Annotated in this window: 39 protein-coding genes, 1 tRNA gene and 1 pseudogene; 28 read left to right on the plus strand and 13 right to left on the minus strand. The window is 74.8% G+C overall.

Features of this window, described 5'->3' with window-relative positions; translation table 11 throughout:
- Positions 1 to 42: 42 nt before the first annotated feature.
- Positions 43 to 717: a Crp/Fnr family transcriptional regulator gene (locus ACFW1I_RS08635; RefSeq protein WP_030495802.1), complete on the minus strand. Its 675-nt coding sequence runs from the start codon at positions 715 to 717 to the stop codon at positions 43 to 45.
- Between the two features lie 381 nt (positions 718 to 1,098).
- Here ACFW1I_RS08635 and nth point away from each other — a divergent pair, with 381 nt between their 5' ends.
- The 3 genes from nth (at position 1,099) to ACFW1I_RS08650 (ending at position 4,247) form a co-directional block, all read left to right on the plus strand.
- On the plus strand, positions 1,099 to 2,202 hold the full coding sequence (nth, locus tag ACFW1I_RS08640; RefSeq protein WP_384667558.1) for an endonuclease III: 1,104 nt from the start codon (positions 1,099 to 1,101) through the stop codon (positions 2,200 to 2,202).
- A 73-nt stretch (positions 2,203 to 2,275) separates the two neighbouring features.
- Entirely contained in the window at positions 2,276 to 2,980 is a 705-nt protein-coding gene (locus tag ACFW1I_RS08645; protein ID WP_384667561.1) for an NUDIX hydrolase, read from the plus strand.
- 67 nt (positions 2,981 to 3,047) lie between these two features.
- Positions 3,048 to 4,247, plus strand: coding sequence for a MarP family serine protease (locus tag ACFW1I_RS08650; RefSeq protein WP_384667564.1), 1,200 nt, complete (start codon positions 3,048 to 3,050; stop codon positions 4,245 to 4,247).
- Between the two features lie 3 nt (positions 4,248 to 4,250).
- Here ACFW1I_RS08650 and ACFW1I_RS08655 read toward each other — a convergent pair whose 3' ends face one another.
- The 6 genes from ACFW1I_RS08655 to ACFW1I_RS08680 all read right to left on the minus strand — a co-directional run bounded on the left by ACFW1I_RS08655 (position 4,251) and on the right by ACFW1I_RS08680 (position 12,239).
- On the minus strand, positions 4,251 to 4,442 hold the full coding sequence (locus ACFW1I_RS08655; protein ID WP_384667567.1) for a hypothetical protein: 192 nt from the start codon (positions 4,440 to 4,442) through the stop codon (positions 4,251 to 4,253).
- 119 nt (positions 4,443 to 4,561) lie between these two features.
- Entirely contained in the window at positions 4,562 to 5,497 is a 936-nt protein-coding gene (locus tag ACFW1I_RS08660) for an alpha/beta fold hydrolase (protein ID WP_384667568.1), read from the minus strand.
- Positions 5,494 to 5,991: a phage holin family protein gene (locus tag ACFW1I_RS08665; protein WP_319009081.1), complete on the minus strand. Its 498-nt coding sequence runs from the start codon at positions 5,989 to 5,991 to the stop codon at positions 5,494 to 5,496. The genes ACFW1I_RS08660 and ACFW1I_RS08665 overlap by 4 nt, the downstream gene beginning before the upstream one ends.
- 73 nt (positions 5,992 to 6,064) lie before the next feature.
- Positions 6,065 to 7,447, minus strand: coding sequence for a Na+/H+ antiporter NhaA (gene nhaA / locus ACFW1I_RS08670; RefSeq protein WP_384667572.1), 1,383 nt, complete (start codon positions 7,445 to 7,447; stop codon positions 6,065 to 6,067).
- 234 nt (positions 7,448 to 7,681) lie between these two features.
- Entirely contained in the window at positions 7,682 to 9,694 is a 2,013-nt protein-coding gene (gene acs / locus ACFW1I_RS08675; RefSeq protein WP_384667575.1) for an acetate--CoA ligase, read from the minus strand.
- A 136-nt stretch (positions 9,695 to 9,830) separates the two neighbouring features.
- Positions 9,831 to 12,239, minus strand: coding sequence for a SulP family inorganic anion transporter (locus ACFW1I_RS08680; RefSeq protein ID WP_384667577.1), 2,409 nt, complete (start codon positions 12,237 to 12,239; stop codon positions 9,831 to 9,833).
- 228 nt (positions 12,240 to 12,467) lie between these two features.
- Between ACFW1I_RS08680 and ACFW1I_RS08685 the strand changes: the two genes are divergently transcribed.
- Complete coding sequence (locus ACFW1I_RS08685; protein ID WP_384667580.1) at positions 12,468 to 13,781, plus strand: hypothetical protein; 1,314 nt, start codon at positions 12,468 to 12,470, stop codon at positions 13,779 to 13,781.
- Positions 13,782 to 14,009: 228 nt separating this feature from the next.
- Here ACFW1I_RS08685 and ACFW1I_RS08690 read toward each other — a convergent pair whose 3' ends face one another.
- Positions 14,010 to 14,993, minus strand: a complete 984-nt coding sequence (locus ACFW1I_RS08690; RefSeq protein ID WP_384667582.1) for an ATP-binding protein — start codon at positions 14,991 to 14,993, stop codon at positions 14,010 to 14,012.
- Positions 14,994 to 15,095: 102 nt separating this feature from the next.
- Between ACFW1I_RS08690 and ACFW1I_RS08695 the strand changes: the two genes are divergently transcribed.
- Positions 15,096 to 15,914: a Fic family protein gene (locus tag ACFW1I_RS08695; protein WP_384667584.1), complete on the plus strand. Its 819-nt coding sequence runs from the start codon at positions 15,096 to 15,098 to the stop codon at positions 15,912 to 15,914.
- 333 nt (positions 15,915 to 16,247) lie between these two features.
- Here the strand turns inward: ACFW1I_RS08695 and ACFW1I_RS08700 are convergent, their stop codons facing one another.
- Entirely contained in the window at positions 16,248 to 17,105 is an 858-nt protein-coding gene (locus ACFW1I_RS08700; RefSeq protein WP_384667587.1) for an HAD family hydrolase, read from the minus strand.
- A 450-nt stretch (positions 17,106 to 17,555) separates the two neighbouring features.
- Between ACFW1I_RS08700 and ssd the strand changes: the two genes are divergently transcribed.
- The 7 genes and pseudogenes from ssd to ACFW1I_RS08735 all read left to right on the plus strand — a co-directional run.
- Complete coding sequence (ssd, locus tag ACFW1I_RS08705; RefSeq protein WP_384667590.1) at positions 17,556 to 18,686, plus strand: septum site-determining protein Ssd; 1,131 nt, start codon at positions 17,556 to 17,558, stop codon at positions 18,684 to 18,686.
- A complete protein-coding gene (locus ACFW1I_RS08710; RefSeq protein ID WP_384667593.1) occupies positions 18,683 to 19,903 on the plus strand; it encodes a TadA family conjugal transfer-associated ATPase in 1,221 nt (406 codons plus the stop codon). The genes ssd and ACFW1I_RS08710 overlap by 4 nt, the downstream gene beginning before the upstream one ends.
- Positions 19,900 to 20,769: a type II secretion system F family protein gene (locus ACFW1I_RS08715; RefSeq protein WP_384667596.1), complete on the plus strand. Its 870-nt coding sequence runs from the start codon at positions 19,900 to 19,902 to the stop codon at positions 20,767 to 20,769. The genes ACFW1I_RS08710 and ACFW1I_RS08715 overlap by 4 nt, the downstream gene beginning before the upstream one ends.
- Positions 20,759 to 21,571 (plus strand): type II secretion system F family protein, encoded by an 813-nt coding sequence (locus ACFW1I_RS08720; RefSeq protein WP_384667599.1) that lies wholly within the window; start codon positions 20,759 to 20,761, stop codon positions 21,569 to 21,571. The genes ACFW1I_RS08715 and ACFW1I_RS08720 overlap by 11 nt, the downstream gene beginning before the upstream one ends.
- Before the next feature lie 102 nt (positions 21,572 to 21,673).
- Entirely contained in the window at positions 21,674 to 21,895 is a 222-nt protein-coding gene (locus tag ACFW1I_RS08725) for a DUF4244 domain-containing protein (protein WP_384667602.1), read from the plus strand.
- A complete protein-coding gene (locus ACFW1I_RS08730) occupies positions 21,882 to 22,277 on the plus strand; it encodes a TadE family type IV pilus minor pilin (protein ID WP_384667605.1) in 396 nt (131 codons plus the stop codon). The genes ACFW1I_RS08725 and ACFW1I_RS08730 overlap by 14 nt, the downstream gene beginning before the upstream one ends.
- Positions 22,278 to 22,306: 29 nt before the next feature.
- Positions 22,307 to 22,609 (plus strand): annotated as a pseudogene (locus ACFW1I_RS08735) (Rv3654c family TadE-like protein); the annotation flags it as partial.
- 40 nt (positions 22,610 to 22,649) lie between these two features.
- On the opposite strand, the gene ACFW1I_RS08740 reads toward ACFW1I_RS08735, so the two are convergent.
- A complete protein-coding gene (locus tag ACFW1I_RS08740) occupies positions 22,650 to 25,214 on the minus strand; it encodes a DEAD/DEAH box helicase (RefSeq protein WP_384667607.1) in 2,565 nt (854 codons plus the stop codon).
- Between the two features lie 80 nt (positions 25,215 to 25,294).
- On the opposite strand from ACFW1I_RS08740, the gene ACFW1I_RS08745 reads away from it, so the two are divergent.
- From ACFW1I_RS08745 to ACFW1I_RS08790, 10 genes are all read left to right on the plus strand, one after another.
- Positions 25,295 to 25,648, plus strand: a complete 354-nt coding sequence (locus tag ACFW1I_RS08745; protein WP_030749286.1) for an STAS domain-containing protein — start codon at positions 25,295 to 25,297, stop codon at positions 25,646 to 25,648.
- Between the two features lie 13 nt (positions 25,649 to 25,661).
- The gene (locus ACFW1I_RS08750; RefSeq protein WP_384667609.1) at positions 25,662 to 26,132 is read left to right on the plus strand and encodes an ATP-binding protein; all 471 of its coding nucleotides are present in this window, start codon (positions 25,662 to 25,664) and stop codon (positions 26,130 to 26,132) included.
- Between the two features lie 158 nt (positions 26,133 to 26,290).
- The gene (locus tag ACFW1I_RS08755) at positions 26,291 to 28,624 is read left to right on the plus strand and encodes a sodium-translocating pyrophosphatase (protein WP_384667611.1); all 2,334 of its coding nucleotides are present in this window, start codon (positions 26,291 to 26,293) and stop codon (positions 28,622 to 28,624) included.
- A gap of 162 nt (positions 28,625 to 28,786) precedes the next feature.
- Positions 28,787 to 29,437 (plus strand): small secreted protein, encoded by a 651-nt coding sequence (locus ACFW1I_RS08760; RefSeq protein WP_384667614.1) that lies wholly within the window; start codon positions 28,787 to 28,789, stop codon positions 29,435 to 29,437.
- A gap of 220 nt (positions 29,438 to 29,657) precedes the next feature.
- The gene (locus ACFW1I_RS08765) at positions 29,658 to 31,220 is read left to right on the plus strand and encodes a methyltransferase (protein ID WP_384667616.1); all 1,563 of its coding nucleotides are present in this window, start codon (positions 29,658 to 29,660) and stop codon (positions 31,218 to 31,220) included.
- Between the two features lie 163 nt (positions 31,221 to 31,383).
- Positions 31,384 to 31,581: a hypothetical protein gene (locus tag ACFW1I_RS08770; RefSeq protein WP_384667619.1), complete on the plus strand. Its 198-nt coding sequence runs from the start codon at positions 31,384 to 31,386 to the stop codon at positions 31,579 to 31,581.
- Between the two features lie 238 nt (positions 31,582 to 31,819).
- Positions 31,820 to 34,639, plus strand: coding sequence for a type I DNA topoisomerase (gene topA, locus ACFW1I_RS08775; protein WP_384667622.1), 2,820 nt, complete (start codon positions 31,820 to 31,822; stop codon positions 34,637 to 34,639).
- A 110-nt stretch (positions 34,640 to 34,749) separates the two neighbouring features.
- Positions 34,750 to 38,103: a dTMP kinase gene (tmk, locus tag ACFW1I_RS08780; protein ID WP_384667625.1), complete on the plus strand. Its 3,354-nt coding sequence runs from the start codon at positions 34,750 to 34,752 to the stop codon at positions 38,101 to 38,103.
- A gap of 90 nt (positions 38,104 to 38,193) precedes the next feature.
- Positions 38,194 to 39,063, plus strand: a complete 870-nt coding sequence (locus ACFW1I_RS08785; RefSeq protein WP_384667627.1) for an ABC transporter ATP-binding protein — start codon at positions 38,194 to 38,196, stop codon at positions 39,061 to 39,063.
- Complete coding sequence (locus tag ACFW1I_RS08790; protein ID WP_384667630.1) at positions 39,060 to 41,480, plus strand: FtsX-like permease family protein; 2,421 nt, start codon at positions 39,060 to 39,062, stop codon at positions 41,478 to 41,480. The genes ACFW1I_RS08785 and ACFW1I_RS08790 overlap by 4 nt, the downstream gene beginning before the upstream one ends.
- On the opposite strand, the gene ACFW1I_RS08795 is transcribed toward ACFW1I_RS08790, so the two are convergent.
- Both ACFW1I_RS08795 and ACFW1I_RS08800 read right to left on the minus strand, forming a co-directional pair.
- Complete coding sequence (locus ACFW1I_RS08795) at positions 41,470 to 42,111, minus strand: response regulator transcription factor (protein WP_319009057.1); 642 nt, start codon at positions 42,109 to 42,111, stop codon at positions 41,470 to 41,472. The genes ACFW1I_RS08790 and ACFW1I_RS08795 overlap by 11 nt on opposite strands.
- Positions 42,099 to 43,331 (minus strand): sensor histidine kinase, encoded by a 1,233-nt coding sequence (locus ACFW1I_RS08800; RefSeq protein WP_384667633.1) that lies wholly within the window; start codon positions 43,329 to 43,331, stop codon positions 42,099 to 42,101. The genes ACFW1I_RS08795 and ACFW1I_RS08800 overlap by 13 nt, the downstream gene beginning before the upstream one ends.
- A 175-nt stretch (positions 43,332 to 43,506) precedes the next feature.
- On the opposite strand from ACFW1I_RS08800, the gene ACFW1I_RS08805 reads away from it, so the two are divergent.
- From ACFW1I_RS08805 to ACFW1I_RS08820, 4 genes are all read left to right on the plus strand, one after another.
- On the plus strand, positions 43,507 to 43,677 hold the full coding sequence (locus ACFW1I_RS08805) for a hypothetical protein (RefSeq protein ID WP_384667636.1): 171 nt from the start codon (positions 43,507 to 43,509) through the stop codon (positions 43,675 to 43,677).
- An 89-nt stretch (positions 43,678 to 43,766) separates the two neighbouring features.
- Positions 43,767 to 44,969, plus strand: coding sequence for a DNA polymerase III subunit delta' (locus tag ACFW1I_RS08810; RefSeq protein ID WP_384667639.1), 1,203 nt, complete (start codon positions 43,767 to 43,769; stop codon positions 44,967 to 44,969).
- 57 nt (positions 44,970 to 45,026) lie between these two features.
- Positions 45,027 to 46,586: an alpha/beta fold hydrolase gene (locus tag ACFW1I_RS08815; RefSeq protein ID WP_384667641.1), complete on the plus strand. Its 1,560-nt coding sequence runs from the start codon at positions 45,027 to 45,029 to the stop codon at positions 46,584 to 46,586.
- A 96-nt stretch (positions 46,587 to 46,682) separates the two neighbouring features.
- Positions 46,683 to 46,756 (plus strand) — tRNA-Thr (locus tag ACFW1I_RS08820).
- 64 nt (positions 46,757 to 46,820) lie between these two features.
- Here ACFW1I_RS08820 and ACFW1I_RS08825 read toward each other — a convergent pair.
- The gene (locus ACFW1I_RS08825) at positions 46,821 to 48,167 is read right to left on the minus strand and encodes a beta-ketoacyl-[acyl-carrier-protein] synthase family protein (RefSeq protein WP_384667644.1); all 1,347 of its coding nucleotides are present in this window, start codon (positions 48,165 to 48,167) and stop codon (positions 46,821 to 46,823) included.
- A 67-nt stretch (positions 48,168 to 48,234) separates the two neighbouring features.
- Between ACFW1I_RS08825 and ACFW1I_RS08830 the strand changes: the two genes are divergently transcribed.
- Positions 48,235 to 49,035, plus strand: coding sequence for a helix-turn-helix domain-containing protein (locus ACFW1I_RS08830; protein ID WP_384667646.1), 801 nt, complete (start codon positions 48,235 to 48,237; stop codon positions 49,033 to 49,035).
- A 230-nt stretch (positions 49,036 to 49,265) separates the two neighbouring features.
- Positions 49,266 to 49,985: a LuxR C-terminal-related transcriptional regulator gene (locus ACFW1I_RS08835; protein WP_384667648.1), complete on the plus strand. Its 720-nt coding sequence runs from the start codon at positions 49,266 to 49,268 to the stop codon at positions 49,983 to 49,985.
- Positions 49,986 to 50,073: the final 88 nt, after the last annotated feature.

Raw genomic sequence — 50,073 nt, forward strand, 5'->3', positions numbered from 1 at the left:
CACCCCTCCCCCGCCCCCCCCCCCTCTGCGTACGGCTTCCGCCTACCGCGAGCGCTTCGCGAGGCGCTCCACGTCCAGCAGGATCACGGCGCGGGCCTCCAGGCGCAGCCAGCCGCGCTGGGCGAAGTCGGCGAGCGCCTTGTTCACGGTCTCGCGGGAGGCGCCGACCAGCTGGGCCAGCTCCTCCTGGGTGAGGTCGTGGACGACGTGGATGCCCTCCTCCGACTGCACGCCGAAGCGGCGCGACAGGTCGAGGAGCGCGCGGGCGACACGGCCCGGCACGTCGGAGAAGACCAGGTCGGACATCTGGTCGTTGGTCTTGCGCAGCCGGCGGGCGACGGCCCGCAGCAGCGCGCCGGCCACCTCGGGGCGGGCGTTCAGCCAGGGCTGGAGGTCGCCGTGGCCGAGGCCGAGCAGCTTGACCTCGGTCAGCGCCGTCGCGGTCGCGGTGCGCGGGCCCGGGTCGAAGAGGGACAGCTCGCCGATGAGCTCGCCGGGGCCGAGGACCGCCAGCATGTTCTCCCGCCCGTCGGGGGAGGTGCGGTGCAGCTTCACCTTGCCCTCGGTGACCACGTACAGGCGGTCGCCGGGGTCGCCCTCGTGGAAGAGCGCGTCGCCACGGGCGAGCGTCACCTCACTCATCGAGGCGCGCAGCTCGGCGGCCTGCTCGTCATCGAGCGCCGCGAAGAGCGGGGCGCGCCGCAGAACGTCGTCCACGAGTTCACTCCTACTGTCGACCTGCTCACGGGACCTGAGCTCCCATGATGCCGGACGTGCCAAACAGTGCGATCAATCACAACAAGTTTGACGCACCGGACGCCATTGCCGAACGTCAGGGGCCCGATCGGGGGCCGATCGGCGGCGAGCGGGGCGGATGGCGGCCGTGGCCCCTAGGCTGGCCGGGTGTCCAACTCGCCGGTGAGAACGCAGGCCAAGGGGGCTGAAAGAGTGTCGGCCGAAGGGAATTCCGCTGTGGGCGAACACGGCGTGTCGAAGCGGTCGAAGGGTACGAATCGGGACGATTCACCCCCGAGGGGGACGGCCGGAGGGACGACCCCGACGACGCCCCGCAGGAAGACCGCCGGGGCCACCGCGCCGGTGAAGGCCAAGACGGCCGCGAAGCCCGCCGCGGGGCCCGCCGAGGCCGCGAGGAAGGCCCCCGCGAAGAAATCCCCCGCGAAGCCTGCCGAGGCCGCGAAGAAGGCCCCTGCGACGAAGGCTCCCGCCAAGAAGGCTCCCGCCAAGGCCCCTGCGACGAAGGCTCCCGCCAAGGCCCCTGCGACGAAGGCTCCCGCCAAGGCCCCGGCGAAGAAGGCTCCCGCGAAGGCCTCCGCCAAGAAGCCCGCCGCGTCCGCGAAGCCCGCCTCGTCCGCCCCCGCCAGGCCCCTCGCCCCCGCCAGGCCCGAGTCGCGGCTGGCCATGGTCCGGCGGGCGCGGAGGATCAACCGGGAGCTGGCGGAGGTGTTCCCGTACGCCCATCCGGAGCTCGACTTCCGCAACCCCTTCGAGCTGCTGGTGGCCACGGTCCTCTCCGCGCAGACCACCGACCTGCGGGTGAACCAGACGACCCCCGCGCTCTTCGCCCAGTACCCGACCCCCGAGGACCTGGCCGCCGCCGTCCCCGAGGAGGTCGAGGAGCTCATCCGCCCCACCGGCTTCTTCCGCGCCAAGACCAAGTCGATCATGGGCCTGGCCGCCGCCCTCCGCGACGACTTCGGCGGCGAGGTCCCCGGCCGCCTGGAGGACCTGGTCAAGCTCCCCGGCGTCGGCCGCAAGACCGCCTTCGTCGTCCTCGGCAACGCCTTCGGCGTCCCCGGGATCACCGTCGACACCCACTTCATGCGGCTCGCCCGCCGCTGGCGGTGGACCGCCTCCGACGACCCGGTCAAGATCGAGGCCGAGGTCGCCGAGATCTTCCCGAAGAGCGACTGGACGATGCTCTCGCACCGGGTGATCTTCCACGGCCGCCGCATCTGCCACGCCCGCAAGCCCGCCTGCGGCGCCTGTCCCATCACCCACCTCTGCCCCGCCTACGGGGAGGGCGAGACCGACCCCGAGAAGGCCGCCAAGCTGCTCAAGTACGAGAAGGGCGGCTATCCGGGCCAGCGGCTCAACCCGCCCGCCGACTACCCCGGCCGCCCCGCCCCGCCGGCGCCCGGCGTGTCCCCGGGCGCCGTCCAGCGTGCCTCCGGGGCCGAATGAGCCGGACGGGACCGGAACGGGCCCGCGGGAACGAAGGGACACGGCGACGGCGTTGGACGACTCGGGGGTGCCCATGACGCGCACGGACGAAGAGATCTACGGCCCCGGCACCGGCGGCCTGCTGGACCGGGACGGACTGCCCGACTGGCTCGCGCCGGTCGACCGGGCCGCGCGCACGGTCGCGCCCGAGCAGCTGAGCCGGTTCCTGCCGCCCGAGAGCGGCGCGGGCCGCCAGTCCGCCGTCCTGGTCCTGTTCGGCGACGGCGAGCGCGGGCCCGAACTGCTCCTCATGGAGCGGGCCGGCAGCCTCCGTTCGCACGCCGGGCAGCCCTCCTTCCCCGGCGGCGCCCTCGACCCCGAGGACGGCGACCCGGCCGACGGGGGACTGCTGCGGGCCGCCCTGCGCGAGGCCCAGGAGGAGACCGGCCTCGACCCGGCCGGCGTCCAGCTCTTCGGCGTGCTGCCCCGGCTCTACATCCCGGTCAGCGGCTTCGTCGTCACCCCCGTCCTCGGCTGGTGGCGCGAGCCCAGCCCGGTCGGGGTCGTCGACCCCGCCGAGACCGCCCGGGTCTTCACGGTCCCCGTGGCGGATCTCACGGACCCCGCCAACCGCGCCACCGCCGTCCACCCGGCCGGCCACGCGGGCCCCGCCTTCCTCGTCGCATCCGCCCTGGTCTGGGGTTTCACCGCCGGAGTGATCGACCGGCTGCTGCACTTCGCCGGCTGGGAGCGCCCCTGGGACACCTCCCGAAAGGTCCCGCTCGACTGGCGGTCATGACAGGCTGGGCCCCCGGGCGACCGGAGAAGAAGCGGCGACCGGAAACGAAACTGCGAGGCTGACGACCGTGAACGTGCTGGACATCCTGCTGCTGCTCGCGGCCGTGTGGTTCGCGATCATCGGCTACCGCCAGGGCTTCGTGGTCGGCGTCCTCTCGGTGATCGGCTTCCTCGGCGGCGGGCTCGTCGCCATGTGGCTGCTGCCGATCCTGTGGGACCGGCTCACCGACGAGAGCGAGGTCACCACCACCGTCACGGTGATCTTCGTGATGGCGGTCATCGTCTCCGCCTCCGTCGGCCAGGCGCTCACCACCCACCTCGGCAACAAGCTCCGCCGCCACATCACCTGGTCCCCGGCCCGCGCCCTCGACGCCACCGGCGGCGCCCTGGTCAACGTGGTCGCGATGCTCCTGGTGGCCTGGCTGATCGGCTCGGCGCTGGCCGGCACCTCGCTGCCCACCCTGGGCAAGGAGGTGCGCGGCTCCAAGGTGCTCCAGGGCGTCACCCGGGTGATGCCCGACCAGGTCGGCGTCTGGTTCGCCGACTTCAGCTCCACCCTCGCCCGCAGCGGCTTCCCGCAGGTCTTCAGCCCCTTCGCCAACGAGCCCATCACCGAGGTCCTGCCCCCGGACCCGGCGCTCGCCGGCAGCCCCGTCGCGGCCCTCGCCCAGCGCTCCATCGTCAAGGTCGTCGGCACCGCCCCGAGCTGCGGCAAGGTCCTGGAGGGCACCGGCTTCGTCTTCTCCGAGCGCCGGGTGATGACCAACGCGCACGTGGTCGGCGGCGTCGACGAGCCCACCGTGCAGATCGGCGGCGAGGGCCGGCTGTACGACGCCAAGGTCGTCCTCTACGACTGGCAGCGCGACATCGCCGTCCTCGACGTGCCGGACCTCCGGGCCACCCCGCTGCGCTTCACCGAGGAGGTGGCGCGCAGCGGCGACGACGCCATCGTCGCCGGCTTCCCCGAGAACGGCTCGTACGACGTCCGCTCCGCCCGCGTCCGCGGCCGGATCACCGCCGACGGCCCCGACATCTACCACCGGGGCGAGGTGCGCAGGGAGGTCTACTCGCTGTACACGACGGTCCGCCAGGGCAACTCCGGCGGACCGCTCCTCACCGAGGACGGCACCGTCTCGGGCGTGATCTTCGCCCGGTCCCGCGACGACGCCGACACGGGGTACGCGCTGACGGTCGAGGAGATCCGCGAGGACATCGAGCGCGGCCGGGCCGCCAACCAACAAGTGGACACCGACGGCTGCGCGCTCTGACCGCTAGGCGGTGTCGCGTGGGTGGCGGAGCCGGGCGGAGACCCAGCGGGCCCGCCGCCTGAGGATGCGTGAGATCCCGACCTGCCCGCCGGGAGCGCGGCCCGGGTCCGGCGGGCCTCCCCGCTCGCGGGAGCCCGGCCCGGAGGCGGAGCGGCGGTCGCGTGCCGTGTCACCGTAGTCGTGCGTCCAGCCCATACCGGGACGTCTGCCCGGGGGCCGGGCTCGGTAACCGCACGGGGGCCCGCCAATCGGAGTATGCGCCGGGCACATGGCCGTTCGACGCACGCCCGTGCGGGACGGGGTGCGTACCGGTCTCAGCGGTCGGGCTCGGGGTCCTTCAGCCAGTTCACCAGCTCCGTGGTGAAGGCGACCGGGTCCTCCTCGTGCGGGAAGTGCCCGAGGCCGTCGAAGAGCCGCCAGCGGTACGGGGCCTCCACGTACTCGCCCGAACCGGCCGCGCTGCGGGTGCGCATCACCGGGTCGAGCGAGCCGTGCAGATGCAGCGTCGGCACCCGGACCGGCCGCTTCATGCGCCGGTTGAACTGGATGCCGTCGGGGCGGGCCAGCGAGCGGACCAGCCAGCGGTACGGCTCGATCGAGCAGTGCGCGGTCGAGGGGACGAGCATCGCCCGCCGGTACACCTCGACCGCCTCCTCGTCGGCCGGGCGCGGGCCCGACCACTCCCGGATCAGACGCCCCACCAGCTCGGCGTCCTCGGCGACCAGCTGACGCTCCGGCAGCCACGGCCGCTGGAAGCCCCACACGTGCGAGCCGGCCCGCGACTGGGCGAAGTCGGAGAGCATCGCCGACCGCCAGCGGCGGGGGTGCGGCATCGAGGAGACCACGAGCCGGCGGACCAGCTTGGGCCGCATCACGGCGGCCGTCCAGGCGAGATAGCCGCCCAGGTCGTGGCCGACGAGCGCGGCGTCCGGCTCGCCGAGCGAGCGGACCACGCCGGTGATGTCGAGGGCCAGGTTGGCGGGGTCGTAACCGCGGGGGGTGCGGTCGCTGCCGCCGACCCCGCGCAGGTCCATCGCGACCGCCCGGAAGCCGGCCTCGGCGAGCGCCGGCAGCTGGTGGCGCCAGGTCCACCAGAACTGCGGGAAGCCGTGCAGCAGCAGCACCAGGGGGCCGTCGCCCATCTCGGCGATGTGGAAGCGGGCGCCGTTGGCCGCGACGTCACGGTGGGTCCACGGACCGTCGAGGCGTACGGGCCCGCCGCCGGGGGTGCTGCTCTCGGGGAGGGTCATACGGACGAGCGTGCCACAGACTGGGCCTTGGCCATCGTCACCTCGGCGGCCGGGACACCCGCCGGACGGGGGTGCGGCTTCACGTTCTGCATGATCGCGGCGGTCTGCTTGGCGGAGGCGATGGACTTCTCCGGCGGCTTGACCTTCTTGAACTTCGAGACCGCGATCAGGCCGAGGAGGCCCGCGACGATCACGTTGAAGGCGAAGGACAGCAGGAAGCACCAGACGAGGTTCCAGCCGCCGTTGCCGTTGTGCCCGCCGGTCCAGGTGTTGATGGCGTAGGCGAGCGCGAAGCTCAGCATCGGCAGCGAGAACAGCAGCACCACGGCGGCGGCGATGGCCGCGCCGCTGCCGATCGCGCCGCGCTTCACGTCCTGCCGGAGCTCGGCCTTGGCCAGGGCGATCTCGTCGTGCACCAGTGCGGACATCTCGGCGGTCGCCGAGGCGACCAGCTGGCCGAGGCTGCGCTCGGTTCCGTCGAACGGGTCGCTCATCGCTCTCCCTCTCCTCTTGTACGGTCCGAGACTCTGTGTACGGTCCGAGACGCTGTGTACGGTCCGCCTCAGATCATGCCGGACGGTCGGCCCCGTCGCGCGGTGCCCCCGCCAGTCGGGCGCGCTCGCGGTGTTCCGCGGCCTTCCGCTCCAGGATCTCGGCCATCCGGAGGTGGTACGCCTCGGTGCCCTCCTCGTACACGTCCGGGATGCCGTCCTGGTCGTCGTCCCGCTCCTCCTCGGCGACCAGCAGCTGGTACTTCCGCACCCGCAGCTTGAGCAGGAGCGAGGCGCAGGCGGCCGCGATCAGCGAGCCCATGAGGACCGCCGCCTTCACCTCGTCGGTGAGGGCCGCGTCGCCCTCGAAGGCGAGCTCGCCGATGAGCAGGGAGACGGTGAAGCCGATCCCGGCGAGGGTGGCGACGGCGAAGACGTCCGGCCAGGACAGCTGGGGGTTGAGCTCCGCCCTGGTGAAGCGGGCCGCGAGCCAGGTGCCGCCGAAGATGCCGACGGCCTTGCCGACGACCAGGCCGAGGACCACGCCGAGGGTGACGGGCTGGGTGAAGACGTCCCGGAGCGCCTCGCTGGACATGGTCACGCCGGCCGAGAAGAGCGCGAAGAGGGGGACGGCGAGACCGGCGGAGAGGGGCCGGACCAGGTGCTCGATGTGCTCGCCGGGGGAGTGCTGCTCGCCTTCGCGGGTGGTGCAGCGGAGCATCAGGCCCATGGCGACGCCGGCGATGGTGGCGTGCACGCCGCTGTTGTACATCAGCGCCCAGATCACCAGGGCCAGCGGGACGTACACGTACCAGCCGCGGACCTCCTTGCGGAGCAGGAACCAGAAGAGGGCGAGGCCGGCGAAGGCGCCGCCGAGGGCGGCGAAGTTCAGGTCGCTGGTGAAGAAGACCGCGATGATCAGGATCGCGAAGAGGTCGTCGACGACGGCGAGGGTGAGGAGGAAGGCCCGCAGCGCCGAGGGGAGCGAGGTGCCGATGACGGCGAGGACGGCGAGTGCGAAGGCGATGTCGGTGGCGGTGGGCACGGCCCAGCCGTCCATGGAGCCGCCGCCGACGGCGTTGACCAGGACGTAGACGAGGGCCGGGGTGGCCATGCCGCAGATCGCCGCGATGACGGGGAGGGCGGCGGCCTTGGGGTCGCGCAGCTCACCGGCGACCAGTTCGCGCTTGAGCTCGATGCCGGCGACGAAGAAGAAGATCGCGAGCAGGCCGTCGGCGGCCCAGTGCGCGATCGAGAGGTCGAGGCCGAGGGCGGCGGGGCCTATGTGGAAGCCGGAGACCGACTCGTAGCTGTCGGGGAGGACGTTGGCCCAGACGAGCGCGGTGACGGCGGCGACGAGCAGGAGGACACCGCCGACCGTCTCGGTGCGCAGGGCGTCGGTGAGGTGCCGGCGCTCCGGGAGGGAGAGCCGGCCGAGGAACGTGCGGTCGGTGGACACGAGGAGCCTCCGGTCGGGTGGGCAGCACACAGCACATGCCGACCAGACTTCCCGGCGCACCTAGGTCTTTCTGTCGCGTTCCTGACGCGATCCTTACTTTACCTAACGAGCCCGAGGTGTGTCCGGCGAGGATCACTTTATGGAGGTATGCGGCTTTCGGCACGGTGGCGCCCGGACGCGGAAAGGCCCGCCCCGGGGCGTCGGGGCGGGCCTTTCCGTGCTGCGCCGGTGCCGTCAGTCCTCGCTGGGCGCGGCCGGCAGCTTGGTCTGGATGAGCGACATCACCGACGAGTCGGTGAGCGTGGTGACATCGCCCAGCTCGCGGTTCTCCGCCACGTCGCGCAGCAGCCGGCGCATGATCTTGCCGGAGCGGGTCTTCGGCAGCTCGGCCACCGGGAGGATCCGCTTGGGCTTGGCGATCGGGCCGAGGGTGGCGCCGACGTGGTTGCGCAGCTCGGCGACGAGGGCCTCGTCCTCGCTGGCGGTGCCGCGCAGGATCACGAAGGCGACGATCGCCTGGCCGGTGGTCTCGTCGGCGGCGCCGACGACGGCCGCCTCGGCCACCGACGGGTGGGAGACGAGCGCCGACTCGACCTCGGTGGTCGAGATGTTGTGGCCCGAGACGAGCATGACGTCGTCGACCCGGCCGAGCAGCCAGATGTCGCCGTCGTCGTCCTTCTTGGCGCCGTCACCGGCGAAGTACCTGCCCTCGAAGCGGGACCAGTAGGTGTCGATGAAGCGCTGGTCGTCGCCCCAGATGGTGCGGAGCATCGACGGCCACGGCTCGGTGAGCACCAGGTAGCCACCGCCGCCGTTCGGCACCTCGTTCGCCTCGTCGTCGACGACGGTGGCGGAGATGCCGGGGAGCGGGCGCTGGGCGGAGCCCGGCTTGGTCTCCGTGACGCCGGGGAGCGGGCTGATCATCATCGCGCCCGTCTCGGTCTGCCACCAGGTGTCCACGATCGGGCACCGGTCGGCGCCGATGTGCTTGCGGTACCAGACCCACGCCTCGGGGTTGATCGGCTCGCCGACCGAACCGAGCACCCGGAGGCTGGTGAGGTCGAACTTGGCGGGGATGTCGTCGCCCCACTTCATGAACGTGCGGATCAGCGTCGGCGCCGTGTAGAGGATGGTGACGCCGTACTTCTGCACGATCTCGAAGACCCGGCCCTGGTGCGGGGTGTCCGGGGTGCCCTCGTACATGACCTGGGTGGCGCCGTTGGCCAGCGGGCCGTAGACGATGTACGAGTGGCCGGTGACCCAGCCGATGTCGGCGGTGCACCAGTAGACGTCGGTCTCCGGCTTGAGGTCGAAGACGGCGTGGTGGGTGTACGCGGCCTGGGTGAGGTAGCCGCCGGAGGTGTGCAGGATGCCCTTCGGCTTACCCGTGGTGCCCGAGGTGTACAGGATGAAGAGCGGCTGCTCGGCCGGGAACGCCTCGGGGGTGTGCTCGGCGGACTGGCGCTCGACGAGGTCGTGCCACCACACGTCCCGGCCCTCGGTGAAGGCGGTGTCCTGGCCGGTGCGGCGGACCACCAGGACGTGCTCGACGGTCGGGCACTTGGCGACGGCCTCGTCGATGGCGGGCTTGAGGGCGGACGGCTTGCCGCGGCGGTAGCCGCCGTCGGCGGTCACGACCACCTTGGCGTCGGCGTCCTGGATGCGGGAGGCCACGGCGTCGGCGGAGAAGCCGCCGAAGACGACCGAGTGGGCGGCGCCGACGCGGGCGCAGGCCAGCATCGTGATCGCGGCCTCGGGGATCATCGGCAGGTAGACGGCGACCCGGTCGCCCTTGCGGACGCCCAGCTCGGTCAGGGCGTTGGCCGCCTTGGAGACCTCGTCCTTGAGCTCGGCGTAGGTGATCGCGCGGCTGTCGCCCGGCTCGCCCTCGAAGTGGATGGCGACCCGGTCGCCGTGGCCGGCCTCGACGTGCCGGTCGACGCAGTTGTACGCCACGTTGAGCTCGCCGTCGGCGAACCACTTGGCGAACGGCGGGTTCGACCAGTCGAGGGTCTCGGTCGGCTCGGTGGCCCAGGTCAGGCGCTTGGCCTGCTCGGCCCAGAAGCCCAGCCTGTCCGCCTCGGCCTGCTCGTACGCCTCCGCCGTCACGTTGGCGTGCGCGGCCAGCTCGGCGGGCGGCGCGAAGCGGCGCTCTTCCCGGAGCAGATTGGCCAGGCTCTCGTTGCTCACGACATCTCCCTTTCCCAGGGCGTCCTCTGTGCGTATGTGTCCCGCGTCATAGCTCATCAGCCCGAAGCCCCGGGTGACAAGAGCATCCGGGGAATTGGTTTAGACCTGTGAGTGTCTTGACGGCGGTGGCCCCTTCGTCCCGAGCGGAGGGAGAAGGGGCCACACACTCTCACGGAGGCGGGACGGGAAAGGTTCAGGACGCGCGGGCGGCCAGGACCGTCGGCGGGACGCTGTCGAAGACGTCGTCGTAGCCGCGCACCTCGTCCCCGGAGAGCAGATACGCCTGCGCCTCGCCCACGTGGAAGTACATCCCGTGCAGGGTGAGGCTGCCGTCCGCGAGCCGCCGCGCCACCGACTCGTACGCCCGCAGGTGCTCCAGCTGCTGGACGACGTTGGTGAGGCACAGCTGCTCCACCGCGTCCGCCGGCAGCCGCCCGGAGATCCGCGCCCACGCGTGACGGCGGCTCGCCATCCGCTCCAGGCTCGGTCTGCCGTGCCGCAGCCAGCGGCGCAGCGGGGTCGCCGGCTCGTCGGGACCGGCGCCGAGCAGGGCCTGCATGGCGCCGCAGCCGGAGTGGCCGCACACGGTGATCGACTGCACCCGCAGCACGTCCACCGCGTACTCGATCGCCGCCGCCACCGAGTCGTCGCCGCTCTCCTCGCCGGGCAGCGGCACCAGATTGCCGACGTTGCGCACGGTGAAGAGGTCGCCCGGCCCGCTGGACGTGATCATGCTGGTGACCAGCCGGGAGTCGGCGCAGGTGAGGAAGAGCTGGGAGGGGCTCTGACCCTCCCGGGCCAGCCGGGCCAGCTCGTCCCGGACCAGCGGGGCGGTGTTCCGCTGGAACTTGCCGATGCCGTGCGCCAGCTGATGGCCCGTCGGCCGCGGCGGCTCCTCGGCGGCGGGGGCGGGCGGCGGCGCGGGCCGCTCGGCGCACTGGTGGTTGTGCCAGGGCGTCCAGGGGCGGCAGCAGACGTCCTCCGGCCCGGGGTGCGGGGCGGGGCCCGGAGCGGGGTCCGGGCCGGCGTCGGCGTCCGGCTCGGGGGCGTGGGCGGCGGGGGAGCCGGTGATGCGGCCTCCGGTGGGGCCGGTCAGCTCGACCGTGCCGCCGTGGGCCAGATGGCCGGCGGTCCAGTCGTTCAGCGCCTCGTACGCGGCGTGGTCCATGAACGAGCCGTCCAGCTCCACGGTCACGTCCGCGCCCGCGGGGATCTGGTGCAGCGCCCGGCTCAGCCGCGGCACCGCGAGGAAGGTCAACTGGCCGCGGACGCGCAGCAGGTGGCGCCCGTCGCGCTCCTCCCGGGTGATCCGGGTCCGGGCCAGCCGCTGCATCGCGACGGCGACGGCGACGGCGATGCCGAGGGCGACGCCCTCCAGGACGCCGACCAGGACGACTCCGGTCAGCGTCACCGCGTACACCACGACCTCGCGGTGCCGGGTGACCGTACGGATGTGGGTGATGCTCACCATCTGGATGCCGACCACCATCACCAGCGCGGCGAGCGCGGCCAGCGGGATGAGGTCGATGGCGGACACCAGGAACAGCGAAGCCAATACGATCCACAGGCCGTGCAGCATGGTGGAGGCGCGGCTGACCGCGCCCGCCGACACGTTGGCCACGCTGCGGACCGCGACCCCGGCGACCGGGAGGCCGCCGAGCGCGCCGGAGACCACGTTGGCCGCGCCCTGGCCGGCCAGTTCGCGGTCGAGGTCGGCGCGCGGGACGCCCCGGCCCCGGTCCGGCCGGGCGGCGACGAGCTTGTCGACGGCGACGGCGGAGAGCAGCGACTGCACGCTGGTGACCAGGGTGATGGTCAGCACGCCGGCGGCGATGCCGAGGACCGGTCCTTCGGGCAGCCCCGGCAGCGCGTGGCTGCTCCAGGACGGCAGGTCGACCCGGGGCAGGCTGAGCCCGGCGGCCACCGCGAGCACCGTGGCGCCGCCGACACCGACCAGCGCGGCCGGGGCCTTGCGCGCCCAGGCGCCCACTCTGCCCGGCAGACGGGGCCAGCCGAGCAGGACGGCGACGGTCAGCGCGCTGATCGCGAGCGAGGCCGGGCCGACATCCGCCAACTGGGCGGGCAGACCGAGGACGTTGGCCACCGCGGAGCTCTGCGGGGTGCCGCCGAGGACGATGTGGAGCTGGGCCAGGGCGATGGTGACGCCGATGCCGGCCACCATGCCGTGCACGATGGCGGGCGAGACCATGAGCGCCGAGCGGGCCACTTTCAGGGCGGCGAGGCCGAGTTGGGCGAGGCCGGCGAGGACCGTGATGGCGCAGGTGGTGCGCCAGCCGTACCGCTGGATCAGCTCGGCGGTGACGACGGTGAGGCCGGCGGCGGGTCCGCTCACCTGGAGCGGGGAACCGCCGAGACGGCCGGCGACCAGACCGCCGACGGCGGCGGCGACCAGTCCGGCCTGGAGCGGGGCTCCGGTGGCGAGGGCGATGCCGAGCGAGAGCGGCAGCGCGATCAGGAAGACGGCGATCGACGCGGAGACGTCCGCGCCGGCGGGGCGGAAGCGGCGGCCGCCTCCGGGTGGGCTGTGGGGCCGCTGGACGCGGGGCCGGTTGGGCGTGCGGGCAGGGGTGCAGAGGGTCATCCGGTCTCCTCCGGGCCGAACGGGTACCTCAACTCTGAGTAAACGAATCGTAATGGAGAGTAAAGTCTCCGGCATTATTTTCGGGGCAAACAGGGCAATGGTTCACCGGTTCCGGTGAATGGGCGGCCCATTGCCGCTTGTCGTTTCATCGCCCCGGTGGGTCGGGTGCGAGGTTGACGCCGCTCGGCCGTCAGGCGGAGAAGCCCCGTCGGAGAAGAGAGGTGGCGGATGTCAGCCGCTGTGCGAGGAAGTACGTTCCGGAGGAAGGCGCTGGCCGCCGGCGCCCTCACCGTCGCCCTGATCGGCGGTCTGGCCGGCTGCTCGGAGCCGTCCTCCTCCGGCTCCGGCACCCAGGGCGCCCCGGGCTCGGGCGCCGGCGCCGCCGCGAAGAAGGGCCCCGCCGCCGCGCCGGAGAACCCGGTCCGGCTGATCGGCGACGGCTCCACCGCCTACACCGGCGCCCAGCCGCACCAGCCGACGTGGAAGAAGCTCAAGCCGGGCGAGGCCCCGCCGCAGTTCGTCGTCTTCTCCTGGGACGGCGCCGGCGAGGACAGCCAGAAGCTCTTCTCGCACTTCCGGAAGGTCGGCAAGAAGTACGACGCGACCATGACGTACTTCCTCAGCGGCGTGTACCTCCTGCCGGAGGAGAAGCGGGCCATGTACGACCCGCCGAAGCACTCCGCGGGCCGCTCCGACATCGGCTTCAACGACACCGAGGGCATCCGCGACACCGTCCGCGAACTGCGCGGCGCGTGGCTGGAGGGCAACGAGATCGGCACCCACTTCAACGGGCACTTCTGCGGCGCCGAGGGCGGCGTCGGCACCTGGTCCGTGGAGGAGTGGAAGAGCGAGATCCGGCAGGCCAAGTCCTTCGTCAAGAACTGGAAGACCAACGCGGGGCTGCGCGCCGAGCAGCCGCTCCCCTTCGACTACGACAAGGAACTCGTCGGCGCCCGCACGCCCTGCCTCGAAGGGCGCGCGAACTTCGTGAAGGCCGCCTCCGAGCTCGGCTTCCGCTACGACACCAGCGGTGTCAACGACCAGATCTGGCCGAAGAAGGACCAGGGCGTCTGGGACCTGTCCATGCACCTCGTCCCGGTCCCGGGCCGCGCCTTCCAGACCCTGTCCATGGACTACAACTTCATGGTCAACCAGTCGCCCGGCACGACCCAGGGCGACCCCGGCATGCACCGCTACTGGGGCGACCAGATGCGGGACGGCCTCGTCCAGGCGTTCGAGCGCTCGTACCGGGGCAACCGGGCGCCCGTCATCATCGGCAACCACTTCGAGTCCTGGAACGGCGGTACCTACATGCGCGCCATCGAGGAGACCATCGCCACGGTCTGCGTCCAGAAGGACGTCGAGTGCGTCTCCTTCCGCCAGCTCGCGGACTGGCTCGACGCCCAGGACCCCGCCGTCATCGCCAAGATGCGCACCCTGAAGGTGGGCGAAGCCCCCGCCGGCGGCTGGCCCGCCTTCCTCGCCCCCCAGCCGGCCGCCCCCGCCGCCCCGGCGGCCAAGCCGGCCGCCGCACAGAGCTGACCCCCGCGCCCCCGCCGGACGGCCCGCACTCCGCCCGGCGGCGAGCCGTCAGCCGACGATCGCGGCGGCGGGCTCGCCGAGCACGAAGCCGGGGTCGACCCGCGCCGCCAGGTCGGCCCCGGCCCCCTTTTCCGCGTGGCCCCCGCTCGCACCGTTCGGCGCCGGGGCGCCTCTCGGGCTTCGGGAGGCTGTGCCGGACTCCGTCCGGCGGTGGGTGGCGGCGGGTCGTCAGTGGGCGGTCGCGGCGGTGGGTTCGCCGAGGACGAAGTCGGGGTCGACCTGCGCCGCCAGGTCGGCCCCGGTTTTGGCGTTGCCCCAGCTCTCCGCGTTGCGGAGGTGGAAGTGGACCATCTGGCTCGTGTAGCGCTGCCAGTCGCGGTGCTCGTACGTGTCGTCCGCCGCCTCCCGCAGGGTCCGCAGGGCGCGGTGGTTCTCCGGCTCCAGCTCCTCGAAGCGCGGCGGCCGGCCCTTCTCCATCGCGCGGACCCAGTCCGAGTGGCCGACCGTGACGAGCAGGTCCTCGCCGACCTCCTGGCGCAGGAAGTCCAGGTCGTCCGGGCCCTGCACCTTGTTGCCGACGACCTTCAGCGCGACGCCGAAGTCCCGCGCGTACTCCTTGTACTGGCGGTACACCGACACGCCCTTGCGGGTCGGCTCCGCGACCAGGAAGGTCATGTCGAAGCGGGTGAACATGCCGGAAGCGAACGAGTCCGAGCCGGCCGTCATGTCGACGACCACGTACTCCCCGGCCCCGTCCACCAGGTGGTTGAGGCACAGCTCCACCGCGCCGACCTTCGAGTGGTAGCAGGCCACGCCGAGGTCCGCCTCGGTGAACGGCCCCGTCGCCATCAGCCGCACCTCGCCGGGGTCCAGCCGGACCGGCCGCGCGCACGCCTCGTACACCGGGTTCTCCTCGCGGACCCGCAGCAGCCGCGAACCCTCCCCGGGCGGCGTCGTCTTGATCATCGTCTCGGCCGAGACGATCCGCGGATTGCCGCCGCGCAGGTACTCCTTGATGAGCGGCAGCTGCGCCCCCATCGCGGGCAGCGCGGCCGCCTCCGCCTCGGAGAGGCCGAGCGCGGCCCCCAGGTGCTGGTTGATGTCCGCGTCGATGGCGACGACGGGCGACTCGATGGCGGCGAGGTGGCGGACGAAGAGCGAGGACAGCGTCGTCTTGCCGCTGCCGCCCTTCCCGACGAAAGCGATCTTCATGTTCACCTAGCGTAGTGGCATGAACGCGCTTAGTGGTCAAGGTCTATGAAGAAGACCACTCCATCGTGGGGCGGGCCCCGGGGGCGCGTAGCCTCCTTACCTATGAGTACGCACGCCTCTGACCCCTTGGCCGCCCTCGGCACCCTGCCGGGCGTCGCCGACGCGGTGGACTCCGTACGCAAGGCCGTCGACCGGGTCTACGGCCACCGTGTGATGCGCCGCCGCAGCAACGAGATCGCCCACGAGGCTGCGCTCCGCGGCGCCCGCGGCTCGGCCGCGCTGGCCGGCGCCGACTGGGCCCTGGAGGAGGTCCGCCGCCGGACCGACTTCAGCGCCGACCCCGAGGCCCGCACCGTCGGCGCCGCCCTCCGGCTGAGCGCCGAGGCGGGCGAACTCCTCTCCATCTGGCGCCAGTCGCCGCTCCGGGTGCTGGCCCGGCTGCACCTGGTCGCCGCGGGCGAGCACGAGGACTCGACGGGCCGCCCCCGGCAGGCCGGCGAGACCGTGACCGAGCCGCTGATCGAGGCCCCCCTGCCGAGCCCCGACGAGGTCGCCGCCCGCCTCGACGGCCTCGCGGAACTCGTCGTCGCCGGCAGCGAGGCCCCGGCGCTGGTCGTCGCCGCGGTCGTCCACGGCGAACTGCTCGCCCTGCGCCCCTTCACCTCGCACAACGGCCTCGTCGCCCGGACCGCGGAGCGGATCGTGCTGGAGGGCAGCGGCCTCGACCCGAAGGGCATCTGCCCCGCCGAGGTCGGCCACGCGGAGCAGGGCCGGGCCGCCTACGCGGCCGCCTTCGAGGCGTATCTGACCGGCACCCCGGAGGGCGTCGGCGCGTGGATCACGCACTGCGGGCGCGCGGTGGAACTCGGCGTCCGGGAGTCGACGGCGGTCTGCGAGGCGCTCCAGCGCGGCGCGGCCTGAAACACCCCCGGACATGGGTTGCGGCGGTACCGGAAATCAGTACCGCCGCTGGCACGTCCACCCAGTTACCAAGCGTCCTCGATATGTGCCCATCAGGCGGGGTACTTTGCCCTTCGCCTGGTGCGGCTGGCCCGTAATCGACGGGTCGACGTCGCGTGGGTGCCAGGTTTTTGTGCGTCAGGTCCGTGGGGCCTTGATGCTCAACAGGTGATCCTCTCGGATGTCCCAGGTCTCGCGGGCCTGATTCCTTTCTACTCCTGTCCGCCGGTAAGCGAAAGTGGTGGATCCGCTTCTTTGCGGTCTTTCCGGACCGGGTGAAACCGGGGCAAGCGGTCAGTGCCCGGCGAGAGCGGCCGCCAGCGCGGCCCGGTGACGCCGGCGGGTGGCGTACCAGACCAGCCCCGCGGTGGCCGCCGCCGCACCCACGGCCGCCGCCGCCATGAGCGCCGGACGGGGCGGCATCCGGAACTCCGGCAGCCGCTGCTTGAGCCGCACCGGACGGTCGAAGGCCAGCACCGGCCACTCCCGGGCGACCGCCTCACGGCGCAGCGTCCGGTCCGGGTTGACCGCGTACGGGTGCCCGACCGCCTCCAGCATGGGGATGTCGGTCGCCGAGTCGCTGTAGGCGTAGCAGCGGGACAGGTCGTACCCCTCCGACTTCGCCAGCTCGCGGACCGCCTCGGCCTTGGTCGGGCCGTAGGCGTAGTACTCCACCTCCCCGGTGAAGCACCCGTCGTCGCCGACCACCATCCGGGTGGCGACGACCCGGTCCGCCCCGAGCATCTCCCCGATCGGCTCGACCACCTCGGCACCGGAGGTGGACACGATCACGACGTCGCGGCCGGCGGCGTGGTGCTCCTCGATGAGGGAGGCGGCCTCGTCGTAGATGATCGGGTCGATCAGGTCGTGCAGGGTCTCGGCGACGAGTTCCCTGACCTGGGCCACGTTCCAGCCTTTGCAGAGCGCGGAAAGATATTCGCGCATCCGCTCCATCTGGTCGTGATCGGCCCCGCCGACCAGGAACACGAACTGGATGTAGGCCGTCCGCAGGGCGGCGCGGCGGCTGATCAGTCCGCCCCGGTAGAAGGACTTGCTGAAGGTCAGCGTCGAAGACTTCGCAATGACCGTCTTGTCCAGGTCAAAGAAGGCGGCTGTGCGCGGCAAGGAGTGGTTTTCCACAACGCTGAGCATAGGTGCCCGCCATTCGGCGTACGCTGGGGCGCGTGGGTTTGCCTGAGAAGGCTCTCGGGTACACCATGGAAGTCACGGATCGTTCGCGACCGTGCTAACCCGGACCGGCTCCTCCCCCCCCGAGTCGGCCGGAGAGACGACCCCCGCTCTCCCCCCCGGCGGGGGTCGTCGCATGTCCGGACGCGTTTTCACTCGCTGAGCCATCGCTCGCTCCCCTCTCTCGTGTCGCCGTGCGGCCGGCCGCCCCCGGACCGCCGAGCACTTGATTCGTCACCCACCGTAACCGGCGGGCTGCGTTCCGGACAGTCCTCGGACGGGTGGTCGAGATATTCACAGGCGGTGGATTGTCCACAGTTTTTCGGTGGGCTCCGCACGATTTCCCCGGCGGCCTCACCGTGATTCCCGTCGCGAAGTTCGCGGCAGGCCGGAATCACGAGAGGGGTGTGTGCGATGCGGCAGACGTTGGCTTCCCGCACGGGCGGAGCGGAGCACGAGGACGCGGCGCGGGACGGGGGAGGGGTGCGCGGGCCCGGCCCGCTGATCGTCACCGAGGACGTCGTCCTCCTCGACGATCTGCTGCGGCTGTGCGCCGCGGCCGGCGTCGAGCCCGAGGTGCACCACCGGGTGCCCGAGCGGCGGGCGAGCTGGACCGATCCCCCGCTCGTCCTGGTGGGGGAGGACGCGGCGGCCCGCTGCCGGGGCGCCACACGTCGGCCCGGAGTCGTCCTCGTCGGGCGCGCCCAGGACGATCCGGAGGTGTGGCGGCTCGCCGTCGAGGTCGGTGCCGACAGCGTCCTGCGGCTGCCGGGCGCCGAGTCGCTGCTCGTCGACCGGATCGCCGACGCCGCCGAGGGCGTCGGCCGGACCGCGCTGACCGTCGGCGTCGTCGGCGGGCGGGGCGGGGCCGGTGCCTCCACCCTCGCCTGCGGTCTCGCGCTCGCAGCGGCCCGCGCCGGCCGGCGGACCCTGCTCGTCGACGGCGACCCGCTCGGCGGGGGGCTCGACGTGCTCCTCGGCGCCGAGCGGGAGGAGGGCCGTCGCTGGGGCGACTTCGCCGCGTCGAAGGGCCGGCTCGCCGGCGGCGCCCTGGAGGAGTCGCTGCCCGCCGCCCGGGGGGTGCGGGTGCTCAGCTGGGGCCGGGAGCCCACCGGCGCCGTACCGCCGGACGCGGTCCGGTCCGTGCTCGCGGCGGCCCGCCGCCGGGGCGGGGTCGTCGTGGTCGACCTGCCGCGCGCCGTCGACGAGGCGGGGACCGAGGCCCTGGCCCAGCTCGACCTCGGCCTCCTCGTCGTCCCCGGCGAGCTGCGGGCGGTCGCGGCCGCCCACCGGATCACCGGTGCCCTCTCCCTGCTCGTGCGCGACCTCCGGGCCGTGGTCCGGGGGCCGTACGCGGCGGGGCTCGACGAGCGCTGGGTCGCCGACGCGCTGCGGCTGCCGCTCGCCGGTGAACTCCCCTACGACCCCGGCATCGTGTCGGACCAGGACGCGGGCACCCCGCCGGGCGCCCAGCCCCGCGGACCGCTCGGCCGCTTCTGCGCCGCGTTCTGGGAGCGCGCGCTGCCCGCCGGAGGTGCGGCATGACGGGGACGGGCGCGGTGGAGACCGGGGCGGCGACCGCCTCGCGGGATGCCGGACCGGCCGTGCGGGCGGGCGGCGCCGGACTGCTCGACGCCGTGCGGCAGCGGCTCGCGGCCAGCGGCGCCGAGCCGACCCCGGCCCGGGTCGCGGCCGCCCTGCGGGCTCAGGGCCGACTGCTCGGGGACGCCGAGGTGCTGGGCGCCGCCGAGGAGCTGCGCTGCGAACTGACCGGGGCGGGACCGCTGGAGGCCCTGCTCGCCGACCCGGACGTCACCGACGTGCTGGTCTCGGCGCCCGACCGGGTGTGGGTCGACCGGGGCTCCGGCCTGGAGCGGGCGCCCGTCGTCTTCGCCGACGCCGCCGCCGTGCGCAGGCTCGCCCAGCGGCTGGCGGCGGTGGCCGGGCGGCGTCTCGACGACGCCCGGCCGTGGGTGGACGCGCGGCTGCCCGACGGCACCCGCATGCACGCGGTCCTCCCGCCCGTCGCCGTCGGTTCCACCTGCCTCTCGCTGCGCGTGATCCGCCCCCGGGCCTTCACCCTGGAGGAGCTGGCCGCGGCCGGGACCGTGCCGCCCGGCGGCGACCGGGTCCTGCGCGCGCTGATCGAGGCCCGGGTGTCCTACCTGGTCAGCGGGGGCACCGGCACCGGCAAGACGACGCTCCTCGCGGCCCTGCTCGGGCTGGTCGGGGAGCGGGAGCGGATCGTCCTCGCCGAGGACTCGGCCGAGCTGCGTCCGGACCACCCCCATGTGGTGCGCCTGGAGGCCCGGCCGCCGAACCAGGAGGGCGCCGGGCTGGTCACCCTCCGGGACCTGGTCCGCCAGGCCCTGCGGATGCGGCCCGACCGGCTGGTGGTCGGCGAGGTGCGCGGCGGCGAGGCCGTCGACCTCCTGGCGGCCCTCAACACCGGTCATGAGGGCGGCTCGGGGACGCTTCACGCCAACACCGCGACCGACGTGCCCGCCCGGCTGGAGGCGCTCGGCACCGCCGCCGGGCTCGACCGGGCCGCCCTGCACAGCCAGTTGGGCGCCGGACTGTCCGCCGTGCTGCATCTGGTGCGGGACCGGGACGGGCGGCGCCGGATCGCCGAGATCCATGTGCTGGAGCGGGACCGGGCCGGTCTGGTGCGGACGGTGCCCGCGCTCCGCTGGGGCGCGGACGGGTTCGAGCGGGAGCGGGGCTGGCCCCGGCTGCGCGCGCTGATCGGAGGTGCCCCGTGACGGCCGCCTGGTACTCCGCGCTCTGTCTCCTCGCGGGCGGCCTGCTCGTCCTGCGGCAGGCGGCCGAGCGCCGCCGGACCGTGCGGCGGGCGGGTGCCCTGCTCCTCGGGCCGGGTGCGGCGTACGGGGGAGGGGTCGCCGGCCGGGAGGCCGTGGCGCGCTGGTGGGCGGCGGCCCGGGGCAGGCCCGAGTGGCTGTGCCTGCCGGCCGCCGGGCTGGTCGCGCTGCTGGGGGAGTCGCCGCTGCCGCTGGCCGCCGGGGCGCTGGCGGTCCCGTTGGTGCGGCGCCGGCTGCGCGCGGCCCGCCGGCGCGAGGAGCGGGAGGCGCTCGCCGGGCGGGTGGTGGCGCTGTGCGAGGCCGCCGGCGGTGAGCTGAGGGCCGGCCGGCAGCCGGGCCCGGCCCTCGCCTACGCGGCCCGCCGCTCCGGCGCCCTCGGCCCGGAGGAGGCGCGGGTGCTCGCCGCGGTCGGCTTCGGCGGCGACGTGCCGGAGGCCCTGCGGGCGGCGGCCCGCCGGGAGGGCGCCGAGGGGCTCGCGGGCCTGGCGGCCTGCTGGCAGGTGGCCGTCGACAGCGGGGCGGGGCTGGCCGCCGGGCTCGACCGGCTGGAGGCGGCCCTGCGCGAGCGGCACGAGCGGCGCGAGGGGCTGCGGGCCGAACTGGCCGGCGCCTGGGCGACGGTGGCCGTGCTCGCGGCCCTCCCCCTGGCCGGGCTCGGCATGGGGGCCGCCCTCGGCGCCGAACCGTTGCGGGTCCTGCTCCACACCCCCGCCGGAGGGATCTGTCTCCTCCTGGGCTGCGGACTGGAGACGGCCGGGCTGTGGTGGGCCGCGCGGATCGTGCGGGGAGGCGGCGGCGATGCGGACTGAACTGGCGCGATCGGTACCGCTGTTGCTGCTGGGCTGTTGGCTGCTCGGCGGGGCCTGGCTCCGGCTGGAGCGGGCGCGGCGGGCTCGCTCCGGCCGGAGGCGTCTCGACGGCCTGTCACCGGCCGGGCGGGACGGGCGCCCCGGGAAGCCCTCGCGGCGGGTGCGCGGGGTCCGGGCGCGGCTGGCGGGCGGGCTGCGGGAGGTGCCGGGTCCGGTGCGGGCCGCGGTCGTCGGAGGCGTGCTCGGCGCGGGGCTGTTCCTCGGGTGGGCGGCGGCGCTCGCGGCGGGCGCGGGCGGTGTGCTCGGCGCCCGGTGGTGGGCGCGGCGGACGGGGGCCTCCCGGGCGACGCCCGACGAGCGGGAGGCGGTGCGGCAACTGCCCGAGGCCGCCGACCTGTTGGCGGCCTGTGCGTCGGCCGGGGCCGGGCCGGGGGAGGCCGCGGAGGCCGTGGGGCGGTCGATGGGCGGGCCGCTCGGCGAGCGGCTGCTGCGGACCGCCGCCGAACTGCGGCTCGGCGGCGAACCGGCCGAGGTGTGGGGGAGGTTCGGCGCGATACCGGGCGCCGAGGGGCTCGCCCGCTGTATGGAGCGGGCCGGCGCCTCCGGGGCGCCCGCCGCGGACGCGGTCGCCCGGCACGCGGCCGGGCTGCGGGCGGCGAGCGCCCGCACCGCCGCCGCGCGGGCCCGCAGGGCCCAGGTCCTGATCAGCGCGCCCGTGGGGCTGTGCTTCCTGCCCGCGTTCCTCGCGGTCGGGGTGGCCCCGGTGGTGATCGGCCTGGCGTCGGGCCTGCTCGGCGAGTGACCGACGCCACACCTGACAGACAGACAGGCAGACAGACAGCACGACGACACGGACGAGACAGACGACACGGACGGCACGGAAGGCATGGAGGGGAAGAACGACATGGGAATGACGTACGAGCGGGTGCGGAAGGCGCTGGGGGCGTTCTGGGCGACCCGGCGGGCGGCCCTGCGGACCGACACCGGGATGAGCACCGTCGAGTACGCGCTGGGCCTGCTCACGGCGGCGGGCGTCGCGGTGATGTTCTACAAGGTCATGACCGGCGGGAGCGTCTCGGGTGCCCTGGAGTCGCTGGTCACCAAGGCTCTCGATGCGCCGTTCTGACGGGGCTCGGGCTCGCGACCTGGCCAGGGCTCGCGACCGGGGGTCGGTGACCGTGGAGGCGGCGATCGTGCTGCCGGTGCTGGCGCTCTTCGCGATGGCGCTGCTGTGGGCGCTGGCCGCGTCCGCCGCGCAGATCCGGTGCGTGGACGCGGCCAGGGCCGGGGCGCGGGCGGCGGCCCGCTCGGAGCCCGCGGCGGCCGTCACCGCCGCCGCCCGGGCCGCCGCGCCCGAGGGCGCGCGGGTGGCGGTGGCGAGGGAGGGGGACCTGTGGCGGGTGACGGTGGAAGCGGCCGCGCCGGGGCCGGGCGGCCTGGGCGTGACCCTGCGGGCCGGAGCGGCGGCGCTCGCCGAGGACGTGGTCGGGGGAGGTGGCCCGGCGTGAGCCGAGGACGGCGGGACGGACACCCGGGCGTGTGGGCCGGGAGGAGACGCCGGGGCGCCGGCCCGGGTGCTCGGGACGGCGACCGGGGTGCGGCGACCCTGTGGACGGCCTTCGCGGCCTTTGCGCTGTGCGTGGTCTTCGGGGCGGTGCTGGCGCTCGGGCAGGCGGTCGCCGCCCGGCACCGGGCGGGCGGCGCCGCCGATCTCGCGGCCCTCGCCGCCGCCGACCGGGCGCTGTGGGGCGAACAGGTGGCGTGCGCGGCGGCCGTCCGGGTCGCCGCCGCGCAGGGGGCCGAGCTGGTGCGGTGCGGGGTGGCCGGCGCGGAGGCGGAGGTGACGGCGCGGGTGGTCCGAGGGCCCTGGGCCCCCACGGTCAGGGCGCGGGCGGGACCTGCCCCGACGGTGCCTCCTCCGCCGGGGAATTCGGCTGTTGTGGCTTCTCCGCCGGGGAATTCGGCCGTGGTGCCTCCTCCGTGGGGGGCCGGCTCTCCTCGGGGGCCTCGCGGAGGAGTTCCGTGAGGAGGCGGACGGCGCCTCGCTTGTGGAGGGGGTCGTTGCCGTTGCCGCACTTGGGGGACTGGATGCAGGACGGGCAGCCGGTCTCGCACTCGCAGGAGGCGATCGCCTCGCGGGTGGCGGCGAGCCAGTCCCGGGCGGTGTGGAAGGCGCGCTCGGCGAACCCGGCGCCGCCCGGGTGCCCGTCGTACACGAAGACGGTCGGCAGCAGGGTGTCCGGGTGGAGGGGGACGGAGACGCCGCCGATGTCCCAGCGGTCGCAGGTGGCGAAGAGCGGCAGCATCCCGATGGAGGCGTGCTCGGCGGCGTGCAGGGCGCCGCCGAGGATCTCCGGGGTGATCCGGGCGGCGTCGAGCTGGTCCTCGGTGACCGTCCACCACACGGCCCGGGTGCGCAGGGTGCGGGGCGGCAGGTCGAGCTTGGTCTCGCCCAGCACCTCGCCCGTGATCAGCCGGCGGCGCAGGAAGGAGACGACCTGGTTGGTGACCTCGACGGAGCCGTAGCAGAGGCGGCCCGAGCCCCAGGGGATCTCGGTGTCGGTCTCCAGGACGCGGATGGAGGTGGTGTCGCGGGCGGTGGTCGAGTACGGCGGGACGGCCTCCTCGACGAGGGCGACGGAGTCCTCCAGGTCCAGCTTCCGCACCAGGTAGGTGCGGCCCTGGTGGAGGTGGACGGCGCCTTCGTGGACGGCGGTGTGGGAGGCGGCCTCGTCGACCGTGCCGAGGAGCCGGCCGGTGCCCTCCTCGACGATCCGGACCGGGCTGCCGCCCCCGCCCCGGATGTCGGCGAGGTCGGCGGCCCGCTCGCGGCGGGTCCAGTACCAGCCGCCGGCGCGGCGGCGCAGCAGCCCGGCCGCCTCCAGCTGGGGCATGAGGCCGGGGGCGGCGGGGCCGAAGAGGGCGAGGTCGGTCTCGGTGAGGGGGAGTTCGGAGGCGGCGGCGCAGAGATGGGGGGCGAGGACGTAGGGGTTGTCGGGGTCCAGGACGGTCGACTCGACCGGCTGGTCGAAGATCGCCTCGGGGTGGTGGACGAGGAAGGTGTCCAGCGGGTCGTCGCGGGCGATCATCACGGCGAGGGCGCCCTCGCCGGAGCGGCCGGCCCGGCCCGCCTGCTGCCACAGTGAGGCCCGGGTGCCGGGATAGCCGGCGATGAGGACGGCGTCGAGGCCGGAGACGTCCACGCCGAGTTCCAGGGCGGTGGTGGCGGCGAGGCCGAGGAGTTCGCCGGAGTGCAGGGCCCGCTCCAGGGCGCGGCGCTCCTCGGGGAGGTAGCCGCCGCGGTAGGCGGCGACCCGGCGGGCGAGGGCCCGGTCGGTCTCGGCGAGCCGTTCCTGGGCGATCACCGAGATCAGCTCGGCGCCGCGCCGGGAGCGGACGAAGGCGACCGAGCGGACGCCCTGCCGGGTGAGGTCGGTGAGCAGGTCGGCGGTCTCGGCGGTGGCGGTGCGGCGGACCGGCGCACCGCGCTCGCCGTGCAGCTCGGTGAGGGGCGGCTCCCACAGGGCGAAGACCAGTTCGCCGCGCGGGGAGGCGTCGTCGGAGACCTCGGTGACGGGCAGGCCGGTGAGGCGGCCGGCGGCGCGGGCCGGGTCGGCGGAGGTCGCGGAGGCGAGGAGGAAGACCGGCTCGGAGCCGTACCGGGCGCAGACCCGGCGCAGCCGGCGCAGGACCTGGGCGACGTGCGAGCCGAAGACGCCCCGGTAGGTGTGGCACTCGTCGATGACGACATAGCGCAGCGAGCGCAGGAAGGAGGACCACCTGGGGTGGGAGGGGAGGATGCCCCGGTGCAGCATGTCGGGGTTGGTGAGGACGTAGTTCGCGTACTGGCGGACCCACTCGCGTTCCTCGACCGGGGTGTCGCCGTCGTAGACGGCGGGCCGGATCCGGTTGCCGAGCGGGGCGGCGAGCTCGCGGACGGCGCGGCGCTGATCGGCTGCGAGGGCCTTGGTGGGGGAGAGGTAGAGGGCGGTGGCCCCGCGTCCGTTCGCGGCCTCCGCGCCGTCGAGGAGGGTGGAGAGGACGGGCGCGAGGTAGGCGAGCGACTTGCCCGAGGCGGTTCCCGTGGCGATCACCACGGACTCGCCGTCGAGGGCGTGCTCGGCGGCCTCGGCCTGGTGGGCCCAGGGGTGCTCGATCCCGGCGTCCTGGACCGCGGCGATCACCTCGGAGCGGATGCGGTCCGGCCAGACGGCATGACGGCCCGCCCGGGCGGGCATGTGCTCCATATGAGTGATGCGCGCGGCCCGGCTCTCGCCGGAGGTGAGCCGTTCGAGGACCCGGTGCGGGGAAGGGCGGCTGCCCGTGTCCCCGGCGGGTCGAGCGGTGCGGTGATTCTTGGCCATCGGCACCGAGTGTGTCACCGGCGTGACGGACAATGCTTCCAAGGCGTCGTGCATGGCTGCTGGTAAGTGATTGAATGCCATCGCGGCTGGCGATTCGTTCTCCGACTCCGCCCGGGAGATCCGAGGGGGCGAACGCCCGATAGCAAGGTGCTGGAGGATCCGTGGACCTGTCCCTGTCGACTCGCACTGTGCCCGGAGCTGGCGGCGACCGTACGGTCGTCGAGGTCGGTGGCGAGATTGATGTTTATACCGCGCCCAAGCTGCGCGAGCAGTTGGTCGAGTTGGTGAACGACGGCAGTTACCACCTGGTCGTCGACATGGAGGGGGTGGACTTCCTCGACTCCACCGGCCTCGGCGTGCTCGTGGGCGGCCTGAAGCGCGTGCGCGCGCACGAGGGCTCGCTGCGCCTGGTCTGCAACCAGGAGCGCATTCTCAAGATCTTCCGGATCACGGGCCTCACCAAGGTCTTCCCGATCCACACCTCGGTCGACGAGGCCGTCAACGCGGTCGACTGACCGGGGGGATCCCATGGCCACCGTTGAACTCCGCTTCAGTGCCCAGCCCGAGCACGTCCGCACGGCCCGCCTGGTGGCGGCCGCGGTCGCCCGCCGGGCCGGGGTGGACGAGGCGGTTCTCGACGAGGTACGGCTCGCCGTCGGCGAGGCGTGTTCCCGTGCGGTCGGGCTGCACCGCAGCAACGGCCTCACCACGCCGATCCGGGTCGTGCTGACCGAGGAGGAGAAGACGTTCTCCATCGAGGTCGGCGACGAGGTGCCCGGTGCGGGCGCGGCGGGTGCCGCCGGTGTTCCCGGCGCGCGCGCCGAGGCCCCGGGGGAGACCGCCGAGGACGCCGAGGCGGGCGGCGAGGACGAGATGGGCCTCGCGGTGATCCGCGGGCTCGTCGACGACGTCGAGGTGACCGCCGGCGAGGACGGCGGGACCATCAGGATGAGCTGGCCCACCACCCCGGCGGAGGCGGACGCGGACGTCCTGTCCTGACGCCGCGCCCCCGGAGACGTACGCGAAGAGGCCCTGCCGTGGACGGCGGGGCCTCTTCGCGCGTTCCGGGCCGGCCCCAGGGGCAATCGATGGATTCCGCCGGGGTGCCGCCCCAGGGATCCGGTTTGTCCCGCTTCGGCTGCCTATGATCCGTGCCCATGCACCCGCAACCGGAATTGGCCCAGGCCCCCGCCGCCCTCGCCGCGGCGGTGCTCACCAGCGGGAACCGGACGATCGTCGCCGTCGTCGCCGGTGTCGCCCTCGCCGCACTGGTCACCGCCCGGCTCTTCGGCCGCCAGGTGCTCAAGGCCGACGAGGGCACCCCGGTGATGCGGCGGATCGCCGCCGCCGTGCAGGAGGGCGCCAACGCCTACCTCGCCCGCCAGCTGCGTACCATCGCGCTCTTCGCCGTCGTCGTCTTCCTCCTCCTCATGGCGCTGCCCGCCGACTCCTGGTCGCAGCGGGCCGGCCGCTCGCTGTTCTTCCTGGTCGGGGCGTTGTTCTCGGCGGTCACCGGATACGTCGGGATGCGGCTGGCCGTGCGGGCCAACGTCCGGGTCGCGGCCGCCGCCCGGGAGGCCGCCCCGGCCCCCGGCGAACCCGGCCGGGACCCCGCGGAGGCCGCCCGCCGGGCCATGCGGATCGCCTTCCGCACCGGCGGCGTCGTCGGCATGTGCACGGTCGGCCTCGGACTGCTCGGCGCCGCCTGCGTCGTCCTCGTCTACGCCGCCGACGCGCCGAAGGTCCTGGAGGGCTTCGGCCTCGGCGCCGCCCTCATCGCCATGTTCATGCGGGTCGGCGGCGGCATCTTCACCAAGGCCGCCGACGTCGGCGCCGACCTGGTCGGCAAGGTCGAGAAGGGCATCCCCGAGGACGACCCGCGCAACGCCGCCACCATCGCCGACAACGTGGGCGACAACGTCGGCGACTGCGCGGGCATGGCCGCCGACCTCTTCGAGTCGTACGCCGTCACCCTGGTCGCCGCCCTCATCCTCGGCAAGGCCGCCTTCGGCGACCACGGCCTGGTCTTCCCGCTGATCGTGCCCGCGATCGGGGTCCTCACCGCCGTCATCGGCATCCTCTCCGTCGCCCCCCGGCGCTCCGACCGCGGTGGGATGCGCGCCGTCGACCGTGGTTTCTTCGTCTCCGCCGTCGTCTCCCTCGTGCTCGTCGCGGTCGCCGCCTTCGTCTACCTGCCGTCGTCCTACGCCGGACTGGACGGGGTCACCGAACCCGGGCTGACCGGCCACGACGGCGACCCCCGGGTGCTCGCCCTCGTCGCCGTCGCCATCGGGATCCTGCTCGCCGCGCTCATCCAGCGGCTCACCGGCTACTTCACCGAGACCGGCCGCCGACCCGTCCAGGACATCGGCAGGTCCGCCCTCACCGGCCCCGCCACTGTCGTCCTCGCCGGCGTCGCCATCGGCCTGGAGTCCGCCGTGTACGCGGCGCTGCTCATCGCCCTCGCCGTCTACGGGACCTTCCTGCTCGGCGGCGCCTCCGTGATGCTGGCGCTCTTCGCGGTCGCGCTCGCCGGGACGGGGCTGCTCACCACGGTCGGCGTGATCGTCGCCATGGACACCTTCGGCCCGGTCGCCGACAACGCGCAGGGCATCGCGGAGATGTCGGGGGACGTCCGGGGCGCCGGCGCGCAGGTCCTCACCGAGCTGGACGCGGTCGGCAACACCACCAAGGCGATCACCAAGGGCATCGCGATCGCGACCGCCGTCCTCGCCGCCGCCGCGCTCTTCGGCTCGTACCGGGACGCCATCGCCACCTCGGTCGCCGAGGTCGGCGCCAGGGCCGGCGAGCTGACGCTCTCCATGGACATCTCCCAGCCCAACAACCTCGTCGGACTGATCCTCGGCGCCTCCGTCGTCTTCCTCTTCTCCGGACTGGCCGTCAACGCGGTCTCCCGGTCGGCCGGTTCGGTGGTGTACGAGGTGCGGCGGCAGTTCCGCGAGCACCCCGGGATCATGGACGGCAGCGAACTCCCCGAGTACGGGCGGGTCGTCGACATCTGCACCAGGGACGCGCTGCGCGAACTCGCCACGCCCGGGCTGCTCGCCGTCACCGCCCCGGTGGCCGTCGGCTTCGCGCTCGGCGTCGGCCCGCTCGGCGCCTACCTCGCGGGGGCGATCGGTACCGGCGCGCTGATGGCGGTCTTCCTCGCCAACTCCGGCGGCGCCTGGGACAACGCGAAGAAGCTGGTCGAGGACGGCAATCACGGCGGCAAGGGCAGCCCGGCGCACGAGGCGACGGTGATCGGCGACACCGTCGGCGACCCGTTCAAGGACACCGCGGGACCGGCGATCAACCCGCTCCTGAAGGTGATGAACCTGGTGGCGCTGCTGATCGCCCCGGCGGTGGTGCGGTTCGGCTACGGCGAGGACGCGAACCCCTGGGCGCGGGCCGGGATCGCCGTCCTGGCGCTGCTCGTCGTCACGGTCGCCGTCCGCGCCTCCAAACGGCGTCCGGTGGCCGTCGCCTGACGTGGCGTCCGTCTCATTTCCGTGGCGCGCGGGCCCCCTGGAGGCCCGGCGCCGCTTGGTTCAAACGGATTCAACACGGGAGGAATCCCTCGCACGAAAGGTGGAAGTCGTCCGCGCGGCGTGTATGTTCCGGGGCCGAGAGTCTTGGAAGGGACCGATCCGGTGAACAAGAAGCTTGCGGCAGCGCTGTCCGGCGGTGCGGTACTGGTGCTCGTGCTGTCCGGCTGCAGCGAGGACGAGGGCGACAAGGTCAACGACTGGGCCAAGTCGTTCTGCGACCAGGCGAAGCCGCAGATCCAGAAGCGGGCCGACGCCCACCAGATCATCATCTCGACCGCGGCGGACAGCCGTCCGGCGGAGATCCAGGCCGCCGACTCCAAGGCGTTCAAGGACATCGCGGACGCCGACCGGGCGCTCGCCAAGGCCGTGGAGACCGCCGGCGTCCCGCCGATCGAGAACGGCGAGAAGGTCCAGAAGGACGTCATTGCCGAGCTCAACGCGACCGCGCTCGCCTACGACGGGCTGAAGAAGCAGGTCGACGCGCTCGACCCGACGAACCAGCAGAAGTTCGCCGAGGGGCTGAAGGACGTCGCCGACGGCCTCACCAAGATCGAGAAGATGGACCAGAACGCGCTGGCCAACCTGGAGAACGGCGAGCTGGGCCAGGCCATGGCCAAGCAGCCGGGCTGCCAGAAGCCGACCCCGTCGGTGCCGAAGACGCCGTCCGGCTCCGCCTCCCCGAAGGCGGGCGCCACGGCCACGCCGACCACCTCCGCGTCCCCGAAGCCCAAGGCGTCGGCCTCCTCGGAGTAACACCCCGGGTGCCTCGCCCCCCCGCGCCGACACGGCCGCCCGCCGCGGCGCGGGGCGGGGCGGCGAGCCCCCGTCGGACGTCGCGTCCGCCCGGATTCCACGCGCCCGGCCTACACGCGTCCGGATCGCCCGCGCCCGGACCACACCCGTCCGGATCGCCCGCGCCCGGGCCGGTCCGCCCGGACTGTCGGTGCCCGGGCTGTCGGGGGTGGCGGTCACAATGGGACGCGTGAGTACGACCAGCCTGACCACCAGCCTTCCGGTGCCCGCGCACGCCGACCGACTGCGCGAGGCCCTGCTCGCCGCGGACTTCACCGCCGACGGTCTGCTCGACCGGCTCGGCGCCCCCGCCTACGCGGCGCTCGCCCGCAGCGAGACCGTGCCCGCCCTGCGCGCCACCCGCGGCGACTCCCCGCTGGAGACCCTCGTCCGGCTCTTCCTGCTCCAGCGGGCCGTTGAGCCCGCCCGGGCCGCCGCCGCCCTCCCGCTGAAGGAGGCCCTGGCCGACGGCTGGGTGGTCGAGGAGGACGGCGCCGTGCGCGCCACCGTCGACGTCCGGCCGTACGGCGGCCCGGCCGGCGAGGACTGGTTCATCGTCTCCGACCTGGGCTGTGCCGTCGGCGGCGCCGGCGGCATCGGCTCCAAGGAGGAGGGCGTCGTCCTCGGCGTCGGCGGCGCCTCCACCACGCTCGCCGGCATCACCGTCCGCACCCCGGTCGCCGCCGCGCTCGACCTCGGCACCGGCTCCGGCATCCAGGCCCTGCACGCCGCCCAGCACACCACCCTGGTCACCGCCACCGACCTCAACCCGCGGGCGCTGGAGTTCACCAGGCTGACGCTCGCCCTCTCCGGGGCCCGCGAGGCCGAGCTGCTTGAGGGCTCGCTGTACGAGCCGGTCGACGGCGACACGTACGACCTGATCGTCTCCAACCCGCCGTTCGTGATCTCCCCCGGCTCCGGCCTCACCTACCGGGACGGCGGGATGAGCGGCGACGACCTGTGCCGCACCCTCGTCCAGCAGGCCGGCGAGCGGCTGAACGACGGCGGGTACGCCCAGTTCCTCGCCAACTGGCAGCACGTCGACGGCGAGGAGTGGCAGGATCGGCTCCGCTCCTGGGTGCCGCGCGGCTGCGACGCCTGGATCGTCCAGCGCGAGGTGCAGGACGTCACCCAGTACACCGAGCTGTGGCTGCGCGACAGCGGCGACCACCGCGGCGACCCCGAGGCGTACGCGGCGGCGTACGACCGCTGGCTGGACGCCTTCGAGGCGAGCGGCACCCGGTCGATCGGCTTCGGCTGGATCACCCTGCGCCGCGACCCGGCGGTGGCCGCCGGGAAGGCCGAGCCGTCGATCGTGATCGAGGAGTGGCCGCACCCGGTGGAGCAGCCGCTCGGCCCGGCCGTCCGCGCCCACTTCGAGCGCCAGGACTACCTGCGCACCCACGACGACGCGGCCCTGCTCGCGGACAGCTTCACGCTCGCCCCCGAGGTGGTCCAGGAGCAGGTCGGGCTGCCCGGCGCCGAGGACCCCGAGCACGTCGTCCTCCGGCAGAACCGGGGCATGCGCCGCGCCACCCGGGTCGACCACGTGGGCGCCGGGTTCGCGGGCGTCTGCGACGGCACCCTCAGCGCCGGCCGGATCCTCGACGCGATCGCCCAGCTCATGGGCGAGGACCCGGTGCTGCTGCGGGACCGCACGCCGCAGTCCATCCGCCTCCTCGTGGAGGAGGGCTTCCTCACTCCGGAGTCCCTGCTTCCGGAGGAGGGGCCGGTCGCGGAGTAGTGGGGCACTACCGGCCATCTTCGTGAAACCGTACGGCCCGGCCCGCGTCGTTCACCCGGAATTCGCGTCCCTGACGCCGGGAGGTGTCAGCCTCCCTTCCAGGACACATCGGGGAGACGGGCACCGCGCGGGCACGGCGCCGGGACGGGAAGCGGGTACGGGCATGGAGAGCGGGCCGGCGATCTTCGCGGGAGCGGCGTTCACGCTGTTCGGAGGCGCTCTGCTGCTGTGGACCACCGTCCGGGTCCGGCAGGGCGAGCCGGTCGCGCTCGGCGTCGCGCCCCGTGCCGCCGCCACCCTGGCGGGCCTCGCCGGGGCGCTCTTCCTCGGCCTCGGCCTCTGGTGCTTCGGGCGCCTCTGAGCCGCCGCCCGCGCCACCCGCTGAGACCCGCCCCACATCGAACCGCCCCGCCGGTCCGGCAGTCCGGGCGGCAGGAAGGGCAGGAGTCGGGTTACCGTTCGAGTGGCCGTTGCGGGCTTTCCCTGTTTGACACGGGGGCGGGTTGTACCGTCACACTCCGCAGCGACGCCAGCGTCACCGTGCGTGTCGCTGACGTGCGTGCCAGCGCAGACCGCGTCGACCGGAGAGAAGAGCGAAGTTGTCCCCGACCAGCGAGACCGCACACGGCGGCCGCCGACTCGTCATCGTCGAGTCGCCTGCCAAGGCGAAGACGATCAAGGGCTACCTCGGCCCCGGCTACGTCGTCGAGGCGAGCGTCGGGCACATCCGTGACCTCCCCAGCGGCGCCGCCGAGGTGCCGGAGAAGTACACCGGCGAGGTGCGCCGCCTCGGCGTCGACGTCGAGCACGACTTCCAGCCCATCTACGTCGTCAACGCGGACAAGAAGGCGCAGGTCAAGAAGCTCAAGGACCTGCTTGCCGAGTCCGACGAGCTCTTCCTCGCCACCGATGAGGACCGCGAGGGCGAGGCCATCGCGTGGCACCTCCAGGAAGTCCTCAAGCCCAAGGTCCCGGTCCACCGGATGGTCTTCCACGAGATCACCAAGGACGCGATCCAGGCCGCCGTCGCCAACCCGCGCGAGCTGAACAAGCGGATGGTCGACGCCCAGGAGACCCGCCGCATCCTCGACCGCCTCTACGGCTACGAGGTCTCCCCGGTGCTGTGGAAGAAGGTCATGCGCGGCCTCTCCGCCGGCCGCGTGCAGTCCGTCGCCACCCGGCTCGTCGTCGAGCGCGAGCGCGAGCGCATCGCCTTCCGCTCCGCCGAGTACTGGGACCTCACCGGCACCTTCTCCACCGGCCGGGCCGGCGACCCGAGCGACCCCTCGTCCCTCACCGCCCGCCTCGCCGCGGTCGACGGCAAGCGCGTCGCGCAGGGCCGTGACTTCGGCGCCGACGGCCGGCTGAAGAGCGACACCGTGCTCCACCTCGACGAGGAGAAGGCCCGCGCGCTCGCCGCCTCCCTCGCCGACACCCGCTTCTCCGTCCGCTCGGTCGAGTCGAAGCCGTACCGCCGCTCCCCGTACGCGCCCTTCCGCACCACCACCCTCCAGCAGGAGGCCAGCCGCAAGCTCGGCTTCGGTGCCAAGGCGACCATGCAGGTGGCGCAGAAGCTGTACGAGAACGGCTTCATCACCTACATGCGTACGGACTCCACCGTGCTCTCCGACACCGCCGTCGCCGCGGCCCGCGCCCAGGTGACGCAGCTGTACGGCGCCGACTACCTGCCGGAGAAGCCGCGCGTCTACGCCGGCAAGGTCAAGAACGCGCAGGAGGCGCACGAGGCGATCCGGCCTTCGGGTGATCGTTTCCGCACCCCGGCCGAGACCGGTCTGACCGGCGACCAGTTCAAGCTGTACGAGCTCATCTGGAAGCGGACCGTCGCCTCCCAGATGAAGGACGCCACCGGCAACTCGGTCACCGTCAAGATCGGCGGCACCTCCGCCGACGGCCGCGACGCCGAGTTCTCGGCCTCCGGCAAGACGATCACCTTCCACGGCTTCATGAAGGCCTACGTGGAGGGCGCCGACGACCCGAACGCGGAGCTCGACGACCGCGAGCGGCGCCTGCCGCAGGTCGCCGAGGGCGACGCGCTCGCCGCCGAGGAGATCACCGCCGACGGCCACGCCACCAAGCCGCCCGCCCGCTACACCGAGGCCACCCTGGTCAAGGAGCTGGAAGAGCGCGAGATCGGCCGCCCGTCGACGTACGCCTCGATCATCGGCACCATCCTCGACCGCGGCTACGTCTTCAAGAAGGGCACGGCCCTCGTGCCGTCCTTCCTCTCCTTCGCCGTGGTCAACCTGCTGGAGAAGCACTTCGGCCGGCTCGTCGACTACGACTTCACCGCCAAGATGGAGGACGACCTCGACCGCATCGCCCGCGGCGAGGCCCAGTCCGTGCCGTGGCTGAAGCGTTTCTACTTCGGCGAGGGCGAGGGGGCGACCGGCGGCGCCGCCGACGCCGGCAACGGCGACGGCGACCACCTCGGCGGCCTCAAGGAACTGGTCACCGACCTCGGTGCCATCGACGCCCGCGAGATCTCGTCCTTCCCCGTCGGCAACGGCATCGTGCTGCGCGTCGGCCGCTACGGCCCGTACGTCGAGCGCGGCGAGAAGGACCAGGAGGGCCACCAGCGCGCCGACGTGCCCGACGACCTCGCGCCCGACGAGCTCACCGTCGAGTACGCCGAGGAGCTGCTCGCCAAGCCGAGCGGCGACTTCGAGCTGGGCACCGACCCGGTCAGCGGCCACCAGATCGTCGCCAAGGCCGGCCGCTACGGCCCGTACGTCACCGAGATCCTGCCCGACGACGTCCCGAAGACCGGCAAGAACGCGGTCAAGCCGCGCACCGCCTCCCTCTTCAAGGACATGTCCCTGGACACCGTCACCCTGGAGCAGGCCCTCCAGCTGATGTCGCTGCCGCGGGTGGTCGGCGCCGACGCCGAGGGCGTCGAGATCACCGCGCAGAACGGCCGGTACGGCCCGTACCTGAAGAAGGGCACCGACTCGCGGTCGCTGACCAGCGAGGACCAGCTCTTCACCATCACGCTGGAAGAGGCGCTGGCGATCTACGCCCAGCCCAAGCAGCGGGGCCGCGCTGCCGCCAAGCCGCCGCTGAAGGAGCTCGGCACCGACCCGGTCAGCGAGAAGCCCGTCGTCGTCAAGGACGGCCGCTTCGGCCCGTACGTCACCGACGGCGAGACCAACGCGACCCTGCGCACCGGCGACAGCGTCGAGACGATCACGCCCGAGCGCGGCTACGAGCTGCTCGCCGAGAAGCGCGCCAAGGGACCGGCGAAGAAGACCGCCAAGAAGGCCCCGGCGAAGAAGACCGCGGCCAAGAAGACGGCCGCGAAGAAGACCACCACGGCCAAGAAGACCGCGGCGAAGAAGACGACGACCGCCAAGAAGACGACGGCGGCCGCCAAGAAGGCCGCGGCGGCCAAGCCGGAGTAGTCCGCGGCGGCGCAGGTCGGCACGGGAAGGGCGGGAGCGGGGCTCCCGCCCTTCCCACGTTTGTTCGGCCGCGGCCCCGGTGGGCGAGGCCGTCCGGATAGGGTGGACGGATGACGCGAGCAGAGCAGCCAGAGCTTCTGGGCGACTCCGAAGCCGCACCCGCCCCCGGCGCCGCCCCCGTCTCCGACGCGGCCCTCGTCGCGGACTCCCGGGAGCGTGCCGTACGGGCCCTCGTGCGCCATCAGCCGCTGCGCAGGCTGTGGAGCGCCCAGGCCGTCGGCGGGGTCGGCGACGCCCTCGCCCTCCTCGTCCTGGTCCTCCTCGGCCTCCAGGCCGCGGTGACCGACGGGGCCCTCGGCGGCGGCTACCGGGGCGCCGCCTTCGCCGTGGCCGCCGTCGTCGGCGCCCGGCTGCTCGCCACCGTCCTCTTCGGCGCCGTCCTGCTCGGCCCGCTCACCGCGCTGACCGCGCCCGGCGCCGCCCTCGACCGGCGGTGGACCATGATCGGCGCCGACGGGCTGCGGATCGCGCTGCTCGTCATCGCCCCCCTGTGGATCGACTGGACCCCCGGCAACGCCCTGTGGTTCGTGCTCGGCACGGTGTTCCTCACCGGCGCCGCCGAGCGCCTGTGGGCCGTCTGCCGGGACGGCGCCGCGCCCGCGCTGCTGCCCGCCGCGCCCGTCGAGGGCGACGCCGTCCGGCCGCTCCCCGACCACCTCGGCGCCCTGCGCACCCTCACCCAGCGCACCGCCTTCCTCGCGGTCCCGGCCGCCGCCGCCGTCCTGCTCGCCGCCACCCTCGTCTCCAACCTGCTGGGCTCGGGCGTCGACTGGTTCTCGCTCCACCAGGCCGCCCTCGGCGCCTACGTCGCCGCCGGCCTCTTCGCCGCCTCCGTCAGCGTCCTCGCCGCGATCACCCTGCCCGGCGGCCAGACCCCGCGCCCCCGCTCGCCGCTGGAGGGGCTGCGCCGCCCCGCCGCCGAGAAGGGCCGCACCGGAGCCGTCCCGCTGCTCGTCCTGGCCTGCGCCACCGTCGCCGGCGCCATCGGCGCCGCCGCGTCGCTCGCCGCCCTGCACGCCTACGACCTCGACGGCGGCCCCGTCACCTACGCCCTGCTCGTGCTCGCGCTCAGCGGCGCCACCGCCGTCGGCATCCGCACCGCGCGCTCCGTGCTCCCGGTGCTCTCCCGGCGCCGGCTCCTCGCCCTCGCGATCACCGTCACCGGCGTCGCCCTGATCGCCGTCGGCCTGGTGCCCGACACCGCGACCGTGCTCTTCCTCGCCGTCCTCGCCGGATACGCGGCCGGCGTCGCCGCCAACACCGGGCACACCCTCGTCGACCAGGAGACCGAGGAGCCGCGCCGGGAGCGCACCACCGCGCACCTGCAGGCCACCGCGCGCGTGGGCATCGCCGTCGGCGCGCTCGCCGCGCCGCTGCTCGCCGCCGCGATCGGCCCGCACCGCTTCGTCTCCGACTCCGGGAAGTTCGTCTTCGACCACGGCGGCGCCGCCTTCACCCTCGCCCTCGTCGGCGCCCTGCTGCTGCCCGTCGCCGCGCTCGTCCTCGCCAGGACCGACGACCGCGCGGGCGTGCCGCTCCGCCGCGACCTGCGCGACGCGCTGCGCGGCGCCGACCCCGCCCAGGCGCCGTCCGCCACCGGCTTCTTCATCGCCCTGGAGGGCGGCGACGGCGCCGGCAAGTCCACCCAGGTGCAGGCGCTCGCCGACTGGATCCGCGCCAAGGGCCACGAGGTCGTCGTCACCCGCGAGCCCGGCGCCACCCCCATCGGCAAGCGGCTCCGCTCGATCCTGCTCGACGTCTCCTCGGCCGGCCTGTCCAACCGCGCCGAGGCGCTGCTGTACGCCGCCGACCGCGCCGAGCACGTCGACTCGCTGGTCCGGCCCGCCCTGGAGCGCGGCGCCATCGTCATCACCGACCGGTACATCGACTCGTCCGTCGCCTACCAGGGCGCGGGCCGCGACCTCTCCCCGACCGAGATCGCCCGCATCTCCCGCTGGGCGACCGGCGGCCTCGTGCCGAACCTGACCGTCCTCCTCGACGTCTCCCCAGAGACCGCCCGGGAGCGGTTCACCGAGGCGCCGGACCGGCTGGAGTCCGAGCCGCCGGAGTTCCACGCGCGCGTGCGGGCCGGCTTCCTCGCCCTCGCCGCCGCCGACCCGAGCCGCTACCTCGTCGTCGACGCCGGGCAGGAGCCCGAGGCCGTCACCACCGTCGTGCGCCACCGGCTCGACCGGATGCTGCCCCTCTCCGAGGCCGAGGTGAAGGCCGCCGAGGAGGCCCGCCGGAAGGCCGAGGAGGAGGCCCGGCGCAAGGCCGAGGAGGAGGCCGCCCGCAAGGCCGAGGAGGAGCGCCTGGAGCGCGAGCGCCAGGAGCAGCTCGCCAAGCTGCGCGCCGAGGAGGAGGAGCGCAAGCGGCGCGAGGAGGAAGAGGCGCGCCGCCTGGAGGCCGAGCGGCAGGCGGAGGAGGCCCGGCGGAAGGCCGAGGAGGCCCGGATCGCCGCCGAGGAGGAGGCCCGCCGGCGCGCGGCCGAGGAGAAGGCCCGCCGCGAGGAGGAGGAACGGCTCCGCCTGCAGGCCGAGGAGGAGGCCCGGCGCCGCGCCGAGGCCGAGGCGCTCCGCCTGGAGAAGCAGCGCAAGGCCGAGGAGGCCCTGCTGCGCGCCGAGGAGGCCCGCCGGCTCGCCGCCGCGGCCACCGCCGCCAAGGCCGCCGAGGAGGCCGCCGCCGCGCAGCAGCGCGCCGCCGAGCAGGCCGCGAAGGCCGCGGCGCAGAGGGCGGCCGCGGAGGCCGCGGCGAAGGCCGCCGAGGAGAAGGCCGCCGCGGAGCAGGCCGCGCGGGCGAAGGCCGCGGCCGAGCGCGCCGCCGCCGAGCGGAGGGCCGCCGAGGAGTCGGCCGGCGAGGTCACCGTCCAGACGCCGGTCGTGAACCTCGGCAAGGACTCCGGTACGGCTCCGGCGGCGGGCGACACCCCGACCGTCTCGCCGACCGAGGTCACCGTGGCGACCCCGGTCGTCCGCCCCGAGGACCCGCGCCGCCCCGAGGCCGAGACCGCGGTCCTGCCGCAGGTCGGCGGCCGCGCGACGGACGAGACCACCGTGCTGCGGCCGGTCCGCGACACCGCGCCGGACGAGACGGCCGTGCTGCCGCCCGTCCGCGACGCGGCCCCCGACGAGACGGCCGTGCTGCCGCCCGTGCGGGACGAGCGGCGGGCCGATCCGGCGGACCGGGTCCCGCGGGACTTCTTCCGGGACGAGCCGGAGGCCGGCCGGGCGGGGTCGAACGACGTCACCCGCGAACTGCCCCAGCTCGACGAGCAGGGCCGGCCCCGCCGCCGCTCGGACTGGGCCGAGGAGACCCCGCTCGACGACCTGCCGACGCTCGCGGACGAGCTGTTCGGCGGCTACGGCGGCGACGACGACGAGCAGGACCCCCGCCGCCGCCGCTGAGCCCGGCACCCGGGGGTGGAGTCCGCTCCACCCCCGGTCGGGCAGCCTCCACCCTGCCGCCGCGCACCGCGGATTCCTAGCGTGGGGGCCATGACGAGAGGCACAGCCACAAAGCAGCGAACGGCCGCGCGGACGGAGACGGCGGCCGGGGGGACGGCGGTCGCGCTCGACCGGGTCGTACGGAGGTACGGCGGCCCGGCCGGCGGCGGACGGGCCGCCCTCGACGGGGTGAGCCTCACCGTGCCGCGCGGCGCGTTCCTCGCGGTCATGGGCGGCTCCGGCTCCGGCAAGTCCACCCTGCTGCGCTGCGCCGCCGGGCTCGAACGGCCGACCTCCGGGACCGTGCGCATCGGGGACGCCGACCTGGACCGGCTGCGGCCGGCCGCCCTCACCCGACTGCGCCGGGACCGGATCGGCTTCGTCTTCCAGTCGCTGAACCTGGTCACCGCGCTGACCGTGCGCGAGAACGTCGCCCTGCCGCTGCTCCTCGCCGGCACGTCCGGCGGGGACGCCCGCGCCCTCGCCGGCCTCGCCGCCGTGGGCCTCGCCGACCGGGCGGACGACCTGCCCGGCACGCTGTCCGGCGGACAGCGGCAGCGGGTCGCGATCGCCCGGGCCCTCGTCACCGAACCCGAGGTCGTCTTCGCCGACGAGCCGACCGCCGCCCTCGACCCGGTCACCGCCGCCGAGGTCCTCGCGCTGCTGCGGCACGCCGTCGACGCGTACGGCCGCACCGTCGTCCTGGTCACCCACGACCCGGTCGCCGCCGCCTGGGCGGACGAGGTGGTGTTCCTCGCGCACGGACGGCTCGTCGACCGTCTGGAGCGGCCCGACGCGGCCGGCGCCAGGGCCGTCCTCGGCCGCCACGCGCGCGTGGACCACACCCGGAGCGCGACCGGTGCGACCGGCGGGACCACCGTGACCGGTGGGGCGGGCGCGGGCCTTCCGGGGGAGCGATGAACGACGGGGTCGCGCTGCTCGCCGCGCGTTCGCTGCGGGCCCACCGGCGGGCCTGGACGGCCGTCTTCGCCGCCGTCGCCCTCGTCTCCGCGCTGCTCGGCGCGCTCGCGCTCACCGCCGGGTCCCTCGGCCTGGCCCACGCGCGCGTGGAGCGGTACGCGGCGGCGCCGGTCGTCGTCGCCGGCGACCAGGAGGTCCGCTCCACGGCCACCCCCTGGGGCAGCGAACCGCAGACCGCCTCGGCCGGCCTCACCGAACGCGTCCGGGTGCCCGCGGCCGCCGCCGACGCCCTCCGGGCCGTGCCCGGCGTGCGCGCCGTCGTGCCGGACGACGCCTTCCGGGTACGGGAGCACACCGGCCGCCCCTGGGACGCGGCCCGCCTCGGCGGCCACCGGCTCACCGCCGGACGCGCCCCCGCCGCCCCCGGCGAGACCGTCGCGGGCGGCGCCCCCGACAAGCTCGGGCAGGTCGTCGCCGGGTACCGGGTCGTCGGCGTCGCGGACGGGCCCCGCGCGCTCTACTTCGGCGCGGCGGACGCCCGGCGGCTCGCGGGCCACCCCGGGACGTACGACGCCCTCGGCGTCCTCGGCGAGCCCGGCGTCCCCGTCGACACCCTCCACGCGCGCGTGCGCCACGCCCTCGACACCACGCCCGGCGCCGGCGGGAAGGGGCTGCGGGCCCTCACCGGCGACGGCCGGGGCGCCGCCGAGGACCTGCGGGCGCTGCCCGCGCGCGACGGCCTGCTCCAGCTCCTCGCCGCCGTCGCCGGAACGATCGTGCTGGTCACCGTCCTCGTCCTGTCCTCCCTCGTCGCCCAGGCCCTCGCCGAACGCGCCCCCGAGCGCGCCCTCCTGCACGCCGTCGGCGCCGCGCCCCGCCAGATCCGGGCCGCCGTCGGCCGCGAGGTCACGCGCGTGGCGGGCCCGGCGGCGCTGCTCGGCGCGCTCGGAGCCGTACCGGCCTTCCTGCTGCTCCGGTCGGCGCTCGCCACCCGGGGCGCCCTGCCGCCCGCCCTCGAACTGCCGGCCCCGCCGTGGCTGTACGCGGCCCTCCTCGTGACGGCCGGGCTGACGCTGGGCCTGGCCCGTCTCGTGGTGCCGCTCGCCACGTCCGACGGGCGCCGCGCGGGGCGGGCCGGGCGGCGCTCCGGGACCGTGCGGCGCGGGGCCGGGCTGGTCATGCTGGTGCTCGGGGCCGGCTCGGCCGGCACGGCCACCCTCCAGTCCGGCGAGGCCGCGGGCGTCGCGGCCGGCGCGGCCACCGTCACGCTGGTCGCCGGCTGCGCCCTGCTCGGCCCGTGGATCGCCGCCGCGGCGATGCGGGTGGCGGGGCCGGTGCTGCGCCGGTCCGGCGGGGCGGCCGGCCATCTCGTGGCGGCCGGGACGGCGGCCCGCTCCCGGGCCCTCGGCGCCGCGCTCACCCCCGTCGTCCTCGTCACCGCCTTCGCCGGCGTCCAGCTCGCCGCCGGGAGCACCGCCGACCGCGAGGCCGCCGCCCAGGCGCGGGCGGCGACCGTCGCCGGCCACGAGCTCGTCCCCCGCGCCGGGGACGGGCCGGCCACGGCCGAGCTGCGGCGGCTGCCGGGGGTGACGTCGGCCACCGGAGTCCTCCGGTCCACGGTCGTGCTGCCCGGCACCGAGGCGGGCTCGCCGCGGCTCGACCGGCTGCCGGTGCTCGGGGTGGACCCCGAGGGCCTGGCCGGGACGCTCGACCCGGGCGTCATCGCCGGGGACCTCGCGGGGCTGGCCCGGCCCGGGACGGTCGCCGTGGGCGCCGACCGCGCGGACGCGCTCGGCGTGCGGCCCGGCTCCACCGTCCAGCTGCGGATGGGCGACGGCGCCCCGCGCCGGCTGACCGTCGTCGCGGTGTACGCGCGCTCCCTCGCGCTCGGCGAGTTCCTGTTCCCGCGGGACGGGCTCGCCCCGCACATGACCGACCCGGTCCCCGCGCGCGTGCTGCTGGCCGGGCCCGGGGCCGCCCGGGTGCCGGGGGCCCGTCCGGCGCCCGCGCCGGAGCGGGTGGAGGCGGACGAGGCGGCGGCCGGGGCCGTCCTGTCGGTCGCCGCCGTCGCCGCGATCGGGGTGCTCACCGTCCTCTCCGTGCTGAGCACGCTCCGACTCCTCGCGGCCGGCCGGCGCGCCGAGCTCGCCCTGCTGGGCCAGGTCGGCGCCTCGCGCCGCCAGCTGCGGTCGATGCTGCTGCTGGAGGCCGGGTTCCTGGCCGGTACCGGGCTGCTGCTGGGCGCGGTGGTCGCCGCCCTGCCGCTGGCCGCGTTCGCGTGGGCGCTGACCGGCGGCCCGCCGTACCTGCCGCCCGCGCAGGCCGCGCTGATCGCGGGGACGGTCCTGGTCACGACGTACGCGGGCGTCCTCGGCGGCGCGGGCCGTGGTGCGGCGGGCGGGCCGGTCAGGCGTTGAGGTAGGCCAGGACGGCGAGGACCCGGCGGTGTCCGCTGTCGCTCGGCGGCAGCTCCAGCTTGGCGAAGACGTTGCCGACGTGCTTGTGGACCGACCGCTCGGTGACCACCATCGTGCGGGCGATCGTCGCGTTGTCGTGGCCCTGGGCCATCAGCTCCAGGCACTCGCGCTCCCGGGGCGTCAGCGAGTCGAGCGGGTCGTCGCGCCGGCGGGCCATCAGCTCGGTGACGACCTCGGGGTCGAGGGCCGTCCCGCCGGCCGCGACCCGCTCCAGGGCGTCCAGGAACTCGTCCACCCGCCCCACCCGGTCCTTCAGCAGGTAGCCGACGCCCCGGGCGCCGCCGCCCAGCAGCTCGGCGGCGTACGTCTCCTCCACGTACTGGGAGAGCACGAGGACCGGCAGCCCGGGCAGCTCGGCGCGGGCCGCGAGCGCCGCCCGCAGCCCCTCGTCGCGGAAGCCGGGCGGCAGGCGCACGTCGAGGACGGCGACGTCCGGCCGGTGCTCCAGGAGCAGCGGCAGGATCTCGGGTCCGGTCGTCGCCACCCCGGCGACCTCATGGCCGGCCGAGGTCAGCAGCAGGACCAGGCCCTCCCGGAGGAGGGCGTTGTCCTCGGCGATCACCACACGCACGGAAGCTCCACTTCGATCACGGTCGGTCCCCCTGCGGGGCTGGTCAGGCGTACGGTGCCGTCGAGCGCGGCGACCCGGCGGCGCATCCCGGTCAGGCCGGAGCCGCCGCCGGTCCCGGCGGCGGTGCCGGGGTCACCGGCGTCCCGGGCGCCGCCGCGGCCCTCGTCCCGGACCACCACGCGCACGCCGCCGCGGGTCCTGGCCAGCTCGACGGCGGCCCGGTCGGCGCCGCTGTGCTTGGCGGCGTTGGTCAGCGCCTCGGCGACGGCGAAGTACGCGGCGGCCTCGACGGCGGCGGGCGCGCGGGGCGCGTCGGCGGCCGTCCCCGCCGCCGCTCCCGGCACCGGGCCCTCCAGGCCGTCCACGGCGACCGTCACGTCCAGGGCGCTGCCGGCCGCCAGCGCGCGGACCGCCCCGGCGAGCCCGCGGTCGGTGAGGATCGGCGGATGGATGCCCCGGACGACGTGGCGGAGCTCGGCCAGCGCCTGCTCGGCCTGGTCCTGGGCGTCGTCGAGCAGCTTGCGGGCGGTCGCCGGATCGGTGTCGTACGCGCGGCGGGCGAGGCCGATCCGCATCGAGAGCGCCACCAGGCGCGCCTGGGCGCCGTCGTGCAGGTCGCGCTCGATCCTGCGCAGCTCCGCGCCGTGCGCGGCGACGGCACCGGCCCGGGTCGTGGTCAGCTGCTCGATCCGGGCGGCGAGCGCAGCGTCCCGCGCGGCGGACGGCGCCGGCGTCAGCAGGGTCCGCGCCCAGTCCGCCTCCAGGGCGGCGAGCCGCCGGAAGAGCGGCAGGGCGACGGGCGCCCGGCCGGCGAGGCCGCTCCACACGCCGTCGACGAGCGGCGCGACGACCCACAGCGGCAGGGAGACGCACCACAGGACCATGCCGTAGACGGAGTGGGCGGCGAGCCAGAGCAGGTCCCGCCGGGTGCCGGGGTCGTCGAGCGCGGTGCGCACGCGCGCGGGGAGGGGGCCTTCGAGCGGCGCGTACGCCTCGGGGACGGCGGTCCCGGTCAGCGCGGCGGTCCGCCGCCGCTCCCAGGAGGCGATCCGGCGCAGCAGCAGCACGGTCTCCGGGAGGACGCCCGCGCCGAGGACGGTGAGGGTGAGGAAGGCGGTGAAGACGACGACGCCGGCCATGAGGTAGCCGAGAAGCGCGATGCCGGCCCCGACCAGGAGGTGGTGCCACGCGCCGGCCGCGTCCTTGATCGTCTCGCGCATGGGTCCAGGCTAGGCGACCGGCGGCCCGGCGGCGGTGGAGCGGGCTCCACCATGGACAGGGGGGCGCGTACCGCCGACCGGGGGGTGCGGGGGGCGCGAGGATCGAAGGGCCGGGGGAGGAGGAGCGGGACCCGGCGCCCGTCCGACCGCTCCGCCCGTCCCTCCGGAGGTCCCCGTGCGTTTCCTGGCCTGGCTGCTGCTCGCCGTGTCCGTCGTCGCCAACGTCTATGCCAACACCTTCTCCGGCTACACCGGCGCCGCCCATGTCGTCGCCAGTGTCGTCACCGGCGCCGTCGTCCTCGGCTCGGCCGCCGTCCTGTGGTTCACGCGGCGCCGCGCCGCCTGAGGCAGGGGTCCGGCGCCCGAGGTCGTCGGCGGCGGGCGTTGTCGGAGGGCTGCCCCACAATGGAGGGCGTACCTTCAGGAGGGGCAGACATGGCCGTATGGGACGACCTGGTCGGACAGGAGCGGGTCGAGGAGCAGCTCGCCGCCGCCGCGCGGGACGCCGACGCGCTGGTCACCGCCCAGGCCGCGGGCGAGCCCGCCCCCGAGGCGTCGAAGATGACGCACGCCTGGCTCTTCACCGGCCCGCCCGGCGCGGGCCGGGTCGACGCGGCGCGCGCGTTCGCGGCGGCCCTCCAGTGCGTGAGCCCCGACCGGGCGCTCGGCGGGGCGCCGGGCTGCGGCTTCTGCACCGGCTGCCACACGGTGCTGGTCGGCACCCACGCCGACGTGACGACGGTCTCCGCCGTCGGCACGGAGATCCTCGTCAAGGACATGCGGGACACCGTCCGCAAGTCCTTCACCTCGCCGGCCAACGGCCGGTGGCAGGTCATCCTCGTCACCGACGCCGAGCGGCTCAACGAGAAGTCGGCCAACGCCGTGCTGAAGGCCGTCGAGGAGCCCGCCCCGCGCACGGTCTGGCTGCTCTGCGCCCCCTCGGTCGAGGACGTGCTGCCGACGATCCGCTCCCGCTGCCGCCACCTGACCCTGCGCACCCCGCCGGTCGCGGCCGTCGCCGACGTGCTGATCCGGCGGGACGGCATCGAGCCGGAGATCGCCCACGCCGCGGCCCGGGCCACCCAGGGGCACGTCGACCGGGCCCGTCGGCTCGCCACCGACGAGCGGGCCCGCGCCCGCCGCGCCGTCGTCCTGAAGCTGCCGCTGCGGGTGGCGGACATCGGCGGCTGCTTCAAGGCCGCGCAGGAGCTGGTGGACGCGGCGGCGGAGGACGCGAAGCAGGTCGCCGAGGAGATCGACACCAAGGAGACCGAGGAGCTGAAGGCGGCGCTCGGCGCCGCGCAGGGCGGACGGATGCCGCGCGGCACGGCCGGGATGATGAAGGAGCTGGAGGAGAAGCAGAAGCGGCGGGGCCGGCGCACCCAGCTCGACAGCCTGGACCTCGCGCTCACCGATCTCACCGGCTTCTACCGGGACGTCCTGACGCTCCAGCTCGGCACCGGCTCGGCGCTGGCCAACGAGGACGTGCGGGACGCGGTGGAGCGGATCGCCCGGGACACCACCCCGGAGCGGACCCTGCGCCGCGTGGAGGCCGTCCTCGCCTGCCGCGAGGCGCTGGAGCGGAACGTGGCGCCGCTGCTCGCGGTCGAGGCGATGACGATGGCCCTCCGGGGCTGAGCCCGCGCGGGTCCGGCGATTGGACACGGTGCGTACCCGTCCGGATACGCTCCGGGAATGGACTCCAGGCGTCTCCTCCGCACCTCCGCCACGGCGCTCGCCGCCGCCGGGCTGATCCTCTCCGGTTGCACGGGAGGGAGCGACGCGGCCGCTCCGGCGGGGCGGGGGTCCGCGACCGCGCGCCCGGTCGCCTCGCCGTCGCCGTCGCCCGAGGCGCTGAGGAAGTACTACGGCCAGCGGCTCGCCTGGCGGGACTGCGGCGTCGAGGGCTTCCAGTGCGCGACGCTCCGCGCCCCGCTGGACTACGCGCGCCCGGACGGCCCGGAGATCAAGCTGGCCGTCTCCCGGGTGCGGGCGAGCGGCCCCGGGCAGCGGATCGGCTCCCTCCTGGTGAACCCGGGCGGGCCCGGCGGCTCCGCCGTCGACTACCTCCAGGGGTACGCCGGCATCGGCTACCCGCAGCCGGTGCGGGCCCGCTACGACATGGTGGCCGTCGACCCGCGCGGGGTCGGCCGCAGCGAGCCGGTCGACTGCCTGACGGGCCCCGAGATGGACACGTACACCCAGGTCGACCAGACACCGGACGACACCGCGGAGGTCGACGCGCTGGCGGCCTCGTTCCGGCGGTTCGCGGCCGGGTGCGAGAAGCGCAGCGGCGCGGTCCTGCCGCACGTCTCCACGGTGGAGACGGCCCGGGACATGGACATCCTGCGGGCGGTGCTGGGCGACGAGCGGCTGCACTACGTCGGCGCCTCGTACGGCACCTTCCTCGGCGCCACCTACGCCGAGCTGTTCCCCGGCCGGGTCGGCCGGCTCGTCCTCGACGGGGCGATGGACCCGTCCCTCTCGGCGCTCGACCTCAACCGGGACCAGACGGCCGGCTTCGAGACCGCGTTCACGGCGTTCGCCGCCGACTGCGTCACCCGGCCCGACTGCCCCCTCGGCACGGGTTCGGTCGCGGCGGCCGGCGAGGCGCTCCGCACGTTCTTCCGCGCCACGGACACGGAACCCGTCCCCACCGGCGAGGACCGCGAGCTCGGCGAGTCCCTGGCCACCACCGGGGTCATCGCCGCCATGTACGACGAGGGCGCCTGGCCGCAGCTGCGGGAGGCGCTGACCCGGGCGATCGGCGGCGAGGGCTCGGCCCTCCTCGCGCTGGCCGACAGCTACTACGAGCGGGAGCCGGACGGCTCGTACGCGAACCTCATGTTCGCCAACGCCGCCGTGAACTGCCTGGACCTGCCGCCCGCCTACCAGGACCCGGCCGGCGCGGCGCGGGCCGTCCCGTCCTTCGACAAGGCGTCCCCGGTCTTCGGCACGGGCCTCGCCTGGGCCGCCCTGAACTGCACCTACTGGCCGTCCGAGGCCACCGGCCGCCCGCACCGCATCACCGCCGAGGGCGCCGCCCCGATCCTGGTCGTCGGCACCACCCGCGACCCGGCCACCCCCTACAAGTGGGCCGAGTCCCTCGCGGACCAGCTCTCCTCCGGCACCCTCCTCACCTACGAGGGCGACGGCCACACCGCCTACGGCCGGGGCAGCGACTGTGTCGACACCGCGATCAACACCTACCTCCTGGAGGGCACCCCGCCCACCGAGGGAAAGCGCTGCTCATGACCCCCGGCCCGGCCCGCTCCGACCCTGGTCGGAGCACCCCGGGAAACTGTGTAGACTTGGCGACGCTGCTGCACCGACCATGGTGACGCGCAGCGCGCCGCCTTAGCTCAGTTGGCCAGAGCAACGCACTCGTAATGCGTAGGTCTCGGGTTCGAATCCCGAAGGCGGCTCCGATGAGGGCCCGGTCGATCACGACCGGGCCCTTTCGGTTTCTCCGGTAGGGGGCGGGGAGGGTCAGGAGGTGCGGCGGAGGGCCAGTACCGCGTTGTGGCCGCCGAAGCCGAAGGAATTGCTCAGGGCCAGGTCGCCGGTGGTGGGGAGCGGGCGGGGGAGGGCGCGGACCACGTCGAGGGGGATCGCGTCGTCCGGGTCGTCGCAGCCGAGGGTCGGCGGGATCAGACCGTGGTGGAGGGTGAGGGCGGTGACGACGGCCTCGACGCCGCCCGCCGCGCCCTGAAGATGGCCGAGGCCGCCCTTGGGAGCCGTGACCGGGATGGGGACACGGCCGTCGGCGTCGCCGAAGACGTGGGCCAGCGCGGCCGCCTCCGCCAGGTCGCCCTCCACGGTGGCGGTGGCGTGGGCGTTGACGTGGACGACGTCGGCGAGGGTGGCGTCCGCGTCGGCGACGGCGCGGCGCAGGGCGGTCGCGACGCCTCGGCCGGTGGGGTCCGGGGCGGCGAGGTGGTGGGCGTCGGCCGAGAGGCCCCAGCCGGCCGCCTCGCAGTAGATCCGGGCGCCCCGGGCCAGGGCGTGCTCCTCGGCCTCGAGGACGAGGATGCCCGCGCCCTCCGCGTTCACGAAGCCGGAACGGTCCTTCGCGAAGGGGCGCGAGGCGTGCTGGGGGGTGTCGTTGCACGTCGACAGAGCGCGCATCGCGGCGAACGCCGCCATCACCTCGGGGGTGACGGCCGCCTCCGCGCCGCCGGCGAGCGCGAGGTCCACGTGGCCGGAGCGGATGCGGTCGACGGCCTGGCCGATCGCCTCGCTGCCCGACGCGCAGGCGCTGACGACCGTACGGGCCTCGCCGGTGACGTGCAGGTCGAGCGAGACCTGGGAAGCCGCCTGTGACGGGACGGTCATGGGGGCGGTGAGCGGGGGGACGCCCCGTACGCCGCGCTCCCGCAGCCGCCGGTCGGCGGCGACGAGCACCGGGGCGCCGCCGATGATGGTGCCGAGGCTGATGCCGACCCGGTCGGGGTCGAGGCCGCTCTCCAGGGTGCCGCCCGGCGCCAGGCCCGCGTCCCGCCACGCCTCGCGGGCCGCGAGGACGGCGAACTGGGAGGCCCGGTTCATGCGTCTGGCCCGTGGCCCCGGCAGGAGGTCGGCGGGGTCGACCGGGACGGTGCCGGCGATCCGTACCGGCTGATCGGCGAACTCGGGCGCGGTCAGCGGCCGGAGGCCGCTGCGGCCGGCGAGGAGCCCGTCCCAGAGCGCGCCGTGCCCGAGGCCCAGCGGGGTGATCGCGCCGAGGCCGGTCACCACCACGCGCCGGGGGTGCCGGCGGGTGGCGCGGCGCGGGGCCGGTGCCGCGGGGGAGCCGGGGGTTCCCGAGGCGCCCGAGGCGCCGTATCCCGTTTCCATCGTTTCCCTTCCGGGTGATTGAATTTGATCGATCAACAGCCGCAGCGCGGCATTGAGCGGGGGACGCATGGGACGCAGCAACGATCCGAATACCGCCGACGCGGAGGACTTCCGGCTCGAATTCGGAGACCTGCCCGCCCTGTTGAGGGCGTGGCGGGCCGAGGCCGGTGCCCGTCTCGGGCGCGCCAAGCCGTTACCGCAGCGGGAGGTGGCCCGCCGCATGGGAGTGAGCGAGCGCTGGTACCGGGCGCTGGAGAGCGGAGCGCAGGTCCCGCTCACCCTCGACACGCTCACCGGGCTCGCCGATGCTCTCGACCTCGGGCCGGACGAACGCACGGCGCTGTACTGGTACCGGCTGACCGAGGTGTCGGACGAGGGGCTGCCGAAGGAGGACGACGGCAGGCTCGCCCGCTTGAAGGAATTCGTGCACGCGCAGGAGGGGTTCCCCGCCTACCTCGCCGACCACGCGTGGAACATCGTCGGCCACAATGCCGCGATGGCCTCGTGGTTCCCCTGGGTCCGGGAACCGGGCGCCAATCTCATGCGATGGGTCCTGGAGAGCCCGGCGGCGCGGGAACGGTTCGTCGACTGGCGCGAGCAGGCCTCGCTGTACCTGGCGCAGCTGCGCTTCACACTGGTGCGGCACCCGGACGACCCGATCCTGGCGGACCTGCTCGCCGGGGCGCTGCGGGACCCCGACTGCCGGGAGCTGTGGGACGCGGGTCCGCGCATCATCGCGTTCCGGCAGGGCGGAAGGTTTCGTCTCTCGCTCCCGCACGTCTCGTCGACCGAGCTGGTGGTCACCTCTCAGGTCCTCCTCCCCGCTTACCGCCCCGGCATCCGCTTCGTGGCGCTGATGCCTGTCTAGGGCTTGTCCCCGTTGCACTGTACACAGGAATTCGATGCCGTATACCGGCAAATTCTTGCCGGTTGACAAGGCATCGGAAGCGCTGCAATCTCGGTCAGCGTTCCGGGGAACGGTGGGGTCGTTCAGGGGCTCTCGCCGGGAATTCCCGGACGGATGGGGGAGATTCTCTGTGTTACCCGTGACGGATTCTTTCGTTAAAAGCGCGTATCGATTTCCGGGCGGGGCGTGACGTGGCAGCGTCATCGACGATCCGGCCGCCCGCCCTGCGTCTCCTTTCCGACTCCGACGACCTCGTCGGACTGTTGAGCGGCCTGCGCGGCCGGCCGGTACGGGAACTGCGCCTCGCGCTGCCGCTCAGGCCGTACGACCGCCGCGTCCGCGAACAGGCCACCCTGCTCAGCGCGGAGATCGTCCGGCGCGGGGCCCAGGTCCGGGTGCTCCAGCCGATGGAGGGTGACCGCGACCCGGCCTACGCCGCCGACACCCGCCGTCTCGCCGCCTCCGGGGCCCGCATCCGGGTGCTGCCCCGGCTGTCCGTGTGGATGGCCGTCGCCGACCGGGACCTCGCCGTCGTGCCCTCCGACCCCGAGCGGGAGGCCGCCCCGGCGACCCTGCTTCGCGGGCCGGCCCTGGTGGGGGCGTACCAGGCCCTCTTCGACCAGGTGTGGAGCCGGCGCGAAGGGCCGTTCGCGCCGCCGTCGGCGGATCAGGGCGGACCACAGGGGGCGGGGCCGGACGGCGAGGGCCTCGTGGGGTTCGAGGGCCTGGACGTGCGGGAGCGTGAGGCACTGCTCCTGCTCGCCCAGGGCCTCACCGACGAGGGCATCTCGCGGCGCACCGGCCTGTCGGTGCGGACGATCCGCCGCACCGTCGCCGGAGTCATGACCCGGATGGGGGCGCAGAGCCGCTTCCAGGCGGGGGTGGAGGCGGCCCGCCGCCAGTGGGTCTGAGACCGTCCCGGCGTTCGCCCGGCCCGGACCGGCCCCCCCCCGGGCCGCAGGGGCGCCGCCCGCGCCCCCCCCCCACCCCGGCCCACCA

This window comes from Streptomyces sp. NPDC058955 (assembly GCF_042741435.1).
Lineage (GTDB): Bacteria > Actinomycetota > Actinomycetes > Streptomycetales > Streptomycetaceae > Streptomyces.

Bases quoted from the DNA above. Each gene is read 5' to 3' on its own strand.
- ACFW1I_RS08645 (WP_384667561.1), top strand. From the start codon at position 2,276: ATGACGCGCACGGACGAAGAGATCTACGGCCCCGGCACCGGCGGCCTG.
- ACFW1I_RS08655 (WP_384667567.1), bottom strand. From the start codon at position 4,442: ATGGGCTGGACGCACGACTACGGTGACACGGCACGCGACCGCCGCTCC.
- ACFW1I_RS08660 (WP_384667568.1), bottom strand. From the start codon at position 5,497: ATGACCCTCCCCGAGAGCAGCACCCCCGGCGGCGGGCCCGTACGCCTC.
- ACFW1I_RS08665 (WP_319009081.1), bottom strand. From the start codon at position 5,991: ATGAGCGACCCGTTCGACGGAACCGAGCGCAGCCTCGGCCAGCTGGTC.
- acs (WP_384667575.1), bottom strand. From the start codon at position 9,694: ATGAGCTATGACGCGGGACACATACGCACAGAGGACGCCCTGGGAAAG.
- ACFW1I_RS08680 (WP_384667577.1), bottom strand. From the start codon at position 12,239: ATGACCCTCTGCACCCCTGCCCGCACGCCCAACCGGCCCCGCGTCCAG.
- ACFW1I_RS08685 (WP_384667580.1), top strand. From the start codon at position 12,468: ATGTCAGCCGCTGTGCGAGGAAGTACGTTCCGGAGGAAGGCGCTGGCC.
- ACFW1I_RS08690 (WP_384667582.1), bottom strand. From the start codon at position 14,993: ATGAAGATCGCTTTCGTCGGGAAGGGCGGCAGCGGCAAGACGACGCTG.
- ACFW1I_RS08695 (WP_384667584.1), top strand. From the start codon at position 15,096: ATGAGTACGCACGCCTCTGACCCCTTGGCCGCCCTCGGCACCCTGCCG.
- ACFW1I_RS08700 (WP_384667587.1), bottom strand. From the start codon at position 17,105: ATGCTCAGCGTTGTGGAAAACCACTCCTTGCCGCGCACAGCCGCCTTC.
- ssd (WP_384667590.1), top strand. From the start codon at position 17,556: ATGCGGCAGACGTTGGCTTCCCGCACGGGCGGAGCGGAGCACGAGGAC.
- ACFW1I_RS08710 (WP_384667593.1), top strand. From the start codon at position 18,683: ATGACGGGGACGGGCGCGGTGGAGACCGGGGCGGCGACCGCCTCGCGG.
- ACFW1I_RS08720 (WP_384667599.1), top strand. From the start codon at position 20,759: ATGCGGACTGAACTGGCGCGATCGGTACCGCTGTTGCTGCTGGGCTGT.
- ACFW1I_RS08725 (WP_384667602.1), top strand. From the start codon at position 21,674: ATGGGAATGACGTACGAGCGGGTGCGGAAGGCGCTGGGGGCGTTCTGG.
- ACFW1I_RS08730 (WP_384667605.1), top strand. From the start codon at position 21,882: ATGCGCCGTTCTGACGGGGCTCGGGCTCGCGACCTGGCCAGGGCTCGC.
- ACFW1I_RS08740 (WP_384667607.1), bottom strand. From the start codon at position 25,214: ATGGCATTCAATCACTTACCAGCAGCCATGCACGACGCCTTGGAAGCA.
- ACFW1I_RS08750 (WP_384667609.1), top strand. From the start codon at position 25,662: ATGGCCACCGTTGAACTCCGCTTCAGTGCCCAGCCCGAGCACGTCCGC.
- ACFW1I_RS08755 (WP_384667611.1), top strand. From the start codon at position 26,291: ATGCACCCGCAACCGGAATTGGCCCAGGCCCCCGCCGCCCTCGCCGCG.
- ACFW1I_RS08765 (WP_384667616.1), top strand. From the start codon at position 29,658: ATGGGACGCGTGAGTACGACCAGCCTGACCACCAGCCTTCCGGTGCCC.
- ACFW1I_RS08770 (WP_384667619.1), top strand. From the start codon at position 31,384: ATGGAGAGCGGGCCGGCGATCTTCGCGGGAGCGGCGTTCACGCTGTTC.
- tmk (WP_384667625.1), top strand. From the start codon at position 34,750: ATGACGCGAGCAGAGCAGCCAGAGCTTCTGGGCGACTCCGAAGCCGCA.
- ACFW1I_RS08785 (WP_384667627.1), top strand. From the start codon at position 38,194: ATGACGAGAGGCACAGCCACAAAGCAGCGAACGGCCGCGCGGACGGAG.
- ACFW1I_RS08790 (WP_384667630.1), top strand. From the start codon at position 39,060: ATGAACGACGGGGTCGCGCTGCTCGCCGCGCGTTCGCTGCGGGCCCAC.
- ACFW1I_RS08800 (WP_384667633.1), bottom strand. From the start codon at position 43,331: ATGCGCGAGACGATCAAGGACGCGGCCGGCGCGTGGCACCACCTCCTG.
- ACFW1I_RS08810 (WP_384667639.1), top strand. From the start codon at position 43,767: ATGGCCGTATGGGACGACCTGGTCGGACAGGAGCGGGTCGAGGAGCAG.
- ACFW1I_RS08815 (WP_384667641.1), top strand. From the start codon at position 45,027: ATGGACTCCAGGCGTCTCCTCCGCACCTCCGCCACGGCGCTCGCCGCC.
- ACFW1I_RS08825 (WP_384667644.1), bottom strand. From the start codon at position 48,167: ATGGAAACGGGATACGGCGCCTCGGGCGCCTCGGGAACCCCCGGCTCC.
- ACFW1I_RS08830 (WP_384667646.1), top strand. From the start codon at position 48,235: ATGGGACGCAGCAACGATCCGAATACCGCCGACGCGGAGGACTTCCGG.